Source organism: Pseudomonas sp. TUM25319, from assembly GCF_056388475.1.
Map to the genome: position 1 here is coordinate 57,672 of NZ_JBWJFH010000002.1, position 57,671 is coordinate 115,342.

49 protein-coding genes (1 of these 49 only partly in view) are annotated in these 57,671 nt (G+C 54.4%); 12 read left to right on the plus strand and 37 right to left on the minus strand.

Annotated elements, in window-relative coordinates:
• On the minus strand, positions 1 to 32 hold the start of the coding sequence (locus AC05QJ_RS31695) for a hypothetical protein (RefSeq protein ID WP_476748211.1). The gene continues 100 nt to the left of window position 1, outside the view; the window shows 32 of its 132 coding nt (coding positions 1–32); its start codon is at positions 30 to 32; the stop codon falls past the left edge of the window.
• Positions 33 to 345: 313 nt separating this feature from the next.
• Between AC05QJ_RS31695 and AC05QJ_RS31700 the strand changes: the two genes are divergently transcribed.
• Complete coding sequence (locus tag AC05QJ_RS31700; RefSeq protein WP_476748212.1) at positions 346 to 999, plus strand: hypothetical protein; 654 nt, start codon at positions 346 to 348, stop codon at positions 997 to 999.
• 44 nt (positions 1,000 to 1,043) lie between these two features.
• Here the strand turns inward: AC05QJ_RS31700 and traN are convergent, their stop codons facing one another.
• From traN to mobH, 20 genes are all read right to left on the minus strand, one after another.
• On the minus strand, positions 1,044 to 4,385 hold the full coding sequence (traN, locus tag AC05QJ_RS31705; protein WP_476748213.1) for a conjugal transfer protein TraN: 3,342 nt from the start codon (positions 4,383 to 4,385) through the stop codon (positions 1,044 to 1,046).
• A 14-nt stretch (positions 4,386 to 4,399) separates the two neighbouring features.
• Positions 4,400 to 5,443 (minus strand): TraU family protein, encoded by a 1,044-nt coding sequence (locus tag AC05QJ_RS31710; RefSeq protein ID WP_476748214.1) that lies wholly within the window; start codon positions 5,441 to 5,443, stop codon positions 4,400 to 4,402.
• Positions 5,444 to 5,452: 9 nt separating this feature from the next.
• Positions 5,453 to 6,145, minus strand: coding sequence for an EAL domain-containing protein (locus tag AC05QJ_RS31715; protein WP_476748215.1), 693 nt, complete (start codon positions 6,143 to 6,145; stop codon positions 5,453 to 5,455).
• Complete coding sequence (locus AC05QJ_RS31720; RefSeq protein WP_476748216.1) at positions 6,142 to 7,293, minus strand: TrbC family F-type conjugative pilus assembly protein; 1,152 nt, start codon at positions 7,291 to 7,293, stop codon at positions 6,142 to 6,144. The genes AC05QJ_RS31715 and AC05QJ_RS31720 overlap by 4 nt, the downstream gene beginning before the upstream one ends.
• Positions 7,287 to 7,778 carry a signal peptidase I gene (lepB, locus tag AC05QJ_RS31725; protein ID WP_476748217.1) on the minus strand — a complete coding sequence of 164 codons (492 nt, stop codon included), beginning with the start codon at positions 7,776 to 7,778 and terminating at the stop codon, positions 7,287 to 7,289. The genes AC05QJ_RS31720 and lepB overlap by 7 nt, the downstream gene beginning before the upstream one ends.
• Positions 7,771 to 8,091, minus strand: a complete 321-nt coding sequence (locus tag AC05QJ_RS31730; protein ID WP_476748218.1) for a hypothetical protein — start codon at positions 8,089 to 8,091, stop codon at positions 7,771 to 7,773. Before AC05QJ_RS31730 ends, lepB begins: the two co-directional genes overlap by 8 nt.
• Entirely contained in the window at positions 8,088 to 10,496 is a 2,409-nt protein-coding gene (traC, locus tag AC05QJ_RS31735) for a type IV secretion system protein TraC (RefSeq protein WP_476748219.1), read from the minus strand. The genes AC05QJ_RS31730 and traC overlap by 4 nt, the downstream gene beginning before the upstream one ends.
• Complete coding sequence (locus tag AC05QJ_RS31740) at positions 10,497 to 11,186, minus strand: DsbC family protein (RefSeq protein WP_476748220.1); 690 nt, start codon at positions 11,184 to 11,186, stop codon at positions 10,497 to 10,499.
• Between the two features lie 113 nt (positions 11,187 to 11,299).
• Positions 11,300 to 18,082: an Ig-like domain-containing protein gene (locus AC05QJ_RS31745; protein WP_476748221.1), complete on the minus strand. Its 6,783-nt coding sequence runs from the start codon at positions 18,080 to 18,082 to the stop codon at positions 11,300 to 11,302.
• A 69-nt stretch (positions 18,083 to 18,151) separates the two neighbouring features.
• Complete coding sequence (traA, locus tag AC05QJ_RS31750) at positions 18,152 to 18,445, minus strand: TraA family conjugative transfer protein (protein WP_476748266.1); 294 nt, start codon at positions 18,443 to 18,445, stop codon at positions 18,152 to 18,154.
• Positions 18,446 to 18,529: 84 nt separating this feature from the next.
• Complete coding sequence (gene traV, locus AC05QJ_RS31755; RefSeq protein WP_476748222.1) at positions 18,530 to 19,054, minus strand: type IV conjugative transfer system lipoprotein TraV; 525 nt, start codon at positions 19,052 to 19,054, stop codon at positions 18,530 to 18,532.
• Positions 19,055 to 19,111: 57 nt separating this feature from the next.
• Positions 19,112 to 20,473, minus strand: a complete 1,362-nt coding sequence (locus tag AC05QJ_RS31760) for a TraB/VirB10 family protein (protein ID WP_476748223.1) — start codon at positions 20,471 to 20,473, stop codon at positions 19,112 to 19,114.
• A gap of 9 nt (positions 20,474 to 20,482) precedes the next feature.
• Positions 20,483 to 21,604 (minus strand): TraK domain-containing protein, encoded by a 1,122-nt coding sequence (locus AC05QJ_RS31765; RefSeq protein WP_476748224.1) that lies wholly within the window; start codon positions 21,602 to 21,604, stop codon positions 20,483 to 20,485.
• Positions 21,605 to 21,608: 4 nt separating this feature from the next.
• Positions 21,609 to 22,244 carry a TraE/TraK family type IV conjugative transfer system protein gene (locus AC05QJ_RS31770; protein ID WP_476748225.1) on the minus strand — a complete coding sequence of 212 codons (636 nt, stop codon included), beginning with the start codon at positions 22,242 to 22,244 and terminating at the stop codon, positions 21,609 to 21,611.
• 7 nt (positions 22,245 to 22,251) lie between these two features.
• Positions 22,252 to 22,533, minus strand: coding sequence for a type IV conjugative transfer system protein TraL (gene traL, locus AC05QJ_RS31775; protein WP_095158206.1), 282 nt, complete (start codon positions 22,531 to 22,533; stop codon positions 22,252 to 22,254).
• A complete protein-coding gene (locus tag AC05QJ_RS31780) occupies positions 22,534 to 23,346 on the minus strand; it encodes a DsbA family protein (protein WP_476748226.1) in 813 nt (270 codons plus the stop codon).
• Positions 23,347 to 23,469: 123 nt separating this feature from the next.
• Positions 23,470 to 24,123, minus strand: coding sequence for an IncC plasmid conjugative DNA transfer DtrJ family protein (locus AC05QJ_RS31785; RefSeq protein ID WP_476748227.1), 654 nt, complete (start codon positions 24,121 to 24,123; stop codon positions 23,470 to 23,472).
• A 1-nt stretch (position 24,124) separates the two neighbouring features.
• Positions 24,125 to 24,271 carry a hypothetical protein gene (locus tag AC05QJ_RS31790; protein ID WP_476748228.1) on the minus strand — a complete coding sequence of 49 codons (147 nt, stop codon included), beginning with the start codon at positions 24,269 to 24,271 and terminating at the stop codon, positions 24,125 to 24,127.
• 290 nt (positions 24,272 to 24,561) lie between these two features.
• Positions 24,562 to 26,433, minus strand: coding sequence for a conjugative transfer system coupling protein TraD (gene traD, locus AC05QJ_RS31795; protein WP_476748229.1), 1,872 nt, complete (start codon positions 26,431 to 26,433; stop codon positions 24,562 to 24,564).
• 2 nt (positions 26,434 to 26,435) lie between these two features.
• Positions 26,436 to 30,113 carry a MobH family relaxase gene (gene mobH, locus AC05QJ_RS31800; RefSeq protein ID WP_476748230.1) on the minus strand — a complete coding sequence of 1,226 codons (3,678 nt, stop codon included), beginning with the start codon at positions 30,111 to 30,113 and terminating at the stop codon, positions 26,436 to 26,438.
• Between the two features lie 140 nt (positions 30,114 to 30,253).
• On the opposite strand from mobH, the gene AC05QJ_RS31805 reads away from it, so the two are divergent.
• Positions 30,254 to 30,781, plus strand: coding sequence for a hypothetical protein (locus AC05QJ_RS31805; protein WP_476748231.1), 528 nt, complete (start codon positions 30,254 to 30,256; stop codon positions 30,779 to 30,781).
• Between the two features lie 597 nt (positions 30,782 to 31,378).
• Positions 31,379 to 32,593, plus strand: coding sequence for a ParB/RepB/Spo0J family partition protein (locus AC05QJ_RS31810; RefSeq protein WP_476748232.1), 1,215 nt, complete (start codon positions 31,379 to 31,381; stop codon positions 32,591 to 32,593).
• A gap of 63 nt (positions 32,594 to 32,656) precedes the next feature.
• Here the strand turns inward: AC05QJ_RS31810 and AC05QJ_RS31815 are convergent, their stop codons facing one another.
• On the minus strand, positions 32,657 to 33,145 hold the full coding sequence (locus tag AC05QJ_RS31815) for a PD-(D/E)XK nuclease family protein (RefSeq protein WP_476748233.1): 489 nt from the start codon (positions 33,143 to 33,145) through the stop codon (positions 32,657 to 32,659).
• 447 nt (positions 33,146 to 33,592) lie between these two features.
• Between AC05QJ_RS31815 and topA the strand changes: the two genes are divergently transcribed.
• Together topA and AC05QJ_RS31825 are read left to right on the plus strand one after the other, a co-directional pair.
• On the plus strand, positions 33,593 to 35,716 hold the full coding sequence (topA, locus tag AC05QJ_RS31820; RefSeq protein WP_476748234.1) for a type I DNA topoisomerase: 2,124 nt from the start codon (positions 33,593 to 33,595) through the stop codon (positions 35,714 to 35,716).
• Positions 35,717 to 35,806: 90 nt separating this feature from the next.
• Entirely contained in the window at positions 35,807 to 36,133 is a 327-nt protein-coding gene (locus AC05QJ_RS31825; RefSeq protein ID WP_476748235.1) for a hypothetical protein, read from the plus strand.
• 27 nt (positions 36,134 to 36,160) lie between these two features.
• Here AC05QJ_RS31825 and AC05QJ_RS31830 read toward each other — a convergent pair whose 3' ends face one another.
• Complete coding sequence (locus AC05QJ_RS31830; protein ID WP_476748121.1) at positions 36,161 to 37,144, minus strand: IS5 family transposase; 984 nt, start codon at positions 37,142 to 37,144, stop codon at positions 36,161 to 36,163.
• 557 nt (positions 37,145 to 37,701) lie between these two features.
• Here AC05QJ_RS31830 and AC05QJ_RS31835 point away from each other — a divergent pair.
• On the plus strand, positions 37,702 to 39,534 hold the full coding sequence (locus AC05QJ_RS31835; RefSeq protein WP_476748236.1) for an ATP-binding protein: 1,833 nt from the start codon (positions 37,702 to 37,704) through the stop codon (positions 39,532 to 39,534).
• A 759-nt stretch (positions 39,535 to 40,293) separates the two neighbouring features.
• Here AC05QJ_RS31835 and AC05QJ_RS31840 read toward each other — a convergent pair.
• Together AC05QJ_RS31840 and AC05QJ_RS31845 are read right to left on the minus strand one after the other, a co-directional pair.
• Positions 40,294 to 40,821: a hypothetical protein gene (locus tag AC05QJ_RS31840; RefSeq protein WP_476748237.1), complete on the minus strand. Its 528-nt coding sequence runs from the start codon at positions 40,819 to 40,821 to the stop codon at positions 40,294 to 40,296.
• 138 nt (positions 40,822 to 40,959) lie between these two features.
• Positions 40,960 to 41,793: a hypothetical protein gene (locus tag AC05QJ_RS31845; protein WP_476748238.1), complete on the minus strand. Its 834-nt coding sequence runs from the start codon at positions 41,791 to 41,793 to the stop codon at positions 40,960 to 40,962.
• Positions 41,794 to 41,969: 176 nt separating this feature from the next.
• Between AC05QJ_RS31845 and AC05QJ_RS31850 the strand changes: the two genes are divergently transcribed.
• Positions 41,970 to 43,439 (plus strand): 3'-5' exonuclease, encoded by a 1,470-nt coding sequence (locus AC05QJ_RS31850; RefSeq protein ID WP_476748239.1) that lies wholly within the window; start codon positions 41,970 to 41,972, stop codon positions 43,437 to 43,439.
• 11 nt (positions 43,440 to 43,450) lie between these two features.
• Here AC05QJ_RS31850 and AC05QJ_RS31855 read toward each other — a convergent pair whose 3' ends face one another.
• From AC05QJ_RS31855 to AC05QJ_RS31885, 7 genes are all read right to left on the minus strand, one after another.
• Complete coding sequence (locus AC05QJ_RS31855; RefSeq protein ID WP_476748240.1) at positions 43,451 to 44,017, minus strand: hypothetical protein; 567 nt, start codon at positions 44,015 to 44,017, stop codon at positions 43,451 to 43,453.
• A 125-nt stretch (positions 44,018 to 44,142) separates the two neighbouring features.
• Entirely contained in the window at positions 44,143 to 45,051 is a 909-nt protein-coding gene (locus AC05QJ_RS31860; RefSeq protein WP_476748241.1) for a DsbA family protein, read from the minus strand.
• An 89-nt stretch (positions 45,052 to 45,140) separates the two neighbouring features.
• On the minus strand, positions 45,141 to 45,743 hold the full coding sequence (locus AC05QJ_RS31865; protein WP_476748242.1) for a hypothetical protein: 603 nt from the start codon (positions 45,741 to 45,743) through the stop codon (positions 45,141 to 45,143).
• 111 nt (positions 45,744 to 45,854) lie between these two features.
• A complete protein-coding gene (locus AC05QJ_RS31870) occupies positions 45,855 to 46,262 on the minus strand; it encodes a TraR/DksA family transcriptional regulator (protein ID WP_476748243.1) in 408 nt (135 codons plus the stop codon).
• A 329-nt stretch (positions 46,263 to 46,591) separates the two neighbouring features.
• Complete coding sequence (locus tag AC05QJ_RS31875) at positions 46,592 to 47,512, minus strand: hypothetical protein (RefSeq protein ID WP_476748244.1); 921 nt, start codon at positions 47,510 to 47,512, stop codon at positions 46,592 to 46,594.
• A gap of 98 nt (positions 47,513 to 47,610) precedes the next feature.
• Entirely contained in the window at positions 47,611 to 48,123 is a 513-nt protein-coding gene (locus AC05QJ_RS31880; protein ID WP_476748245.1) for a hypothetical protein, read from the minus strand.
• The gene (locus tag AC05QJ_RS31885) at positions 48,113 to 48,736 is read right to left on the minus strand and encodes a hypothetical protein (RefSeq protein ID WP_476748246.1); all 624 of its coding nucleotides are present in this window, start codon (positions 48,734 to 48,736) and stop codon (positions 48,113 to 48,115) included. The genes AC05QJ_RS31880 and AC05QJ_RS31885 overlap by 11 nt, the downstream gene beginning before the upstream one ends.
• Positions 48,737 to 48,914: 178 nt before the next feature.
• Between AC05QJ_RS31885 and AC05QJ_RS31890 the strand changes: the two genes are divergently transcribed.
• Positions 48,915 to 49,289, plus strand: a complete 375-nt coding sequence (locus AC05QJ_RS31890; protein ID WP_476748247.1) for a histone-like nucleoid-structuring protein, MvaT/MvaU family — start codon at positions 48,915 to 48,917, stop codon at positions 49,287 to 49,289.
• 753 nt (positions 49,290 to 50,042) lie between these two features.
• Here AC05QJ_RS31890 and AC05QJ_RS31895 read toward each other — a convergent pair.
• Positions 50,043 to 50,858 carry a hypothetical protein gene (locus AC05QJ_RS31895; RefSeq protein ID WP_476748248.1) on the minus strand — a complete coding sequence of 272 codons (816 nt, stop codon included), beginning with the start codon at positions 50,856 to 50,858 and terminating at the stop codon, positions 50,043 to 50,045.
• A gap of 208 nt (positions 50,859 to 51,066) precedes the next feature.
• On the opposite strand from AC05QJ_RS31895, the gene AC05QJ_RS31900 reads away from it, so the two are divergent.
• From AC05QJ_RS31900 to AC05QJ_RS31915, 4 genes are all read left to right on the plus strand, one after another.
• Positions 51,067 to 51,591 (plus strand): hypothetical protein, encoded by a 525-nt coding sequence (locus tag AC05QJ_RS31900; protein ID WP_476748249.1) that lies wholly within the window; start codon positions 51,067 to 51,069, stop codon positions 51,589 to 51,591.
• Positions 51,592 to 51,705: 114 nt separating this feature from the next.
• Entirely contained in the window at positions 51,706 to 51,990 is a 285-nt protein-coding gene (locus AC05QJ_RS31905; RefSeq protein ID WP_476748250.1) for a hypothetical protein, read from the plus strand.
• A gap of 313 nt (positions 51,991 to 52,303) precedes the next feature.
• On the plus strand, positions 52,304 to 52,756 hold the full coding sequence (locus tag AC05QJ_RS31910; protein ID WP_476748251.1) for a hypothetical protein: 453 nt from the start codon (positions 52,304 to 52,306) through the stop codon (positions 52,754 to 52,756).
• Between the two features lie 86 nt (positions 52,757 to 52,842).
• Complete coding sequence (locus AC05QJ_RS31915; RefSeq protein ID WP_476748252.1) at positions 52,843 to 53,334, plus strand: hypothetical protein; 492 nt, start codon at positions 52,843 to 52,845, stop codon at positions 53,332 to 53,334.
• Between the two features lie 465 nt (positions 53,335 to 53,799).
• Here the strand turns inward: AC05QJ_RS31915 and AC05QJ_RS31920 are convergent, their stop codons facing one another.
• The 4 genes from AC05QJ_RS31920 to AC05QJ_RS31935 all read right to left on the minus strand — a co-directional run bounded on the left by AC05QJ_RS31920 (position 53,800) and on the right by AC05QJ_RS31935 (position 57,488).
• Positions 53,800 to 54,117, minus strand: a complete 318-nt coding sequence (locus tag AC05QJ_RS31920; protein ID WP_476748253.1) for a hypothetical protein — start codon at positions 54,115 to 54,117, stop codon at positions 53,800 to 53,802.
• 13 nt (positions 54,118 to 54,130) lie between these two features.
• On the minus strand, positions 54,131 to 55,615 hold the full coding sequence (locus AC05QJ_RS31925) for a helicase HerA domain-containing protein (protein ID WP_476748254.1): 1,485 nt from the start codon (positions 55,613 to 55,615) through the stop codon (positions 54,131 to 54,133).
• Between the two features lie 194 nt (positions 55,616 to 55,809).
• Positions 55,810 to 56,289 carry a hypothetical protein gene (locus tag AC05QJ_RS31930; RefSeq protein WP_476748255.1) on the minus strand — a complete coding sequence of 160 codons (480 nt, stop codon included), beginning with the start codon at positions 56,287 to 56,289 and terminating at the stop codon, positions 55,810 to 55,812.
• A gap of 122 nt (positions 56,290 to 56,411) precedes the next feature.
• Positions 56,412 to 57,488, minus strand: coding sequence for a helix-turn-helix domain-containing protein (locus tag AC05QJ_RS31935; protein ID WP_476748256.1), 1,077 nt, complete (start codon positions 57,486 to 57,488; stop codon positions 56,412 to 56,414).
• Positions 57,489 to 57,671: the final 183 nt, after the last annotated feature.

Consider the following 57,671-nt stretch of genomic DNA (forward strand, 5'->3'; position numbering starts at 1 on the left):
GAAAGAATGGTTGAGACAAATGCAGTTTTCATGGAGGCCTCCAAAAGAAAGAGGAACCCCCACCCCAGAGGGATAGAAGCCCCTCTGGGTATGATCACAACCGCGAATCGTGATCTATTGAGTGCTGGGTAAAGTGCCCAGCTTCACATAACCCCAGCAGGTAGAACCCGCCAGGACAACACTCAAGCACATGCTTGGGTGGTGATTAGGTTCGAGCATAACTGCCCTTTCCTTGAGAGTAAAGCGACCCGAATAGCTTCTGACCCCGTCATAGGGTCAGATTCAACCTACCTGGTGCGTGCCAAGGAATATTGTTAAAGCTCCCCAACCCACAGGATCCCTGCAATGGCAAACGGACACGACTTCAAACCGAAAGGCACCTTTTCCAACGCGACTCTCGAGTCGACTTACACCCTCTGCACTGAACAAGCCCAGCGTGTACACCGGCGGTGTTTCGAAGGTGCAGCCCGCGCCCTCTTCACCGTGGACGTGGTCGCCAGGGCAATGTCGCAGTCGAACAAGGCTTTCGACTACAACGAGGTCATCACGGCTGTCGAAACCATGATGGTGAATCTGGAAGCAGACATCATCAAAGAGCGCGATCGCTACACCCACATGATCAATGCTGCGGGGCAAGAAGGTGTGGTCGCACGGTTCGACAACGCCCAAGAATTCAAATTCACGGTATCGACGCCGGCCATCATGCGATTCGCGCAGATCATCCAGGCGTTTGACCAGATGCTGGTCCAGGCCCAAACAGCCTGGCTGCTCTGCATTCTGCCGTCGGACAAAAACAGTCTGGTAGCAAACGAGCGTATGCGCCAGGTGATGAAGGTGATCCGCAAACTGCAAACCATGGCCACGGATGCCCGCAAGAAAGCCCGCAAGGAGCCGACCGCATCCGACATCGCGGAAACCCTCGGTGACGCCGCGGAAGAAACCGAAATCGACGCGTCGACGACCAGGGCGGTTGTGGAAGAAGAAGAGCAAGCAGCATAGCTCAAAGCACAAAATGAAAAGGCGCCTCGATGGCGCCTTTCTTTTTACTGGCTGAATTTACCCCTTAGCTTGTCTTCAGCCTCTTTTCGAGAGGCGCCGAAGTCGTGGTCCTCGAGGCGGGTCTCATTACGCTCAAGCGTATTTTCCCGATCGCCGCTGATGTTCAGTGCGGCGCCAGAGCCCGTCAGATTCTCCAGTGTTGACTTTGAAACCGTCGGGTAGAAGTTAGTTACCTGAAGCAGCCCAATCCATTCTGAAATGTCGATCTTGGACCAGTCGAGCTTACTGAGGTCCTCGACCTCCAAACCCTCGCAGGATGGATTCTCTGCCTCACCCCAGCTTTTCCCCAACTGAGGCCTCGCTTGCTCCTGGACTATTCGCCCAAGTGGAGAGTTGAAGCAGCAGTAGGCTTCACGCTTTTCAATGCAGCCAAATGCCGACTTCGACGCGCAGTAGCTACCGACAAAGTGACAGACCTGAGTCTCTTTTTTGGCACCAAGTTCGAACTCCTTCGGTTCGCACTCATAGATGATCTGGACCAGGATATTGGCGATCTGGTAGACCAGATAGGCAATCATCACCACCGACACCACGGACGCAAGGCTGGAGGCCCAAGTCGCGTTGGCAGCAGGTGTCACCGCTCCTGTAGCAGCATCCGTCGTAGCATAAGCAACATCGCTGGCGCCGTTGGCTGCAAATCCACTGGCGAAGACCATGTTCGCAGCGGCCGGCCCAAACGTCTGCGCCGTCCAGTTCGCGGCATAGTTCATCATCTGCTGCTTGAAAGCACCGATGACGCCAAGCTGGGCAGCATTGGTGATGGCAGCGTTAGTCGCGCCGGCTGCACTCCAAGCAGCATCCCAACCGCTGGAAACCAATGTTTTACTAAAGGCCCAGGCACTCTCAAGGGTTGGGGCATAATCGATGATACCGACCTTCTCGCTCAGCTGGATCGTGTTGTAGACGAGGGACACATAGTCCATGACCGAGATCCCATCTGGCGCCTCACAACAATCCACCCACCCACCGACGGCCTTCTTACATTCCATCGCTTCGCCTTTCCAAACCTTGCAGGTGTGGTTGGAAGTCGTGCCTGTGGGGTCATCGCCACAGTCAAGATCATGCTCAGCAAATTGAGCTATCTGAAGCGCTGCCGCTGCATAAGCGAATTCGGTGGACTTCTCATCTACCGGATTGAAACACTCTGTACCCAGGCAACGCACTGGTCCATCGCACTGATAGGAGGAACTGGTTTCAGTCGCAGGGACTTCTACATCATATCCGCAGTCCCATACCTCCTCAGTCACATAACACTGGCCAGAGCTTCCAGTCGCACCAGAAACGCATTTCTGTGAAATAAAGCCACACGCCTTATCAGCCTCAAACTTTTGGCAAGAGTTTAGATTGATGCCACCTTTAACGCACTCACCTTCCACCTTCAGGTTAAGTGCAAGCTTGTCAAAACCCGTTACTGGAGCCGGGAGCATAGCATTATACATTTCGTCGCCAGGGCAAACTTGAATACCGTTAAGTGGCAGGCAACCCGAAGTAACGCCCTTTGTAATCGTGACACTGCCACCAGCAGCACACTGTCCGCTCTGAATCTTATTGGCAGCATCGATACAGAATTGTGGACCGTAGCTCTCAGCATTAATCCGGACAACCTTAAACCTGAACTCATGGGCATAGAATGAACCAGTGGTACCACTTCCAGTGTCCTGGATATCGGCGACCATCTTCAATCCGTTCTCACATGTAGGCATCTGGACAATATTCACAGAATCAGACACCAGCGTATTCGGAGCGAATTTGTGCCCATTCCAAATGCCAATTGAAGATACGGCAATTTTCTGTGGGAGTGACTTCCCACTAGGTCCACCTTTACAAATCGCATCAAAAGTGACTTTATCAATTGAGCTATCCGAGCGCAGTTCACTCGTAGTATTGGTGAAGGAGTTTGCTAGAAAATCAACAACGACACGGTTATTTTCACCCGCTCCAGGCTTATCCTCAACGGCAACCTTCGCGGCAAATGGAACCTCAATAACGTTAAGATTATGAGTGACAGAACATATATTGTCAGAGTTTACTGGGCACTGCTGCTGACCCTGTGCATCGGTGTAACAATCCATTTGACCTTTGTAAAAATTGCATTGGCTATCAATTGTCACTTCTTGGCACAGCGGGGAGACGCCTGGTACCGGTGAGCTTTCAAAGGAGCTCTCACAAACAGAGACACCATTAATAACTGCGCAGCCGTCCTCTGACACTGCAGGCATCTTGGTGCACACGAAATTACCTTGGCACGCGCCATCCTTTATGCCGGTAAGCGCGTCCAAGGCTTCTTGCGGGTACCACTTATCCTCACTAATGACTTTGGTCGGGTCATAGTGGACGCGCATTTTGGCATACGCCTCACCGGCCCCAGAGACAGACGCTCGAATTTTGAATTGGAGAACGCCCTTTTTCTTCAGAATGGAGGTCATATCAACATTGGGGCTTGCTGACCAGTCTGTAGAAAGCTCACATTGCCCGGCTGTTTCAGGTGGGAAGTTTTCGTTCGGCCCAGACCAAACCTTCGTACCACCAACCCACACCTGCATGTAGTCATCCCACTTAGCATAGACAAGCTTTGCATCGATGATGGCTTCAGGCTTGATTACTTCGAATTCCATTTGGTTCTCATAAACCTGGCAATAGCCGAACCAATAGTTGTCACCAACCTCGCCCAGCCAAATATCTATACAGCCAGACCCACAGGACTGAATATTTGTTGGACCGGAGGTATACTTAATCACTCCCGCAAGGTAATCGTGCTTCAAAACAAAATTCCCTGAGCGATCTGTAACGCGCTCACAGGTTTTCATTTCCGAAACATGCTTGGTCATTGTGGTATTTTTGACATCAACGATCTGCTTACAATCAGAGAACTCTTTATTGAAAACGTCTTGATTGTCGATAGCCTTGTCAGTATTTGTCCACAATGGGTCATTGGCAAGGTTTGGACGAGTTAGCGTAGAAGAGCCTTTCAATAGTCGATAAGCATCTCCGCTCATGGAATTTTCACTCCCGAGCGCCGTGTTCTCTTTTGTTCCCGCACTCAGCGTGCCCTGATCGTCGCCATAGAGATTAGTGAGGTCTTCATTACCTGTGTTCTGCCCAGCCCCTGGGAACAATTCAGATAGGTTGATGGACTGCTTATCCGCCCCGGAGCCGTAGGTGATTGCCGTATCTGAAACCGATGGTGGCGTCCAGGCTGACATCGCTTCTTGCGCAGTAGCATTACCAGAAGAAGCAGAGGCTGCGATGTTATCGGCCCAAGCGGGCAGGAAAGATGAGTAGGTGTAAAACAGAAGCGTAAGCGCCGCTGTTGTTCTGCCAGCCATGTTCATTGACAACCTCACAAAGTATTGCAGCAGTCGTTCCAGCGGAACAGCATGTACAAGGCATCCTCACCTACTTGAGGAATAACCCGGCCCTCGCCCCCCTGCCATGTCAATGGGTGGGAGCCTATCCAATGACTGCGCTTAGCTTCGGCGCGTGGATAGAACATTGAGATCTTGTACTGAGACTTTGGAACTGTAGGAAATATTGATCCTCGACAGATTGTCTGGTCTCCCATAGTCAAATGCGCAAGACCGCGGCGGTGCTGCGTAGCAAGAGTACGGGTCGCCAAAAGAGACGTCGTTCGACCGAAATCGTTGGGTAGTGCGGTCCCGGCCATCGGGTAGATTTCACCCCAAGTGCCTGCGCACCACCACAAAGATGACAATGGCTCCTGACCAATTACACCGAGTGCAGCATCAGCGGTACACGCAGCCTGGGCCAATGGGTTAGCAACAGCAGCCGCCTCTGGGTTAACAAAGAACGCCAGTTCATCATTGGTCCAAGTAGGATCAATTTCCGAAAGTTGGATAATGTCGAAGTCCGCGTACCCATCCGGAGAGCAGCGTTTAGGCATGTACATTTCGAGAATCGAAAGAAGGGGAAATGCATAGTAATGGACGTTGTAGAACGACATTCTTTCTTTGGTAATTGAATTACCTGCTGTGGCGTCCGAGAGCGTGCCCCAGAGTCGCTTATCCCCGATTGGCAAAGTCACCCCACCGAGCGCCAAAGAACACCCAGGCTTACGCACTACCTCTATAAGTCGCGCCGGCTCCCACATGGAGTTGACAATGCCCGGCATGAATATTCCCAGTTTGTCCTCGCACATGCAGAGACTTTTGCTTGAAGCCCCGAACGGTGCCTCGCCAGGAGTGATACTTACTCCAGCAATGCGGATTGGGAAGAGACAAGCCCAACAAACATCTGTGAACAGTTTTGCACTGAATAATTCAGCATTTGGACATGAAAGAGAGTCAGTCACAGTCTCATCAGCCCGCCCCAAAGGCGAAAGCAAAAGGGCTGATAGAAGGACGAAAATCAAAACACTATTTCTCATGACTTGACCTTAACTCAACGACGCGCACAGTGTAAGAGGTTCCGCTTGAAGGATAATCGGCATGGATACTGCAAAACCCTGTACGGCAGCAGAGTTTAAGGGCTTAAGTAAACCACCTAACAGTTGAGTCGACTCCAGCTTTTCTAGAATCAACCCTATATTATTGGCTGCGCAGTAGTCCCTTGCCTTAATTACCCAGTCAAAATTGCTACTATCCCAAACCGCAGGTAGATCAACTTTGCAGAAATCCCAAGGGTAGGAAGTCAAACGGTTAAAGTTCGAGCAATCTTTGCCATAGTCGTCTACCGCCAACATAAGCCCGTGACTTCTAATAAGATCTAAGCTGCGATTTAATTCCAGACCTTCAGCATTGAAGGTCTCCGAAACCTCGACACACACCTTTACCCCAGATCGAACAGTCTTAACTAAAGTCTCGCAAACGATATTCAAGTGCGCTGTGTCTGCTAGTGTGTGTGCACTGAGGTTCACGAAGGCCACACCAACACCGTTGAGCACATTCGAATGCTCAACCAAGAGCTCCGCTACTGAGTGGTCCAATTCGATCCAGGACAGAGGTTCGCAGTCCTTCATGAACGCCCCAGGCCCCACCCATGAGGTACCCTCGGATTGACGCGCGAGTACCTCATGCCCAAGTATTGAGCCATTAGGTAGGTGGATTGCCTGCAGCGCAATTGCTTTCATTTGAGGCCCCCTGCTGGGAATTCTTCAATGTAGAAATTTGTTACATCAGCTGTGACAACCGACGGCACGTAATCTATGGAGAATCGCGTACGAACGTCGTCTTGGAGCAGATATACAGCCCGACCAATCTGGTCCTGGACAGTAGTAAATCCATCCCACCCAAGCGCTCTATCAACTCTAGTGAGAATCACAACCACGTTTTGGTGATTAGCGTTCTTCTCAACTTCAGCTTTTGCGAGTGCAACTTGAAGTGGATCAACAGGGTCAATGATTACAAGACGCTGAGTAAACGGACGAATAGACAGGGGGTTGATCTGGTCTCCAGCCTTGTGGATTACTGATCCGTCAGTCGCCGTCATATCTTCAGGTACAGTTACGGTCGGATTTAGCTTTCTCACTCTATGTACAGTCGCTGTGGGCAGATCAACAAACATCTGTTTATCCCAGAACCTCTTTGTCGCTTTATCTTTCAGCTCGTTGAAATCAAGTTTTGCCAAACGATCTTTCAGTACTTCAATCAGGTCTCGCTCAGAAATAACTTCCGTCGGGCCTATGGATCCGAGATCAGGTTTCTTACGCACGCTGAATTCATTGTCTGCAGCCAAAATTGACGTTGTACCGCCAACAATGTAAGTAGAATTTCCGTTCTCAAGTTTCCTGATTTGAGGTACTACAGTTACACCCGCCTCGCTGAAAACTACAGGGTTGATCAGTACCGGAGTATCCGACTTCGTTTCTAACGCCAGCTTCTGTAGTTTCGACAGTGCTTGTGGAAAGGGCATCCCTTCAGGAATGCCGCGGAACACGAGCTCAACCGACTTATTTCCGTTGTAGCGTAAGAGTATGTCCTTGACTTCCTGCTCGCCCAGTGACCAGGACACAAATATCTGGTAGATCACCTTCCGGCCGTCAACTGCAGCTTGCACGTCTGGTCCTGGCGACAGTGGAGTGGAATCTTTGACGAAGGCGAAGTCCTCGTGTTTCAGCGTGAAGTCAACCTGTTGGTCGGTTTTTCTCTTGATTTGATTCAGCTCAGCAGAAAATTGCTCAATTGCAGCCTTTTCCTGCTCAGCGAAATTAAAATCGGCAAGGCAAGCTGCAGAAGGAATCATAATTAACATTAAGAGTGCAAATACCCGACTCACCATAACGGGTATGCCTTACCGATCACGTCACTTTCGCTAACATAGCCCCAGTAGCGCGAATCGAAACTATCCTCAGAAGTCCCCATGAACCAGTACTTGTGCCCTGGTACAATTTCATCCCGAACATAACGCTGCTCAGGCATTCCAAGTTTTTCAGACAGCTGAAGACCTACGCCCTGCTCCTTACCGTTGATCAATACTCGCGTGCCGTTTACTGCTACTCGATCACCAGCAACACCGCGGGCGTACTTGATAATGGTGGTACCATTTTTAAAGAATGGCTCCATCTGAGTGGACTTAAATGCATAGATACTGTCCCTTTCGACCGCTGTATTTTGCTTGTCGATGATAAACACTCGCCAATCAAGGCAAGTGTTCTTCTGCGGATCAACACCGATGGCGAAGCGCGTGGTTACGTAGAGACTGCCCGCCACCATTACCATGGTAAGCGGTAATGCGCGCACCAAAAATCGTACGTGCTTATTCATCATGAGCATTCTCTACCATCTGATCCTTGTCCACCGGCGATGGCACTTCCAGATCAGGCGGATAGGCCGCCAGGGCGCGTGAGTCGACTACGACAAATCCAGCGGCAGCCAGTTTGGTGGCTGAGGCGTTCAACCTTGCATATGCCGCCTCGGTCTTCTCTGGAGATTCCAGCTTGGATTTTGATGCAACCACATCGTAGTTCATCACGGCGACGGGTGTGCCAAACTCATCTGCATAGAAGCGGTCCTTTACCGTTACCACTCCAACTGCGATTACCAAGGAAACCACAGCATTGACCAGAATGACTTTCAAAGTGCCACCTCACGATCCCGCATTACACAGTTAATGGCCTCGGCAGTGTTCTTACCCTGCCCGATGTAGAAGTTGATATCGCTCACATCTTTCGGCGTGGTTGAATACAAAAGTTTTGAGAAGTTATCCACGGTCAGGCGACCAACACCGGAGCCCTGCTCTGTTTGGAAGAAAATCTCAGAGTATTGCCCGCGAATTGTGTGGACGGATTTCAGAATACTGAACCCTCCTTCACTGAGCGCCAGCTTACCTTCACGTTTGATCATATTGATCGCGTCGGGTTTTTGCCCCAACAGGAACGTGTTAGCGGAGTTTTCAGCAATGGCCCTGCCTGTTGGACTGGCGTAGAGATCGTTGACGGACTGGGTGATAGTGATTGCTGCACCGTTGTACTTACGGAACCGGCGATAGCCGTGCTCGATAAACTTCGCGACATCCCCCTCAGTCAACAATGACCATGCTTCGTCGATCACTACGATTTTCTTACGGTCCCGGTCACCCAGGAACATCGCTTGTTGAATTTGGTAGATCAACTGGAGCAAAACCACTTGCTGCAAGTGCTTACGCCCTTTCAGCTCCTCCAGTTCCAAGACGGTAAATGGATTTTTGAAGTCAACGTTGTTTTTCCCGTTGAAGTACTTGCCGTACATGCCTTTCGAAGTGAACGGGAAAAGCTGCTTTCCGATGTCGACAATTCGAGAGTCGGTATCCTTAAGAAGTGACTTCTCGACATCGTCTACGACCATCTGTTTGCCCTTCTCCTCCCAGACCATGGCGCAGTGCTGGCGTAAGCCTGCAATTTGAAGGTCGATAAGAGGTTGAGTAGGTGCCGCCATGGCGCAAAGGAGCCCAATCAGGACGTCCTCTTCATCCTGGTAGACGTGAATCAATTCGAACGGGTTCAGGCAGATGTTGGACTCTGGTGTGAACTCGATGAAATCGCCCCCAAATGCTTTGGACAGCTTTTCATACGAACGACCAACGTCAATCACCCACACCTGAGCGCCGGCGGACTCGTACGCAGTGATCAGGTAGTTCGTCAGGAATGACTTGCCGCTACCCGATTGCGCGGCCACTGTTGCGTTGTAGTTCGTCTCCGAGTCGAACAGGCAATACGACATCAACTGCCCGTTGCGCGATACGAACTGCATGATTGGCGATCCGGTCCCTTTCCAATCTCCATATATTGGGAGCAGTGGCAGCGCATGAGTGATCGCCATTGTCTTGTAGCGATATGTTTCGTCGATGGCTTTACGATCAGCGCCGAATGGCAGCGCGTTGAGAAACAGCGGCAATACGAAGTATTTATCTTCGAGCATCGTGAACTGGCGAATCCCCAAATAGTTACGGGCTTCAGACGTGGCCCGAACCAGTCGATCACGATCGTTGGCGAAGATCACAACGGTCATATTGCACTTTACAGCCGCCTCGCCCTCTTCGAGTTCTTTGAACAGGTCATCCATACCCTGTTTTTTTGCACCCAACTTCGGCACAAACTTCAGCAACGGCCCGTAGGCCTGGTTATTCGCCCACTGCCGTTTGGTGTTTAGTTTGTCTTTCGCTGCTTGTTGCTCTGGGAAGAATACGGTGAAACTGATCAGGCAGTTCTCGCGAATCCCATTTGCACCTGTGAGCAAATCTCCCAGGTACCATGCTGCAGCACCTTGCAGGGTATGGCGGGGAAACTTCTTAACGCTCAAGGTCTTGACCAAAGTCTCACCGATTCTCAGGTGATCACTGAAAACCTCCACAGTTCGATCGTAATCGAGAATCTGGCATTTCAGCGGCTTGTCGTCTTCCGCCTCAGCCTGCATGCGATCGCGCCAGGAAGCGTTCTCCCCCTGGTTTAAGATCGATGACATGATCTCCAGGTAGAGGTGATTGGTCAGAGGCTGGGGAGCAAATCCGATGCTTTTAAATGTCGAGTCGAACTGCGCCCGCAGTTCAGACATTGTTTGAATTTCCTTATCAGACGGCAGTACGTCGTCGATCGGCATCACGACGGTGATAAGAACGTGAATTTCACGAACCTTGATCCCCGAGTAGTCATCAATCGGCTTCAAGGTACCGTTAACCAGATAGCTGGCCCGGCTCTTGATTGCCTGGTGCGCAATGTTGTCTTCGCAGCCCAGGCGCATCCGGAGCATGCTGTTGACCTGGTTGTTGATATTCTGGGATGGGAATAGGTTGAAGTTGATCGTTGTTCCCGCAGGCCAAGCCTGCTTGAGAACAGATTTCAGCTGATCACCTTCTTTACCGTCACTCCCGGGCAGGGGACGGCACAAGAACGAAAAGCCTATTGAATTGTCGTCCAAGGCGAAGTAGTACTTTTCGTCATCATAAGCGACCACACTCATCAAGTCGGCAAGTGGGTAGTTAGCTTTGGCGTGGATTTGGGCAGTCATTTATTTCGCCCCTGCCAACCAGTTCGACAGCGTTCCTTTTTCGTACCCGTGTTTGATGAGTCCATCGTCCCGGATCATGAAAGGCACCCCCTTCACGCCGAACATTTGAGCGGAGATGATTCGCTTGCCGATTGGCGATGTATCGCAGTCGTTTCCACGCTGAGGAACTACCTGCGGCTTGCTTTTACCCGTCACTACGCTGAAGGCTTCTTCCTTGTCCTTCGCACACAAAAGGCTACGGACAATTTTGGCGCTGTTGTCGCCCAGAGCTGGGACCTCGACAATTTTGAAACTGTAACCCTCGACTTTCTGCAAGTCAGATATCAACTGGGCGCAGCTTGGACAGAGAGGATCGGTAAATACAACGACGGTCCGCGAACCTGTTCCAACGGTAAAGGGGACCAGGTCTTCAATGTTGAACTTAAGCTTCTTGAGGTCGATGTATTTGGATGCTTGTTCGGCTTCAGCCAGAGTTGTCACTTCTTGCTGCGTCCAGGTGTCGTACATTGAGCCGCGAAACACGAAACGTCCGTTGTCGCTGACGAAGGCCAGCTTTCCGTTCTTGACCGCCGCGATCATCCCGTTGATTGGCATCGGTGCGGTCTGATTATGCTGGCTGTCAGCCTGGTCGGCTGCTGAAGCGATTGCTGCCGTGCACGCCAAGAGGGCAAAAAAGATTCTTCTGAACATGAGGACACCTCGATATCGATGTCCTCAGACTATTGTTTCTGAGCTGCTGCGGGGTTCGAATCTGACCCTGTCACTGGGTCAAAAATAAAGGGCGCATAGCGCCCTTTACTTCATCACCAGATAGCCGGCGGAGAATCCTCTCCCGAGTCATCTGTAGCGAAAACAACAATTTTGGGTGCGTCAGGATACGTGCGTTTGGAAATTGTAATCATTGAGCCACCCAAGCCCTGTAGCTTGTCGTCGACATACCAATTGTGCCGCGCGATCCGCCCATCGGGATCAACACACTTGGCGACCGCCGTCCAAGCTGAGCCGCCCTCCTTCACCTGCAGTTCGCAGGCGGGCGGGTGATTCTTTTTCACCTCAATGTCGACTTTCCCTTCCGAACCCTTGTTCATCGCGGTTTCGATTGCCAGGTCAACCTGGTACTGCCCCTCTGTTGGTAAAGTGGTCCGCGCGTACCGCGATCCCCCTGTATCGATTTCTTCCCCGTTCAGCTTGTACTTCAAGCTGGTGATACGGTCCTTTGGATGGCCGCCGGAAATTTGTGGTCGAACCATGATGCCCAACGGGGCCCGCGTTGCATTGTTGTCGCCGCTCCACAGCAAATTGATGGTCCAAGGTGGCGGTTCCTTGAAGGTCATCAAACGCTCGACCATCGTGTAGTTCCCGCGGGCGTCATAGACATGGACTCTGAAGGGGTACACGGCCGGCTCTAGGATGTTGAGTATCCTGAGAGCGGAGTTATCGTCCTTGACGACTTGATACCCGGGCATGGCCGGCAGCTCCCAGTCGTAGTAAACCCCTTCCACCGCCTTGAACTCGCCGATGTTGCGCACACGCAGCGTCAGATCAGACGGCGCATACTCTGCGCTGAAGGTTGGCTGTATAGCCCACGCCGGCCAATCGTAGAGCCAGAAGGTAATGCGTTGCTCGGTGATACCTTCACCCCCCCGATCCCGGTAACCGTCAATCCATGCCCGGTATTTCAGGTACGTTTTTGCATCCGTCACGTCTGTATCAACCGGCGTGTACTTGGCTTCCTGGCCAGGCACAATGGTCGTACCGTCGGGCATGATGAATTCCCCGCCCATAGTCAGGTCCATGTTCGGGTATGGCATCAGCATGTTCGCCACCCAAGTCGACTCTTTGCCTACTTCGGGTCGACGAGGTCCGATGATCTGCACACGTGGCGGCCTAACCTTCCGGAATGCAACGCCGGACCTCAGCACCTTCCATACCCTTTGATCGTCGACCGGGGCGTCCTTGTAGCGCATCCGGCCGTACACGTAGACGCGCTGCTCGGTACTGCGGTTCTGGACCATTGTGTCAGTGCCAGGTACCCAGGTCTTACCGCGGTCCAGGCTCCACTCAACTACGATATTGCTCAGATCGATTGGCTTGGCATCGAGCTGCAGGATCCTGAAGTTGGCATCTGCATCCAAGAAGGTGTTCCCTGGCCCTTTCAAGTATCCCTTAGGTACGTTATAGGCGATGACCTCGATCACGTCGGTCATCGATTTGGCACCAGAGTTTTTGTTCGTGAGCTCTGCACGGATCTTGTAGCTGCCCTTCAGTAACGTCAACGCGATCCGTTGAGGCGTCCTGCTCTTGTTTGGCAGTTCGACAAAGGGACCACCTTCGGTCGACATCTCCCAGCGAACCGCACCCAGGTCCTTCGTCCAGGCCCGATTGGTCACATCGGCAAAAAGGGTGATGCGGAGCGGAGCTTCACCCGTCAGGCGAAGAGCTCGAATTGAACCGTCGAGCGCTGCTCCGTTCAGAATGGCGAGGCTCAGGGGCCTCGGTGAAGTGCGGGTCACCTGATATTCCTCCACAGGTGATATCACCCGGGCTTCCGCATAGATCCGCAGAGTCTTGCCGGCTAACTCCTCGATCGGAATCGCGAACGATGTCTGACCGCCACTATCCGTTCTCGTCCATGGCGCCAGCTCGGTCACAGTGTTCCACGTCGGTTTAAGTACCAGGCGAACTTCCCACTCGCCCATTTTGTCCGCTGAGTAGATTTTCGTTTTGTCATAAGCGTCGCCCATCGTCACCCCAACCTCGAGGGTGTTGGTCGAAAGGATCTTGCCATTTTCGTTGTCAATGATAGGTACAACGCTTTCGTCAGGAACGGCCAAAACGTCCATTTCCGTGTGAGTTGCGATATCCGGAAGAACCTTGTAGGCAACGTCGGTGTGCAGCTTTCTCTTTTGCCACAAGGCATCAAACTGGGCGGTGTAGATCCTGCGGTAGATCTTGTTGATGGCGCCATAGGCGGCTGGCGTGTCTTCCGACTGTTCTACCCCCAGATTGAGGTTATGGTTGATCAGAAGCCTCGCATTCACTGACTGGATAATGGCGTCACCGATGTATGCACCTGCCAACGGCGATGTGAGAAGAGTGTCACTTACCTTCGAGCTGGACTCGTAGGTGACCGTGGCACGTTCCGGCTCTACAGCTGTGAAGTTGAACTCATCCGGACCGAGGTCGATTTTTTTCCCCGACGGAGAGAAAACAGAGAGCCTCCAGCTCGATTTGTTAGGCCCGATCATGGTGGCAGTACCCTGAAGGTACGGTTTGTCCCAGTTAGAACGTATGGCCATTCCGGTCGGGATATCTATCCATTCAAGCAGGCACATCGGCTTCGTTGGATAGGATGCTGCAGCGCTGATTGCACGACGCTCAATAATTGTCAGGTCACAGGGCGTGCCGGCCTGCTGCACATACTCAACATCCAGTTCCTCGACTTTGTAGTAGGCGGTTGTGAATGGGTACTTAGGGCCCACTTTTACCGTTCCGAAGGCCGATTGGAACGTGGTATCTGCACTGTAGACACCCAGAAGGTTCTTCTCCCCATCGCTCCCAACGATGTACGAAGATACCTCGATTGGATATGTACCGATGTCTTCCGCGGTGCCGGACATCGCCAGGGTAGAATCACTGGACAGGTCCCTATACTCCGGTAGGACCTTGGAGAATTCCAATAAGCACACAGGATTGTCATAGGGGTTACCGTTCACTGCCGATGCCTGGCGCACAGTGTTCAAGCACACGGTATTTGACGGCGCAAACTGCGCACGTACGGACTGCAGGCCCAAAGGAACAGTGCCGGCGGACGTCTTAACCGCCCCTTCCAGCTTCCAAACCTCGAAGGGAACTGCGTAAGCAGTACCGGTGAGGTCTGCCCTCATGAGTATTACTCGGCCCTGTCCACTCACAGCACTCTTGATGCCGGCCAAGGCTGAACCGATCCCATCTGCGGTCACGTAGTCCACCGACAACCTGGTGCCTTGGCTTGGCTCGACAGCCCTCCTGCCGATTTTCAGGCCAACAGAGGAGGTCTTCTCGACGACCGCCACGATGTCAGTCCCCAACGCAGCAATGACGTCCTTATCCAGTATCAAGAAGCCCGGGCGGCCATCGACGCGGGGAAATTCTTTGGTGATGGCGGGCGTCGATATTTTAGAGTTGGCGATCTCCTGAACCGGCATTTGGTCAATGACTTCGTCAATGCTCTTGGGCACCAGGCGCACAGGCACAATGACCGATAGCCCATCCTGGTCTGTGACCTTGACGGTAACGGTGGTCTCGTTTTTACCGTCCGTTTTGAAGTTCAACTCGTCGTTGTTGAACCAGGCAAAGCCATGACCAGGTTGTGTCTGCACCTCAATGGTGTGAGAGCCCCACAGGTTCTCATCAAGAGCGGTAAGCCGCTGCTTGCCACCGATGCCCTCATAGAAATAAAGGACGTCAGGCGAAATACCCGTAGGAGGTGTGTTTTTGCGAAGTACAGCCACCTTGGCAACACTTTCGACGTAGCGGCCATAGGAGTCGACGACACGGAACACGAAAGCGTCATTGCCAGTGTATTTTGCATGCGGTGTGTAAACGTACCCATTCGCTCCCACCACCACAGCCCCGTGCTCAGGCTGAGCTACTACTTCGTAGCTGAAGTGATCCCAGGCATTAGGATCGAGCACAGCCGGCGCGGTCTCTGCCGAGGACGTGTTTTCAAACGTAGTGATCGTGAGGCTCGCAGCTTCAGGCTGCAGGTTGTTCTTGTAGACCTTGAGCGAAATAGTCCCTTCAACCACCAGCCCACCAAGGTCCTTGGCTTCGACGGTGACTGTATCATCACCAATGAAGTCCTTGGCCGGTGTGAAAACCAGACGGTTATTTTCAAGTGCCACATGCCCGTTAGTGGGCTGGGTCTTGATGGTCAGTTGGTGCTTGCCGGCGTCGTAAGCATTTTTGTCAGTGACGACCGGGTAGTATGGAGCGCTTATCGTATTTTCTCGAACAGAGATAACGCCGGAAACCGCTTCAGGAGCGACGTTGCTCGGCCGCACATTCACGTAGGCCAGCCCCCCAACTTGCTCCCCCGCCGCATCAAAGGCCGAGATAGCAAAACGGTCCACACCAACCCAGTTCGGGTGTGGCGTGTAGATGATTTTGCCGTTTGCGACGGTAGCAGTGCCGCCAATCGGATTGGATTCGACCTTGTAGGTGAAGGTATCTGTAGGGTTTGGATCGACAACAACCGGTATACCACTCACTGGTGTGGACTCCAGAGTGTCGAGATACAGCTCCACAGAGGTGGGCGGGAAGTTCTTGGGTTGAACGTTCACCGTGGCCAGGCCTTCTACCTCTGCGCCTGCAAGATCCCGCGCAACAAACTTGAAGGTCAGGCTGCCGCTTACTCCATACGGGGCATGGTAAACGATCCTGTTGTTGACCACTTCCGCTACGCCAGTCATGGACTGAATCGGAATACTGAAGGTGTGCAGCCCCGCATCATAGAGGTTTATATCTACTACAGTTGGTGCTGTCGGCGCGGAAGCCTCGCCCTCATAAACGCTTATCGCCACTGCTGCAGACGTCGGGGCGTAGTTGGTTTTTTGCACCTCAACCGTGCCTTGGATCACCTCCGACTCCAAACCTGCAGCGTCGCGGACTTTGTAAGTGAACGTGGTTGTGCCGAAGTAGCCCTGAACTGGCGTGAACGTCAGTTTCAAACCGTCAACACTGATGACGCCGGTCGACGGATCGGGTTGCTGAACGATGATGATCGTGTGGCTATCGGGTATGTCTGGGTCATAAGCGATTACTTGGTCTTCCTGGACAATAAACGACACCGCTTTAGGTGTTGACGCCAGACCTCCTGGGTCTGTTGCCACCACATTGGCGGTCGCCGTCCCAACGAAGCCAGCCGCTGGCGTGAAGGTCAGTATGTTGCCTGAAATGGCAAGAGTCCCAGAAGCAGCTGGAACCGTCTGTGCGATCGAGAAGCTGAGCGGCGTATCGTGGTTTGGATCAGTAGCAGTAAGGTCTAAGGAGACTGGCGTTGCAATAGCCGTCGTAGCTTGAGCACTGTTGACTATAGGCGCCTTGTTCACAGGGAGGACCTTGATGGTCAACACCCCAGGCGTCGACTCCAAGCCGAAGGTGTCCTTCGCGGTGTACGAGATGGACCGCGTGCCGACGAAGCTTGGGTTGAGCGCAACCGTCAGGTTCGAACCAGCAAAACTGAAGGAACCAAATGCAGGATCCTGAGCGGACGTTGAAGCGAGACTGTAACCGTCGCCTGCGTCTGGGTCGGTCACCAAGAGGGTGACGGTGGAAGTATCACCCTGATTCATGGTCAGGGTCTTACTTTCCACCACTGGAGGATCAGCTACTGGTTGCACTGTGATGCCAACCTTGGCTGGCAACGATGCACCGCTATCAGCATCAACGACTACTACAGAGCACTCTGTAACACCGTTCCAGTTCTTGGCCGGTGTGAAGACAACTTCATCGCCATCAATACCACAACCGCCCGTAGCGGCAGACGGCTGTTTATCGATCAAGAACAGGTATGGAGCTTTACCATCCGGGTCGTTGAAAAGAATTTTCGCACGGCCTTCACTGTCTTCGTTTGTCACGATTGAGATCGGCGCGACGACAGGCGCATCGTTTTCTGGCTGGACGATAACCTTGATAGTCGCAACCGCACTTTTGGCGCCGGCACCATCCACGGCAATGATCTGGATGGTGTCCTCGCCGTACCAATCGTTCTCTGGAACAATTTTCAAAGAGTGCTGATCAGGTTCAACAGTAGCCTTTACGTTTGTGCCCTGGGTTTCAATCACCAGGTGGTAGATGTCAACACTGTCAGGATCTTTTACGACTGGCACGTACACAAAAGGCTTGTCCTCAACACCGATCGCAGGATGAGGAATGACGACCGGGGCATCGTTGACCAAGCTGGTAACGACACGAACAGTGGCCTCATTGGAGTAGTTGCCCTTAGTGTCCTTGCCGCGATACGTGAAGGAGGCAATACCGTTCCAATGCGGAAAGGGTTTGAACGTTACCGTCGCCCCATTCAGCAGGAACTGGCCGATAGTTTCTGCAGGCATATCCAAGAGCTCGAAGGACTCGGCCTGGACTCCTGCGCCCGAAAGGGTAAGCGGGATCTCCAGGATTTCGTCTTCGTTATTCAAAACCTCCATGTCCTCTGCGCGAGGAACATTCTTTTTTTCCTCGACGATCGTCTCGGCGATTGCTTTGCCAACACTGATGACCAGGGGGCCAGTAAAACCCGCGGGCAATGTGGCCACGCCTTTACAACTGAAGTCCTCCTTGGTCCTGACGCCTTCACACTTCCCGATGGTTGCGCCTTTGGCCGTGCCAACAGTGATCGGTAGACTGTAGGAACCAGTGGTGGAGCACCCCGCGCGACTCAGCTTGTAACTCACGTCGAGCGTTTCGCCAACCACCGATACCACTGGATTGATCGTCAGCACCTCACCAGTCTCAACGCACTGCGAAGCGGCGAAAACCTCTGTCGCGAAGACAGCCGACACCAACGTCATCGAAAAAAGGGCTGTCGATTTTGTCCAGTTCACATTGAGTTTCCCGATCCTGGTGTGAAAGCCAAAAAGCCGGCGATGGCCGGCTTTGGTCGTGCGCGTTACTTACATGGTCGAGTGAGCAACCGGGAGGGTGGCGGTCATGATCGATTCGATGATGGTCGGCGTGTTGTACAGGCCAACCCCGCCACCGACGCCGGTAGCGAACGACATGATGGATTGGCGCACGATGCCGGACACGATACCGACGAGTACCATCGAGCCCGCCACGACCCGGCCCAAGGTGCCCTGCATCCAGTCGCTCAGGGTGACCCAGATCGAGTCGAAGCTGTCACCGCCAGTACCGGCGAAAGCGTTGCTTACTGCGAAGGTGAGCATCAGGGCTACACCGAACTTCATCGCCTCCTTGGTGCGGCGAACTTGATTTGGGGTAATGCTCAGTAGCATGGGTGTTACTCCTTGGTGATGCTGGTTGGGGGATGCTTAAGTAGCAGGTGGAACTGGGGTTTTCCTCGATTCAAGCGGGCGAATCGAAGGTGTTGGCTTGGCCGCTGGGGTGCCAATTTCCCATCGACGTGGTTCGATCTCCGTGTAAATGAATCCCGGAACGTTCAGGTCGCCAGTTTCCGACTCCCAAGGGGCTACCCAGACACGCATGACAGTGGCTTGGGAGCGGATTGGGATCGGATTTCGAGCTGGCTTTGGCACCACGTAGCGTTCACCTGCGGCGATGTGGGGCTGAACTGCAGGAAGTACCTCATCCAGTGTCTTGCCCTCCTTTATCGCGTTGTCCTTGGCGGCCTGGCGCGTCTCTACTTCCTGACGAAAATTCTCGTTTTCGGTCAGTTGGTACACATCACGTGCCGACATACAGGTCACACCGTCTGGCATTCCTTTACAGGAATATTCGGACTCGCCAATTTGCAGGAAAGAACAGCCGGGGATGGTCAACGCACACGCTGCCAAGGCCAGAATTCGGAATGCATTCACAGCTGAAATCGAGTTCATGTTGGTAGTATCCAAACTTGTAATTGGGTGCAGGGGCGAATCCGCCCCTGTTGAGGGTCAGCGACGCGGGGCCTTGCTCATAAGCTTCAGTTGAACGCCTTTCTTCACCACGAAATCGACTTCGCGAGCGGCATCCACCTCAATTACGGGGTAGAGGTTCTCGGCCATTTCCAAGTAGAAATCGGCGATGCGCTCCAGAGCCTTCCCGGTTCCTCCGATCGCAGCACCTTGAAGCGCTTCCGAGTTAAACGCTTGCTGGTAGACGGGATCGACAACACCTTTCTGGCCGCTACTGGAGCCGGTACCAGTGATGTTGATGCTCGGGACTTGGCGAACACTGAAGGCATCACTCACACCTTGCATGAAACCAGCCGCAAGAGAACGTGCCAGGATCGCGCCCTGCTTCGAAATCAACCGCCCCCGGACGCCTGCCTTTCCGTCTTCACCCGACGCATATGCGTCCAGGCCTGTCTCGATCACTCCCCCATCATCTCGGACACAAGAGATGGTTTCAGCGCGCATGTAGGCTCGCTCAGAGGACATGTCGCCAAAGGCACTGGCGATCAAGAAGCACTCGCGCACATCCGCCCTGAAGCGGTTAGGCAGTACGGCTTCTTTCTTGATCCGCAGTAAAACCGGGAATGGGTCTTGTCGCGCCTTGGAGCCAGTCGGTGCGTCCAAGCCGGTTATCAAGGCACCTGACATGATCGAACCCGCCGGCAGAAAAACCTCCTCCTCCTTCTGGTCTTTGGAGTCATCTTGCTTTGGCTCTTCATTACCGATGGATCGGATCGTCAGCTTCTCTTCCTTTTTCGTGGCTTGACCAGGTTTAACAGGGTCCTGGACCGGGGCCGGGGCATTGGCGAAAAAGGCGGCCTGGTTCTTGTTCGGATCATTGGAGACCGCGTTGAACTTGTCGGCCGATGCCTTTTCACGCTGCAGGCGGGCTTCCTTCTCCTTGATCTCAGCCTCCTTCTCAGGTGGCGGGACTTTAGATTGGAAATTCTTGATCTCGTCTGTAAGACGCTGGTTTTCCGCCTGTATTTTGTCTGATTGCTCTTTTGTCTGAGCGACCTGCCCTTGAATGTCCGTAAGGCCTTGTTGGAGAGTCTTGATGCCGTCCTTGATCTCCTGCTGATTGGCGTTCTGCTCCATCAGCGTCTTGAGGTTGCGCTGGACCTCAGAGAGTGACTTCTCCTGGTCGCGCTGTTTCGCGTTAAGCGAGTCGATACCTACCGCCCGAGGATCGGCGTCGAACAATACTCGGCCAATTGCTTGTTTCCCCCCCTGCTTTTGGTTTTTATCCCCACCTATGGAGCTGAGGAAGTAGACAATGCAGAGAAGCACCGACACTCCAGCTACAATTGCCACCGCTTTCTTGTTCTTCGGGCTCAGGCCCGACCACATTGACTTGATCATACCCACCCCTTAGTTCAGCAGGCTCGGCCTGGAAGAGTCTTCTGAGGGGGCGTCACCGACCCGAGTGACGATGTAAATCTCAGTAGCCTGACCAGGCTCAAGCATGTTCCGCGGCCATGATGCAGCGGCTGCCAGCTGGGGGTGCGTGCACGAGGTCTCATCGAACATGACCGGCATAGCTGAAGCGTTGCGTGCGACGCCGATCAGGGCCTTGAAGTTGTGCCCCATGACGATTTGTGCGCGAGAGAAGTCGAAACTGATACCGTCCTGGTAGCAGGCAGGAAGCGTGTCGGTGCGGCTCAACTTACCCATCGAATAGCCCTTGGGAATACCTCCAAGCGCGAGCGCCCGCATGATCCCTTTGATGGATTCCATGTAGGGCTGCCCCTCCTCCCACTTCTTGGCCTGGCCCGAGTAGCGGAAACCACCCTGCCCTCCCGGCACCCCGCGGCCGCCGGCACCAGGCAACTGGCCGATGATCAGATTGGCCTGAATTGGGGGAATCTTTCTCGGTGCCAGTGTGAGGCTGATGGCCACCGACTCATCGTCACTCGGGGTGATGTACATCGCGATAGGAGACGGGTCTTGAGTCGAGATGTAAACGACGTTCCCCTTGACTTCAAAGGTGCTCTGCGAAACGGTCTGCACGATTGGCTTCTCAAAGGGAGTGACGATTCGGTTGAGGTGTCCGACCGCCACAGGAACGATAGTATTCACGCCTGGCTGAACGACGACGTCCTCCAGCGAGGAAACCATCGCCAGCGACTCGTCGCCTCCGGATGAGGTTTTAGCTACCGATGCAGGAACATCCTGCAAGTCCCCGCCACGGCCGCCGCCAGAAACCTTCATCAGGTCGGTGTCCTTCTTCGGCGCAGGACTGGAAGACTTGTTTGCAGGTGCAGGTGCAGGAGCTGGCTGCACCGTCGGGTGTTCAGCAGGCGCATCTGCCAGGGCTTCCCGGGCCGCCGCCTCGCCATCTTCCATGCCGTAGTCGGCAGGATTCACTGATCGCGGCGAAGCGTCGACCACCATCGTTTCCGTCGATGCAGTGGGCATCTTTGGGATATTGAGTTCACGCGCATGGACCGGTTGAACAGCCGCAAACGCAGTGATAATCAGGGCCAGCTTCACTAGTCTACATTTCATTCTTTTGTTCCATACGCTTGCGTGCTTGGGCGGATTTCTCTTGCCGGCGAATTACGTCTTCTGTTTTAGGCTTACCTTCATACGTGTCGATGTAGGTAAGAACAGGTTTGTAGTTTCTTACTTTGAGATCCATTTCGTAAGTGACGTTCTTAGGTACAGGCTTGCCATTTGGACCAGTCATATAAGAACGACCTGTCACGTAAAACTTTTTATTATTATTCCGATCTCTTAAAACATCCTTGGCCTCGAATTTGAGGGTCACACGGTCCTGCCGAATCTGCAGAACTTGAGCCTCGATCTTGTTCACGAAGTCCTGATAAATATCAGTGTCGAGCAACGGCTCGATGGACTTACGGATCACCTTGGATGATGAAGGCGTGACGTTCCCGAGCCGATCGGCAATATAGAGCGCCCATCCCTCGACGAATTCGTCTGAGGCAGATGACTCATCTACCCAGGCACGCTCTACCAAGTTTGGCGGCTGCATATCGATCACAGTGTTTTTGTTCAGCCAGCCAACAATGGCGATCAAATTGATCAGCACCAGGGCGACGACCAGCAATCGCAAAAATTTGTTTTCGGAAATCGTTCCTCGGAACGTGCGCTTAAAGTTGTCAATCAGCATGGACGCCTCAATGGAACTCACGGATAAATGGGTTAGGGATCGTACGGGACTTCGCACCAGTCAACCCGGTAAACCAATAAATCATGTGCACCATAAAACCATCAGGATGGTCGTCACGGTACTTTCTGTACCAGCGAGTCAGCAGAAATCCGCCGATAGTACAAACTGCTGCGTAACCAGTGAACATCCCAAAAACGAGGCCAATGCCAATTGGTGCAACTTCATCAGCCTGCCAGAAGAGCAAATGGGGTGGATCATCAACATACTGCGGAATGCGGATTGGCTGCATTTAGTTATTGGCTCCCGAACCTTGAACAATTTGTGTCATGGTTTTCAAAACTTCTTCTGGCGATACTGCGCCGGCGAGAATGACTTGCTTGCCCGTTGGGTTATGGCGAACTACCGTCGTCGGGGTCTGCTTGATATCGAGTGCGATCGCTTCCTGAAAATCAGATTTGACCTTTTCGTAGAAGTCTTCGCTGTCCATGCACTTTGAAAGTTCAGCCCCGTCCAGGCCAATACTTTCGGCGATCACGCTCAACGGCTTTTCGGTACCCGTTCCATTACCAGGTGTTGAACTGAAGATGGCGCCGGCCATGCGGTAGAACGCGTCATTTCCGCCCTGCGCCGCTGCACACTCTGCCGCGAACGCTTCACGTCGAGATGCATCGCCATGGATAGGAACGTGCTTGAAGACAACTGAGATGTTGCCTCTGGACCCGTCAGCAAGTGCCTTGGGAACAGGGAAAAACTGCTTGCAGAATGAGCACTCGAAGTCTGAGTACTCAATCAGCGTAAATTGCGCCTTCGGGTCACCATAGCGACGGTCAATTTTGGCCGGCTGGACCTCTCGCTTTTGCGGCCGGCCAGGTGTCGAAGATTCTTCTCCACGCATCGCTGCTGCAATACGGCTCTCTTCGATAGCCGAGTCGAGGGCATCGCGTTTGAATGCCCAAGGCTTGATTTTGGACAGCTGCTCATTGACCTGGTTGGAAAGCCCCACGGCCTGTTCAACCTTGTGATAGGCCAGGGCAAGGGAAGCCACGGACACCACGAGGGCCAGCGATGAGAGGGTGAGCGCTACGACGAATTCTTTTTTCATGAGATACCTCAGCCATTGAGTCAATGGTGAGGTCTAGCCCAAGCGTTTTGGGCTGAATCCGCCCCGCTCGAAGGGTCAAAATATCAACGCCCCGCTAGAGCGGGGCATCATTCAAGCTGGGCTTCACAAACGCTTGGGTAGGTTGCCGATTAAAAGGCCGCAGGCGATCGGCAGCATTGTGATGATCACGATAGGGATGATCATTGGCGGAATGGGGATTGGCGCAATGAAGCTTACACACAAACTCGCGACAATGAAGGCAATAATCTTTGAGCTATACGTGTTGAGGAAGGGCGAGGTGTGCCGGAATGTGTACCGCTTTATATTCCAGCTCATGTAACCGCCAAAAATTGACGGCAGTATTATAACTGCCATATAAGGCAACCACATTAAAAGCAGGAGCAGCCTGTAATATATATGGTACATCACCTTAGCAAGGGCCTCTCCACGGTTCTCAATAAAGCTAAACCACACCCTTCCCAGCCCCTCCCATGCCCTCGACCGCTCCCGTTCCTCCGCAGTTGGCACGAAAAAACTTTGCACGGTCGCGTTTAGACCTGTGTCCAAATTAACCTTCGTGTAAAGCGCATTAGTTCTACTAATCAGATCATCATGCTGATCTTTACCCATTAACACTTCACCCCAGTCTTGCTCGGTCAGGATTGCAGTATCAATGAATTTGTTGGGCACCAGGCACACAATCATAATAATTTCAATAAAAATGAAGACTATGGTTGTCCATAGCCCTTTGGGCATCTTCTCTTCTACATCTGCCATTTCAGTCTTCCTTAATGGCTTGCCAGACTCTGCCTATAGAAGAACCTTCTGGCATTAGGATTTTTTCGATCCTCAACCGGGCTTCGGCGTGGCCTTCGCTCTTCACAACGCCATCCAGCAGCCCCTTGATTTCCAGTACAGTGTCCATCGGCGTTGGCTCTTTTAGGAGAAGAGCCGTCAAACCACTCAGAAATGGTTCGAGGAACGATACCAATCGCGCTCTGTCACTCTGGCCCAGGTACGATTGATAGGATGCCAAACACCGCCTCAATAACTCTACGCTCTCTGGAGTGGTTGACTGCAACCCGACCAGCTCTAGTGCCCGAGGAACGATATCCACTGCTGTCGGCCAGTCAGCTTCGAGGATATTAAGGATGAGGCGTGCTTTGTCATCCCTTGACACCATGCTTGTAACTGTTTGAAAACGCGATCGCACGATTATGCAGCCTCTTTAACTAGCAGCTTTGCTCGCTCTACTGCCTTGTCATAGTTTTTTGGACTGGTCAAAACAGGAATTTTTCCTTTTTCGACTCTACCACCAGCAAGAATCGCCAGAAACTCAAGGTTTGGAAGTTGCCCGAGCAGTTGTGAAGGGAATAATTCACCCTCTTCATCCATCAAGCGCTCACCCACATTAAGCGAGTGCAAATGCGGATCATCTTTAGTGGAGTTACCCTGAGTCCTCATGACGTACTTGTAATAGGTCGGAGGGATCATTTTCGCAATATATTCTTGGGTCTCTTGGTCAGTAATACGCAGCGCAATCACATGGTTAACGTTACCCAGCACTTGTCGCGCTTTTGCTGGAGAACCCATACGAGCTTCAAAGTCCGCAATGGTCTGCGTCGCGACATACAACCGCATTCCCGCGCCACGACCTTTGTTTAGAAGTTGGACGAGCTGGTCGTTAACGGTTTCTGCAGCTTCATCAACAAAAATATTAACCGGCCTGCGCTTCAGTGTCTCAGGGTCTTCGAAGTTGTAACGCTGACCGGCAACTGCAGCCAGGTCAGCCAAGAAAATTGAGCCAATGGCCGACCCGACCATGTTGTCGGAAAGCGAGTCGAGTCCCATGTAGAGCACTTCGGCACCCTGGATAACCTTGCTCGAATCGGTGATGTCACGCTCGTCTTCAGGGTCATCCATGTTCGGCGATAAAATTGGCCCCATGTGTCCGGCCGTCAGCATGTTCAGTACTGGCAGCAGCGACGCAATCATCTTGCCGAAGTGCGCCTTGTCATGTTCGAACATGGAGAGCAGGCCTTCCAGGTCGGAACTCGGCGCAAGTGGAACGATTTCAGTCCGGTACAGTTGCAGCAGAGCCTTAGCACGCATTTCGTCCGTCTGGGCTTTGCTCAGAGCAACACGGGCAAGCGTTTCGAAATGTGGGTGCACTTTGGAACCGTAAGCCGTGATAGCGCGGATAACCAGCGGCGCCAGGCCACCTTCGAGCGTGCGGCGGAGCTCGACTAGTGTCGGCAGCATGCCGCACAACAACTGAGCCTGGATAACGTTATTCAGGGCCATCTGCGCAAAGGCCTGGAACGGATCTCCGCCCTCGGATTTCATCAGTGCCGCAATGCGCGAAGCCACTTCGGTCGCCCGGCCGAAGTTCTTGGTTGGCGAAATCCGAACGCTTTTCTCTGGGAAAGCTGGGTGGAAGTATTTGAACCGCTCCGGCCGCCCCGACAGCTCACAAGCTCGCTTGGCGTTCTCTGCAAGCTCTTTGTCCCCTTTTGGGTCGATTATGATTACAGCCTCCCCGCGCAAAACGGCTTGGCTGATCAAAATATCGAACTCCCGGGTCTTACCCGAGCCTGTGGTGCCGGCGATCAGGGTATGGAGGGAGGTGAGGTCTTCCTTCAACTCAATGGGACGATCTGGCTGCATCGAGATCCCGTGAATCCACGGCGAGCCCATAAAGCCATCCGGTACCTTGGGCATCAATTTCGTGATATCGCGCTTGAGCAGCTCGAACACCTGCTGCCCCTCACTCTGCGTCCACCTGAAGCCGGTGCCTAGAAATAGACTTCCACGCTTGATGAGCATCTGCTCGATCAATTCGTCCTGCCCCATCATCACAGCAGGCTTCGCTTTCAGACCTTGCTTCACCCGGTAGAGATGCACGGCGGCCGGAATACGCCGCAAGGCAAAGCCGCCCATCACAAGCAGCGATAAATAGAAGGGCTGCGGAGGGAGATCAGTGAGCAGGTGCACAGCGCTCGTCGCCGCCATGCCCAGAACCCAACCGCTCGCCTCGAAGGCCTCAAAGTTAGGCCTCCATGGCATCTCATACGCCCATTCACTCATCGCTATTTGTCCACCAATTCAATGACGTGATTGTTCCTAACTAAGAGGTATTGATGGGTGGCTATTAGCGCCCTCTTCAGGGTCGGTTCATCCACTTGAAGAGCATTCGATAGTTCGCTGAGCTTCCTCGGCGGTATGCTGACAACTCGCCTGCCATTGAGCTCAGACTCCTTGCAGAGCGCCAACGCAGCTACAGCTATACGGCGCAGGTTCTGCGCCTCAACCTCGTTCTTGGCAGCTGCTAAAGAATGTTGGTACTTACCTTTCGTGAGGTACTCGAACACCTCCCCCAGGTAGCAATTCAGCATGACGCTTTTCGGGGCTTTGCGATTCATAGTCCCGGTGAAGTCGTCCCAAAGCCACATAGCTTTCTGCAGCCTGGGCAGATCATCAAAGATAAAACCCGAGCCGGCGAACTCAAGGTTCGGTTTAAAGCTCACCATCGACACGTTCTTGTCCAGGTGCTCTGCGTACCATTTCAGCGATTTGGTCAGCTCAGGAGTGAGAGCGAGAAACTCCTCGTACTCCGCGGCTCGCTGCACCGAGCACTCATAGCCATTGAACGGCCCTGCCAAGGCAAAAGATTCTTCTGGCAAGGGCACAATATCGACCGGGGTACGCTGCAGTTGCTCTCGCGGCTTCCTTGGCTGCCCTACCTTGATTGCTCTGGATGGTCCGGCGCTATTTTTTGAAATGCTGATACCTGGCCCAACGCCAGGCTGGGCCGCCCTTTGTACTGCTTTGCGCTTTGCCACCTCTCGGACCGGAGCTGGGGCTTCAGGCTTGGGCTGCAGCACCTGCAGCGGAGCCACATTAAATTCAACTGCAGTTTCCGGTATCGCTTGAGGTGGCGGCAGTTCCAACATGACTGGGGCGGCGATAGGTACCGGCTCCGGCTCCGGCTCCGGCTCCGGCTCCGGCTCCGGCTCCGGCTCCGGCTCCGGCAACATTACACTGGAGCTCATCACAGGCAAGTCGAACACCCCCATAGTGTGGTCTTCCCGATCGAGGCCCTCAGCGCCATGGAACTCTTCAGGCGCCTGGTCATAGGTAACCGTTGGATGGGCCGGACTCACATCATAGCCATGCTCCACGTTTACAGTTTCCAGACTAACATCCGACGCATAAAGCAGCCGCTCCATGTCTTTCGGCAAGCTGACCGAAATTGGAGAACCCACCGGCAGATCGCCCAGATGATCAAGTGACATGTCTACCGAGAGGTCACCGAACGAAAATTCATCCATCCCAGCAAGCTCAGGCGGAATGACCATTCGTACGTCGCTCTTTTGCATCCGCGGCGCCACTGGATTGACAGGGCGTTCGACCTGAATTGGACTCTCAAGCGCTCGCTCTTGCGTGCCCCTGCTGGCATGTACTGCAGATGTCCTGGTCGGTGTCGCCACAAGTTTTTCTGCGGGTTCTTTCTCGGCCGGATGCTGGACCAGGCTTCTATCTGGTATTGCCATCCCCGCCATCTCAAGCACGTCGTCATCGATATCTGCGAAGTTGTAGGCGTACTCAGCATCACGTGCAGTATCTGAATCAGGCCCAGCTGTACCCGTTGACACTGTGGCCATGCCAGAGGGAGCGCTTACGGATGATTCGACATCATCTGCCTGTGGCAACCCATTCTGTAAAGGTGCAGGCATCCCCAAGTACTCATCGTCTCCAGAAAAACGCTGAGCATCGTCGTCACCTACACGCGGTAGGTCAGCCCATTCGCCTGCAGGTCCATTGACCGGCTTGCTCGATGTCTTTTGCGCAAGCTGCGAAGCGTTTAGTTTTTGGTTACCTGGACCTGGCTGTTTGGCCTTGTCTGCCGACTTAGCGGCAACCTGCCGACCTCCGATCTTGATACCTTCAGCGTTAGGCTGCTGGGTACCAGTCACCACGATGCCAGGCAAAGCTGATTCAGGTTTTGTCTGAGCTCCAACAATTTTGATCTGCGGAGCTGGTAGCGTTCCCGGCACCAGTTTCTCAAGCGTGGCATTTGCAGGCTTTGTCCGCGGGTTTCCGTGCGCCAGCCGGGGATCCGCCGTGGTGGCAGGAGATGGGCGCTGCTCTGGTGCAGGTGCTGCCGCTGGCATCGGCGCAGCATCGGGCGCTGTTGTCTTAGGCAGCAGGTTGCTAAACGGGTCGAGCCCCCCTGTAGGAGCTGAGAAATCCGGTACAGCCAAGGTTGGCACACTGAAAATTTCAGCGGCGGGTGTTGGAGCAAAGGAATCTATGGTTGCGCTGCCTAGGGAGAACATTGGCTCCATGGATTGAGAGGCGCTTGCGCCGGGAGCTGGGAACGCAGCCATCGGATCTCCCGCTTGCAATGGCAACTCTCCTTCGGCCCCTAAACCTATGCCTTCGTTTGAGTTTGCCTCGAACCTTAGCTCGTGCTCCCCCTCACCAACCACACCTGCAATGGACTGTGGAACTGGCTCGAACGGGAATAGCAGATTGGAGGCCGCCAACCTAACGCACTTCAGTTTGATCAGCTTGCCTCCGCCCTTACTGAGCACGTCGGGGAACACCGGCCAGTAAATCGACCCCTCAGGCGATCGCTCCAAAATATTGTGATCAAGGAGCATCTCTCCCAGCGCATCCGAACTGCGTGGCACAGCTTTCACACCTTTCTGATAGAGCTCTTCGGTGATGTCCTTCACGCCTGCCACCCAGGCGATGTAAATCCCATCACCCAAGATCCAAATCCGACTGCCAGGTTCGTTGACAAGCCAGTTGCCACTGCTCTTGAGGTGCCGCATGGTGTCAACGACCAAAGAGGCGACCGGCACGCCGATGCCCATCGCAGATTGTCCTGATGCGTCGCCCCCGTACTTTCTGAGATCGGCCGCCACGGAGGTAGAGTCAGCCTTGATCACCAGCCCGGTCAGGATGCTTTTTTCGTCCTGGCAAGCGATAGCATTGATCATCGCCAGATACAGGTCCTGACCACCTTCCATGAGCCATAGCCGCAAGTCTTTGTGCAGCAGCCGGTCAATCATGGTCGTCGAGAGATGCTTGTGTACGTCGTGGCGATTGGGATTCCAGCGGAAAAAATAACGGTCAACGTTATGTTCTTCAGCCCACTCAGGGATCGTGTTGGCCACTGGCTGCCAAATCTTGTCCGTGGATGCATCGGTGACCTGCAGGTCGAATAGCGGCTTGCCAACGTCATGCAGTAGCGCAGCGAGCACTGCCGCAACGCTCCATTTATCCCTTCGTTTGATGCGCATAGCTGGGTACTTGTCATGGTCAAAAACCGTGACCTGACAAGCGTTCAGAGCGTGGACCGCCACTTCGAGAGAGTGTGCGAGCAAGCCCCCGGAGCCGCGGTGGTGATGCGCTTGAGACGCCGGGAGCATGTGCGCGAAGCTGGCAAAGCCGTCCAGGACGGGCATGATCAGGCGGTTAAATTCGCTGGGTGGTAACCCAATACCGCTTGAAAGTGCACGCACCTTAGCGGCATGGTTGCTCAGCAGGTATTTTCCCGGAACTCTGGCAGGTAGCCCTTTAAGGAATGGCGGGTACTTGAGCAAGGACTCATCGCCATGCATCAAATGCTTCTGCAACTCCGGATCGTCGAGCTCCAGCTCTTGAATTTGACTGATGGAAAGACTGCCCTTGCCGCCAGACCCTGCATCTATGGGGGCGCGCGAAACCAGGCCCCTTAGAAATTTTAGAAATTGCATTGCAGTCCTCCTCATGCATGCATTCTGTCTAGAAGTCGGATGAGGAGAGCCTTAATCCATACCAATTCGTGGGTCGGACTACGCCCACAGTCACATGCAGTAGCCCACATAATTCCTCTCACATATCACGGGAGGGCAATATGCTTCGGACTAAGGCAATACTGATCGCGGCAGCAGCATTTCTTGCGGCTTGCTCCAGCTCGCACAAACACCAATATGACGATGTGACCGGTAACGCGACGGCCTACGTCCCGGTTCGAATCGCCCATGAGTTTTACAGCAGTTGGGGTCATGAAGGCCGCGGTGGAGCCGCGCTGAGAAAACCGGCCTATCAGCATGTGATGAGCAGCGAAGACCAGGTTATGACCACTCAGGGGAACTACGCTGAGCTGCGATCTGGGCAAGGCAGTAGCGTCGTGGTGACTGCTCTGAATCACGGCATGAACAAGGCCATTGACCAGGCCTTGATCGTCTCTACCGCGCCGAGCGCACCTGCGCTACAGGTTGCAACGCTAAATGCCACCCAAAATGAGTACGAGCGCGCCTACCGGAAACTTTGCCGGGGTGCAGGCATGGAGATGACGGAGCGTGAATGGGAGATCGTCGCTCTGGGCGGCCCTAAGGGCATCCCCGCATCCTTGCGAGGTAAATGTTTCCAGGGCAAATGACACCCGGACACCGTACTTCGCCCCGAAAGGGGCCCTTTTACCCTGGGAGCAAACCAAGCAGCCACCAGTAAGCGCGTGTGTCGTAGGTGGCCAACCCGAGCAAGACCCCAATCATGGCCCCGATCACCATTTCAACTACCAGCAGTTGCTTGATGCCCCCTCCCCAGAGCGACTGGTCTCTCCATGCCCTTTTCCACCGCACGGCTATCGTGTGCAACCGCCCGTCAGGGATCAACAGATCCATGTGAGCCATGCGCTTACTGCTGATAGCGTCGGCCGAGACCAGCTCTTCAATTATGCCGAGAGTAGCTTTGCAGTCCGTGGATACCTCATGTTCCGAAGTCAAAGCCCTCAACGGAACCCCCATTCTGAGTCGTTTCTGATCTTGAACGGCCGCCCCTGCGCTTCCCATCAAAGCACCTCACCTGTTGTGTTTCAGGGACCGTAACAAAAATCAACCCCGGAATAGTCTCAGTTCGCCACCATTCGGGGGTCCGAAGTGGCCCTTGCATGTACAGAATTGACGGTAAGGTGGGCAGCGAGAACCGAAGAAGCACTTCGATGGCTCCCCGCGCACGTTGAGATGACCGGGACTCGATGAACATCGCTCTCGTGTTCGGCACCGTGGGTTTGACTCCACCTCCCGCCGCCTCACATTTACCTAAGCGAACTACGACGATGACGGATCTTGAACAGTACGACGAAGACAGCGAAGAGCACGGCGAACAAGCCCAGCTCGCGAATGACTTATCGACCTTCTGCGAAGCAGCTGTCGCAGGAGGTAACAGCGGAAGCGTTGGGGAAACTAACCTCACCTGGTTGGCCTTGGACCTGATCGAGGAACAAGAGGGTTTCAACCTACGTGACTACAGCCGGGAGGACACAGTACAACATATCGAACGCTTGGCTGCCGCGTGGGCGCGCAGTGAACAGTTCCAGCCTCTAGAGGTAAAGATTGTCAACGGCCACTGCTACGTCCGCGACGGTCACTGCCGGCTGCGTGCGGCGAAACTGGCGGCTGAACGCGGTGCCCCAATCAAACGGCTGCCGGTCATTGAACTCAAGGGCAGTGATCAGCTGGCCACCGTTCGCATCCTGACTTCGAACGAGCAGCTGAAAATCACCATCATCCAACGCGCCAGAGGGTATCAACGTCTGCGTGAGTTCGGATTTTCGGATGGCCAGATCGCAATGTTTGTCGGAAGGACCGACACCAGTGTCCGCGAAAGCATACGCCTGCTGCTCTTACCTGAGTCAGTCCAGGAACTGCTTGAAAAGGGGATCATCAAGCCATTCCTTGCCCTGGATCTCTGGCGAAAATATGGCAGCGCGAGCGAGAAAATCATCCTCGACGCCTATGAGGCTCGCCAGAAGGAGCAGGCGCTATTGCTTGCAACCACACCACCCTCTGCCCAGCCCACTACTGAAAGCCCGACCACTCCGAATGGCCCTGATAAGGCTGGTAACGAGTCCGACCAAGCATCTCCTCCCCAGGTTGGAACCCCCCCTGAACCTGCAGCGCCGGTCCCACCGCCAATCCGACTTACAAGTCGCAACATCAAGGCTCCGACCAAGCGCATTGGCAAAAAGCTGATCACGAATATGACTACCACCATGACCGGTATTTCTCGGCACATGCGCGAGTCAGCGGTGATCAACACCCAATCGGGGAGCGTTTCCGTTCAAATTCCGATTGAAGAGTACGAACGCTTTATCTCGATCTCCAATGAGGTGTCTACGCACCGCGATGATGGCGGCGCACCCGACGTGAGAGAGGATAAGAGCCAGATGAATATGAGCCTGGCCAGCTAAACCGGAGTGACGCAAAAGGGGGAGCCAGAAGATACTTCTGACTCCCCCTTTTTTATAGGCAGGTTATCGAACCCTGCGGCCTACCGGGCACATTGCCTTTTTCGAGCAGCCCGCACACACAGCTTCATTCGGGTGTCTTGGCGCGGCCCGAAGGCCTTCGCCACGCAGTGCCCAATACCTGTTCCATAGCGAGATGATCTGAGCGCTGTTGAGCAGTGCTACTGGTTTGTAGATCGTGCGCGAAGGGCCGGCGATCCGGATGTAACCAGTACCTGAAACGGGCAGATTCCTCCCGAACAACGCCTGTGACTGCCGAGCTAGGATGAAGGCATAAACGCTCAGTTGGATGACGTCCTTCATGTAGACCATCTCCCGCCGCCTGCGCTTGGTGTCCACAGGCACCAGCCAACCATTGACCAGAAACACCTGATCTCCACGGCCGTGCAATGGGACGGGAATTTCAGTAGCCAGGTCGCGCTCGGACAGCACTACCCGACCACCACGGAGCGCGTCGGGAAGGTTCTCACTCCATGCACCGATTGCACGATTCATACACTCACCAGTTATTTCTTCACACCACTACAGTACCCCCTCTTCTGAAAGTGCAACCCCGCGGGCGCGGCCGCCAGCTGAAAAGCTTGCTTATCTGAAAAGCATGAGAAGTTGTACAGGTGACAAATGAAACCATGAGGTGATTTATGAGCGGGAGACGCAACGGTCGCCATCCAAAGTCTGTATCGGCTACAGAGCTTTCCAAACTGGGCCAATGCGAATTGATGGTTGCCCTCAACCTGGAAGACGCACCAACCCAAGCGATGAAGGAACTCAGCCGCCAAGGCGAGGTGGAGCATGACCGATTCCATTTGAGGGCTGTCCTTAACGCTGGCACAGCCGAGGAAGTCGCCCGGCTGCGCAATTGACTTCAACAGGGGCGAATCGGCGCCCCTCGGCATCATCCACAAGGCACTGTTGTTCTAGGTTTCCTAGGAACAGAATATCGTGTTCGATCTCGTCATAGTCGAAAGTCCGAAAAAGATAAAAAAGGTGCAAGAGTACCTTGGTGATAAATACAAAGTTGCCGCAAGCGTCGGGCACTTCCGTGACCTGCCCCTTCGGAGAATGGGGGTAGAAGCCCCGAGTTTTGTACCTGACTATGAGGTAAATGAAGACAAAAAATCGGTTGTATCCAAACTGAAAAAATTGATCAAGCAGGCGCGCATGGTCTACCTGGCCACCGACCTTGATCGAGAAGGTGAAGCGATCGCATGGCACTTGAGAGAGGTTCTGAAGCCCGAGAAGTACCGCAGAATCAAGTTCAACGCGATCACCAAGAAAGCCCTAACGGAAGCCATTTCCAATGCCGGCGACCTCGACATGATGCTGGTGGCCGCTCAAGAAGCCCGACGCGTCCTCGACCGGATTGTTGGTTACACCGTCTCACCTCTCCTGACGGAAATATCCGGCGCCGCAATAAACCTGTCTGCCGGCCGCGTTCAATCGGCCGCGTTGCTGCTCCTGGTCGATCGTGAACAGGCCATTGAGCGGTTCGTCTCGGTGGAGCACTACAAGCTGAAGGTGGCCTTCCCCTGGCCCGGTAAGCAAGCAGTGTGGACCGCGGAATGGCAGCATCAGGCATTGCAAACGGCGATGGGTGTTGAACCCACCGACCTATTCACAAGCGCACCGTACATTGCCAGTTTGGCAGAGGCCATCAAGAACCAACCCGCGTTCATGGTTTACAGGGTTGACCGTCGGGAAGAAGACAGAAAAGCGCCAGCTCCCTTCACAACATCCACTCTCCAACAAGCTGCAAGCGTGAAGCTTGGAATGGATGTCGACCAGACCATGAAGAAGGCCCAGGCACTGTTTGAAGCGGGCCTGATTACCTACCACAGAACTGATAGCCCCAACCTCGACGAGGAGTCGGCTGAAGAAATTCGTGCATGGCTCACTGGTCAAGGGCACGCGGTTCCCAAAGAGCGGAATACATGGGCTTCGAAAGCTGACGCCCAGGAAGCGCACGAAGCTATCCGGCCAACTGCCGTCGGTATCACACCCACCGACTTTGCGCCTGATAGTGACGAAATGAAGCTCTACAAGCTGATCTGGCTTCGCGCCGTGGCGAGTCAGATGGTCGCGGCCCGATACGATGCGACCAAGGCCGTGTTGCTTTCCGCGGTCAAGGTGAAGGACTCGAATCTTCAATTCCTGGCAAAGGGACGTGTACTACTGAGTCCGGGCTGGTTGGCTCTCACACCAGATGACGCGGTTGAAGACAAAGAAGAGGCAAAGGACGAAGAAGACGACAAGTCGCTCCCTGAGCTGCAGGAGCAAGCCCGGCTACAGTGCTGCGAGGTGAGACCAATTACGACGGCGACCAAGCCACCACCTCGACTGACTGACGCCTCACTGACAAAGCTGCTGGAGTCCATGGGTATTGGAAGGCCCTCCACCTTCGCCTCGATTGTGGCAACGCTGTACAAGCGCGAGTACGTGCGCAAAGAAAGCCGAAAGCTTTATGCAACCCCACTTGGAATGGGCGTGATCTCGATTCTCAGGGGCCGATTCAGCTTCATCAACTACGACTTCACGAAGATGATCGAAGGCGCTCTGGACCAGATCGCCACTGGCAAGGCGTCCTATTTAGCTGTCGTGAGCTATCAGCACCAGGTACTCACTGGTGAGGTTGAAAGGATCAAATCGGATCCAGCCATCGCCGCCGTGGTTTCCGAGGAGAAGGCCAAGATGTTTGGCGACCAAGTCAGTTGCCCTATTTGCAAAACAGGATCTCTTCGGCGACGGACTACATCCTCTGGGGCATTCTGGGGATGTACTGCGTACCCGGCCTGCACGGCAGCCTGCAGTGAAATCAAACAGCGCGGAAAACCGCCTGAACCTGATATCTCCACCGTCCGCACAAGGGACACGACCTCTGACACTGACGCCCCCAAACCGGCGCAAACCCTTTCGGTGGAGCGTTGCCCTAAGTGCAAAAAGCATCAGATGTCCTTACGGACAGGCGCGAAGGGTCAGTTCTGGGGCTGCCTTGGGTATCCGAAGTGCAAGGGCACTGCGCCCTATGAGGGCGATAACCCCACGTGCAGCGGACCGCGGGAGGCCTGAATTCGCCCCTGTTAGGGGGGTAGATCCAAACCCTCGAGCACCAGGGTGACTGGATAATGCGCCGATTGGACAGATGCTCATGGACTTTTTATGTGTATTGACGGCGCAATCGCGGTATCCAGCTACTCATCAGCTGATAAAAGGCTGCCCATTGAGATCGGCATCGCCACCGCTACGAATACCCTGAATGTGGTGATCGGGCCCATGCCTGGGATTATTGAGCTTCACCCAGAGGATGAACAAAGCGCCGGTTTAAGCTCGCTGGAAATGGAAGCCGTCGGCGTTGCGCCTCACCGAGCATGCGAATTGATCAATGATTTCCTGCTAGGGAAACTCCGAACAAGTTGCCCATCGGCCGGAAATGGGCGGTTCGGGGATGCCGAAAAGCCTGACTTTCAGTCGCTGATTATTGGATAACCAAGGCAAAGCCTTGGTTATCTGCCCTCACGGGCGCACCTCTCCCGCAGCAGGCATTAATTGCCGGCGCACCATCCACAGATTCGACAGCGCAAACAGCGTGGTCAGTTGCGCCGTGTTCTTGGCCAAGCCACGGAAGCGGGTTTTCACATAACCGAACTGACGCTTGATCACGCGAAAGGGATGTTCGACTTTCGCTCGTGCCTGCGCTTTAACTTTCTCGATCTTGCGTCGGGCGTTGTAAAGCACGCTGCGTTTGCTCAAGTGCTTGTAGGTACTGCGGCGAGCCGCGACCTGCCAGATCACGGGCCTCCCGTCATGCTCAGGCCGTTTTTCCACGCCGGTGTAACCCGCATCGGCACAGACGAAATTTTCATCACCATGTAGCAGGTGAGCGACCTCCGTTACATCAGCCACATTCGCCGCTGTGCCGTGGACGTGGTGCACCAGGCCCGACTCAGCATCGGCACCAATATGCGCCTTCATGCCGAAGAAATACTGATTACCCTTCTTCGTCTGATGCATTTCAGGATCACGTTTGCCTTCCTTGTTCTTGGTCGAACTGGGGGCGTGAATGATGGTGGCGTCGACAATGGTGCCCTGGCGCAACGACAGGCCCTTGTCTCGAAGGTAATTATTGATAGTTTCCAGAATCCCCGAAGCCAGTTGGTGCTTCTCCAGCAGGTGCCGGAAATTCATGATTGTCGTGTCTTCGGGGATCGGAGCGCTGAGCGTTAGATGAGCAAACTGGCGCATCGAAGTAATCTCGTACAGCGCTTCTTCCATGGCTGGGTCGCTCAACGAGAACCAGTTCTGCAGCAGGTGAATACGCAGCATGGTTTCCAGTGGGTAAGGCTTGCGGCCACCGCCAGCCTTTGGGTAATGCGGCTCGATCAATGCCACCAAACCGCTCCACGGCACCACCTGCTCCATCTCGGCCAGGAAACGTTCGCGGCGGGTCTGCTTGCGCTTACCAGCGTACTCGAAATCGGAAAAGCTCATCTGACTCATGGGATGGAGGGCTTGTGGGGGGAAATTGACGGGAGGGCTATTTCAGCACAGCTCAGGTGGCCTGTGCTGACTTGATCGGAGAATCCCTAGGTGGTGTCGTTGGATGCCAAGAGGAACGCGTCAAGGTAGCCTTGCAGCAGCTTTACCACACCGCCGGTTATGAAATGGAATTCACCCTCGAGGAACTTGGCGACCTGAATATTTCAGTGCCCATCTTCGAAATGGGAGCGTGCGTTGAGATGGAGGCTCGCCGGCTGGTATTCATTGCCAAACAAAAAAATAACGGGGCCACATCAAGTGTTCACCATCGACGACATTCCTCAAGAGGTAAGGCTAAAACTTCAGCGCCTACTGGATCTAACCGCCTCGCTCGAACGCGTCAACTCCAAGGTTCTGCACGGCCAACAGCCAACGACTGAAGACTTCGAGCTGCTGGGCGAAGGGCGACGGGAATTTGGAGATTTGGTGGCACTCTTCGGACTCCGCCCCCCTAGTGGATCCGGTTCGTAGAGTCACCCTGAAGAGAAGACGATCCCAAAACACTCGGTGAAAGACGAATGGAAAGCCAGGACAACGCACTCCCAATTAATGCTGTTACCGAGCAGCGTACCTTCAACGTCCATCCAGGAATCATCCGACACCTAATTAAAGAGCAGGCTGGCACGCTGGTAAAAGCGGTTGGAGAACTGGTGATGAACAGCGTTGACGCTGGAGCCACGAGAATCGACCTGCATTTCCGTAGTGACGGCACGTTCACCGTAAAGGATAACGGCAAGGGCTTCCGCAGCCGCGATGAAATCGAAAGGTTCTTCGAGACCTTTGGGACACCCCATATTGAAGGTGATGCCCAGTTCGGGCGCTTCCGCATCGGCCGCGGCCAGATCATGGCCTTCGCTGACACCACCTGGCGGAGCGGCCAGTTCATCATGGACGTTCGTTTTCTCGATGACAGCGCCCCTCTAGGCTACACCCTAGCGGAGACTGACATCGAGCATGCTGGCTGCCAGATCGACGGTGTGATTACTGAAAAATCAGCGCTTGACGAGCTCCATTCATCAGGACTCCTGAGTGAAAACCAGGGGGACTGGCATTACTCAGGCCATGACTCGTTCGTCCAATCGACAAAGTACATAACGATTCCGATTTACTTGTCAGGGAAGCAGCTGAACACGCCTCCGGCCACGTGTACCTGGAGTGAAGAGGACGAATTTGGTTACTACTCGTTCGACTCCTCATCAGAGCTCAAGATCTACAACCAAGGTATCTACGCATTAGCTACCAAGCGGCGGGAGTTCGGCGTTGGAGGAACTTTCGTCTCGAAATTTCCTATCAAGCTCAACATGGCACGCAATAGCTGGCTGTATGGGTGTCCCGCCCTAGAGAACATGCGAAAGGTAGGGAAAAAGGCTTTCCGTATCTCGATCAGACAGTCAGCCCAGATGAGCGACAGGGACCTTGGAGCGCTGGTCTTCAAAGTTGCGAGAGAACATCATTCCATTGACCGCGAAGAAGCCGAAATACTGTGTGACATGCGCTTTATTCTGGACCTTTCAGGCAAGCGCGTATCCCCGCGCGAGTTCTTGTCCAACTCCCGTTTCAGCCTGTACGACGGAAAGTCGAGCCTCATAGCTGAGCGTGCCGTTTCTGAGGGACGTTTTTCCATGATAGTGCCAAGGATGTTCGACTTGGCAGAACTGGAGTGCAACGAAGATGCTGCTTATGACTTCCTTTGCGTAATTTGCCGGCTTTTCGATGAGTTCATTACAGAAAGCTGGGATCGACGCTTTACTAAATTTGAGAAGCTAAAGAAGAGCTACGCCGGCACTACAAAGTTCGTTCCTGATGCAGATCTTTCACCAAAGCAACTAGCAGCGCTACGTGCGCTTAGGCATATAGCATCGGATATTGCGCGACTGACAAGAGACCCCTCCTCGCGGACCAGGAAGATTTCTGCCTGCCAGTCAGATTGCGTCAATGGTTGGACTAATGGATTCGATTTCATTTGCATCAACGTAACAGCGCTGGATGACGCATTCACCAATATTCCAGGCTTGGTATCCCTCGCCGTCCACGAGTTTTGCCACCAAGGTGCTAGCTCACTTGATGAACACGAGCACGGAATTGAATTCTACAAGCGGTTCCACGATGTGACGCGGGGTGCCTCATTTGGCCGCATCTTGCGTGAGTGCCACCTCAAGTACATGAAAATTCTACTAAAGAGTGAAATTGATATCAGTCCGCGTGACCGACTCACAGCGCTCGACATGCGCCGATTGATCCCTAAATCGGATATTGCCAAGACCCAGCAGATAAGGGCCAGAAAGAAGAAATGGGCGTTGGTAATGAGTCATCCCACTACGAGTTCTCGTGATAGCGATGAGTGGTTTTGATGGGAGTAGCCGACTTAGAATCAGAACGGTTTTCGCCGTACACCCAAAAGCCCGCAGTGCAGGCTTTTTAGTTGCAGCCATTTCCATCGATATCACCCGGGGATGTCAGGCACTGGGCAAAAACGCTTGAGCACCTTAGGCACGCCACTACTCGACAACCGGACGTACCCAAATGGTCCTCCGCGGAGCCCTTCATCGCCATTATGCGCGAGATCAACGCCCAGCTTTGCACCCACCCCTATCCAACCGGTGAGCGGCCCACAAACCGACTCCACCGTAAATACAGAGCCTTCCACAGAGCACGAGGCACGGCAGTAGGATTCGATGTGCCATTTGCCTCGAACGCCTGCAACCACGGCAAGGTGGACTACAGCGCCGACTACCAGTAGGTACCCACGCGCCTCGTACCCAGGATACCCCGAGGTATCGATGCCAAACGAGAGGCAACGGCCGCTAGCGTCTTCAGGCAGATCCTGGAGCATCAATCGATGCATTATCCCGTCATTTGTGTGGTCGCACAGCGGCGGGGCTGCATGCGCCCACAAATACGCACACCTTGCCTTAAAAGCCGCGCGTTTCACCCGGTTATCGAACGTCGAAATGACCCACTGTCCAACTCCCTGCATCACCATGAGTATTCCAAAGAGCAGTATCAAACCCACAATGATCAGGACCACAGGGAACGCCGGCACCAGCGATCGGCAAATCAAGTATACAAGCGAGGTCAGGGCAATAATGGTGAACCCAGGCCTCACGTTCTTAGCCAGGTTGACAAGGTGATCCTTCAACGGCGATACCTCTAATTCTGTACAGTTGAATCCAACGAGCACCATCCTGAATACCCTCAGTCAAGTCACTCCCGGCTGCCGCCATGAGCACCATCTGGGCAACGATATCCGCACTCCCCTCGCCATCCACGTACTGCGCGACCTTTGCCCACTTGGCCGCATCCTGCAGCGTATCTACACCCGCGGGGTTGGTGGCAATTGCAACCGCCAGGTCAGCCGCGGAGCTGGGCGCCCCGCTCTCAGCACCGTACCGCAAAAAAGCCTTCGCCTTGTCGACATCGCGCTTGAAGAGGCCGTTGCCGAACAGGTAAAGCCGACCGATCTTTGCAGCGGCTACTGGGTTACCGCTACAAGCCATTTGCTTCAGCTCGGATAGCGCCACGCCGGCAGCATCCATATCACCTTGCGAGATGGCATCAGCGATGCCAGCTTCGAGCGAGAGGGGATCAGAAGCTGAAACGGACATTGAAAGCAACATCAATAGGGCGACAAACCGCATGGATGGCACTCGCTGTAAAGTTATGACGACTATATGGACTGCCCGTACAGAAAGGTCAGCAAACAGGCCCTTGGGCAGGGGCAAACCCTCCTGCCTGCTCTGAGACCTACATTCACGCCAAATACAGTTCCCGCGTGCCTAGCCGTCACGACCATCACAGCGGTGTCGCACCGTCCTGAGACACTTCAGGCAAGCTGCAGGGATGACAAGCATAATCAGCAGCCCGGCGACAGCCGTGACCGTGACCAAGGTTACCGCGTAGATGACCCACTCCAACGCTGCCACCGCCCACTGCGACGATGTCGCTTGAAAGCCTGACAAGACAGCGTTCACGCTGCTAGGGAGATGGTCACCCAAGTCCATCCTGGTAAGGACACTGATTGCCAGCGCCACGGCCAGAAGGACCAGCCCTCCCCTGAGGGCTAGGCGGATATCAGCCCATGAAGGAATGCAATGCAGGGCGATGACGAGAGCCGCTATGCTCCATAGGAAACCCAGTCCTCCAGACAGAAGGTTTCCCACCACCAGGGTCCAGGCCCCCTTTACTCCCGCGAAAACAACAGAGTCGCCATCCCCCCAAGTCGACCACGGCGCAAGGGCCTGCGTTGATGGGAACACGAACTCGAACAATGCGAAGGCCATGAACAGCGGGGCAACCCCCTGCACCACCAGTCCAACTGCGTGAATGGTCGAGGTGGGCCGATAGGCAAATTCAACGTATCCGAGTCGTCCGCTGGACGGGTCGGGCGAATAGAGCCGGAGCTTGGTAATTTTCAAACCAAACGCCAAGCACGCCAGCACGTGTCCAAGTTCATGTATAGGGGTACCGAGCAAACCTGTGATCGCGTAAAACCGGAATAAGCTGTGCACCAGGGATCGCACCAACCTATCGATGATCAGGATGCTCAACGGTGGCATCAGAAAGACGTAGGCCAGGCTCTGAATGACCTGCCAGAGGGACTCGTTAAACATTGAAGGCTCGCACTTTTTTAAGTTGCTCGATTCTGGGCACTTTTGGCGTGGCCCGATTGGCTTATCTACCCTCAGGGGCGGGCATTAGTGATCACGGTCCCTCATTTGGCTCGATCTCAGGCCCCCTACAAATGGCAGCTTGGTAGATTGTCCGGAATGAACCTGAGGGATCGGACGTGGACATTAACTGGACACCGGAACAGCTGGAGTTTCTCGACTGCAAGGCGCCATTAATACGGCTCCGAGCGTTTGCGGGCGCATCCAAAACGACGTCTCTGGAAGGCTACTCACGGCGATACCCCAAGCTGCGGTTCCTTTATCTGGCGTATAACAAGTCGATCCGTGATGAAGCCAAGAATCGATTCCCAAGCAACGTCTTCTGCGCGACAACCCACCAGTTGGCTTACAGAAGCTACAGGGCAAAGTTCGAGCACAAGCTTGAAGGGGCACTTCGCCTGGGAGACATGGCCAAGGTACTGGAAACGAACGACTGGACCCTTGTACGAGCTGTTGTCGACATGGTCAGCAACTTTCTCTGCAGCCCCCTTGATACCTTCCATGAGAGCCACATTCCCACAATCAATCGCAAGCCCGGGTCGCAAATGCCGCCGAGCTTCCTAGAGGTCCTCTTCAAGATGGCCGAAGACCTCTGGGCGCGAATGATCGACTCTGAGGACAGCTCGGTGCCGATGCTCCATGACGGGTACTTGAAGCTGTACCTTCTCAGCAAACCAGACCTCAGCAGGCAGTACGACGTCATCCTTGCTGATGAAGCTCAAGACCTGAACGGGTTGACTCTTGAGCTCATCAAAATGCAGAGCTGTAGAAAAATCTTCGTTGGTGACAGGCACCAGGTGCTCTATCGCTTCAGGGGCGCAGACAACGCACTCGATGACCCTGAACTAAATGATGCTGTTGACCTGAACCTTACCAGGTCGTTCCGGTTCGGCCCGGCTACTGCCTCCCTGGCCAACATGATCCTGAGCTTTAAGGGCGAAACACTGAAGGTCGTCGGAGCGGGTGCGCGCACCAGAATCAAAACCGCTCTCGACAGTTCAGCCAGGCGTCCAGCGTTGCTTCATAGGACTGTTATGGGGGTCATTATGTCGGCCCTGGACTACACCGCGGCCGGCCGAAAAGTGTTCTGGGTAGGCGGGATTGATGGTTACCAGATCTCGAACATCGAGGACCTCTACTGGTTCAGTGAAGGTCAGACCCAGAAGGTCAAAAACAAACGGTTGCTCAAGGAGTTCAGCGACTGGGATCAGTACCTGGCCATCGCAGAGGAGACGAAAGATCGCGAAATGGTCAGAGCTATCAAAATCATCACTGGATCGGATGACCTTGAGGCCAAGCTTCGGCAGATGCGTGCGATGACTGTGAAAGACGAGAGCCTGGCAGACATAACTCTGGCGACGGCACACCGCTCAAAAGGCCTGGAATGGGACAACGTCGCGCTCATGGACGACTACCCTGACCCACTAGACCCTCAGATGGATCATGGGTCTCGGGAGGACGAGCTAGCGCTTTTGTACGTGGCGTCAACCCGTGCCCGACACCAGTTGGCCGTCAACCAGGTGGTTATCGGCCTGATGCGCGAGTGCACAAACAGGCAGAAGCTAGCGGCTAGCCAATCACAGACCTGATCATTCCGATATCACATCGCCCGGCGTAGTGGCACCAAGTGCTCGGGTGGGGTACCACAGCGCATGCATAGAGACTCGTAGCTTGCGCCGCTTCCCAGGCTCGCCATCGTACAGAGTACTTCGATCGTCGAGTTCAGCGTGGCCAAACAGAGGTCCTGGCTATGTGGAACCATGCGAAAACCGCGGGCCTTCAATTCACCTTCGAGCGAGCCCCAACTGCTTGTGGTTTTGGTCAGCACCAGCAGTTCCTCTTTTTGCAGATCCGTCAGTTCGCCTTTCAGCGGAGGTAGCGTACGAAGGTTCTCACGTGGATCGCGCTGAAGCGCTGAGACAACACTCCGAACCGCCTCGAAGAACCACCGAAGTGCACCAGCAACGGCGTACAACCCACACATGAGCGAGGTTGCGATCCCAAAGCCCCGTATGGCCTTAGCTGGCCAGTAAGCCCCGTGATGCAGCAGCAATGCTGGCAGCAGCACCGCAACTGCGGCATAGACGAGGGCGGCGATGCCCAGGTGGAGGAGAACCCTCATTCCCGGGCCGAACTTTTGAGGTTTCGACGATGGAGCGTTCTTCATTGCTGAGCCCCAGTATCCAGAATCGCATTGACGCATTGGTGGACCATGAACCCCTCCTAACAAAATGGCCCCCTCAGGTCCGCCTGAGAGAGCCACATGGACGCCCCGAAACTAGGTCAATCGCCTTAGTTGCTCTCTTTCACCACCGGCTCGACGTCTTCCACAGCTGCCCTGTTCTGAGCGCCGAAACCCAGGACCTTTTCGGTCACCACCGCACCACCGTCGACCGGTTCGCCGTTCTGCTTCTGTTCTTCGGCCTGAGCATCTGCGCGTTCGCTGACCATCATCTTCTTCATGATGGTGATGAAGGCGCTCGCCGGCTGGGCGCCCTTCACGAACTCCTTCTCCCCGGTGAGGTTGTCGATGACCATCGTTGCGGGCGTGCCAGTTGCGCCGATCTTCTCGCCCATCAGCATGTGCTCGTTGATTCGGTCTTTGTGTCGTTCGCTGGCCATGCACTCGATGAACTTGGCCTTGTCCCCCCCGAGGCGTTTTACAACGTCCGGCAGGTCCTTAACCCCACCTCCGTTGCCGGCCGAGAGCTCGAAGACTTGGTCGATGAACACCCAGAATCCCTTGTTCCCCTTCTGTTCTGCAAAGCACTCAGAGGCCTTTGCTTCGTCATGCGCTGCCGGGTTATGGAACTGCAATGGGAGATGGCGCCACTGCCAATTCACCGCACCGTTCGAACGATCAACAATTTCCTTGATCGTTGGATGAAGGCGTTTGCAGAACGGGCACTCCATGTCAGAAAACTCGACCAGGGTGAAACGCGCTTTCAGATCGCCATACACCCGTGCGTCGTTGGGCACCTTATCGACCGCGTTGGGGAATCGGCTGAACTGTGCACTCGCGTAGGCGTCGATCTCCTTCTGCTCACGCTGCTCGAGCACACCATCGACTGCAGCCGCAACCTTCTCATCGAAGTAATGCCCGCCATGCCAGGCGTTGAATGCAGCGAACCCTCCGAGTGTCACTACCTGCGAAATGAAAACGGAAAGGGCGATCGTCTTCGTGGTCTTGAAGTTGAGCATTAGCTGTTCCTGCTGTGGTAACTAGTGCGAGGAACGATACGCAGCGAGGGAAGTGGTAAGGGGCCAATCAGCCCCTCAAACTGGCTCGGTTACCGGGAGGCAACCAGGGTGAGTGGACCAAACGAAGGAAGTGCCGGCGCAAAAATCTGGGAGGCCTGGCGCGCGGATTTTGGGGTTGCGATCAGCTCACCGCGGCTGGCGAGCACACATGCCTGTAATGGCCCCATATCCCCACGGCTACACGCAGAAGAATCTTCGGCTTTGTAACGAGTAACCAATTGAAGGAGGGGGGAGGTCTTCCAGGCTTCACCTGGCAAGCCCCTCTCCTGGGCGCTTATCAGCGACAGGCGTTGATCAATGGATAGCAGCGGCGACAAGGCTTCCATCAGCTCGATCAAACGGTGACCGTACGACGCGAGCGTAGCAGCAAGGTTTTTCATCCGCCCCGCGTACAAGCGGCTCTGCGTCAAATGGCTCTGGTAGATAAAAATATCATCCCTGGGAAGACCCTGCCCTTTTCCCTTCGCGTCGAGAATGCCCATCGCACGCTCAGCTGCGCGGAGCTTTTGACGCTCATCCAAAAACAACTGAAGCACGCAGCGTGCCTCTTTGCGCATCAGCAGAAACTCCGCATTGAGATCCGAGTGTTCTTTCAACTGAATGGTCCCGTGGTCTAACCGTGTAATGGCCATTATCAACCTCTAGCGAACTGTGCCTGGGCGGGTTTGCCCCTATGTTGTGGACTGATGGCCACGCGAATTTCAAGCTGTGCGAAGCCATCATTGGGATCTAAAGCTGATGGATCAGGTCGCGAAACGCACGTGATGTCGCTCGCGCATTTCACGCCGCTCCTGCTCCTCGACGCAAAGCTTGGCACTGGGGAGCACCAGCAGCCGCTGCAGACCGATTTGCGACCCTGATTCACAGTATCCGTAGGTTTGATCCGAGATCCGGTTCAGCGCCTCTGAAAGATCAGCCAGAGCTTTCGAGTCCCTGTTGATTGAGCTGGTTACCTTTTGACGCTGTTCTTCAATCGTCGCGGCGTCTCCTGGATCAGGCACAGCTTCCAGGCGCTCCAGCTCAGATCGACTTTCGCCAACTCGAATCCGCAGTTCACTGACCCGTGCATTGATCAGGTCACGGAAGAACTGAAGCTGCACTTCAGACATGTAGTCGTCAGGGCTCATCGATAGAAGGTCTTGTTTGTTCACGACGTGGGGCTCCAGAGTGATTGTTTCTTCATCTGGATGATGCCGTTAGTTTCAGATATGCAACCTTCTATCCTGCCCCTAAAGGCGGGCTCCATCGCAGCACATGATTTATCAAGAGAGCACGAGCCGATCGCGAATGTAGGCGACGTGGATAAATGTGAAGGTCCAGGACTGCCTCGTGGACCAAAAGAATCTTTTGATGCGGTCGCCGGCGATCGCTCCCGGCGTCCCTTGGGCTTTTGGCTGAGCTTCAGTATCAGCTAGAGATGGCCGGGCACAAAAAAACCGCCTCCGAGATCGAAAGCAGTTTCTTTCGCTCAGTTTGAGGGTCAGTAAACAGCCGCAGGGCCACGCTCACGGTCGGGCAAGTAGAATGCCGAGTCTTTGGGCAAGTTCTTGGCCAGGGCGGCAGCGAGCTGCTCCGAGGTCACCTCACCACGGGATTTGAACAGCATGGTGTCAACGAGTGCACCAGACGAAGATCCGTTGGTGGTTTCATGGCCTACTGGGATAGCAACAATTCGTGCAGGGTAGCCACCGCGGTCAAGGGGGGCGAACCCGTCAGCGGCAAGAACGCCCCGGCGGCCGGTGAACACCTTCGCCACTTTCAGACCTGAGGGAGTTTCGATCTTGCCCAGTCGATACTCAGCGTTTGGCAGCAAATAGGATTTGCTGATTTCTTTCACGGTCTTGTTGAACATTGCTTCTACCTTGGCCCCACAACCGGCTACGGCCGCTGCCATTTTTTGGCCATCAACAGTGGGCATGAAGCAGATCACGTACCCGACAGTAACCCGGGGGTCGACCTTTGGAGAGCCACCAACCAGGCTCAACGCCATACCGGCGCCACCTACGTTACCGCCGATTGCGTTCAAGCCAATGGCTTCCAAAGCCTTACCGACAGTTCCGTGAGAGACGGTGTCGGTGGACATATAGCGAAGTGTTTCTTCCTTGGTCGATTGAATGAGCTGCCCACCATTGAACGAGCCGGGAGGAACGGCCTTGAGGGAGGGCATGCCCATTACAGCGAAGACCTTGTCAGCTGCTGTGGCCGTGCTTGCGAACTTTTGCGGCGCACTATTGGCATGCTTGATCGTCATCTCATCACTTGCCCTGAACTCGTAATCAATCGCCGCTGACTGCGCCGTCCCTAGACCTTCGACTTGCGCCTTTTTGGCATTATCGAACATAGCGCAACCACCGAGGGTCGCGATTGCTGCAGCTATCAGTGTATAGCCGGTGGATTTCATCCTTGGACCTCTCTCTAATTTATTCATATGAGACCACAAGCTCGATCAAGCGCAAATAGAGATTGTCGCAACGTAATGCACGCAAACAGAGAGATACTCTATGAGCTGCATGAATAAGCGGACCTCATGGTCGGATCTACTGAGCTGGCTCGAACATAAATATGGGCTTTGATAACAGCGCCAGCCATTTTGATCTCGCTCTCGACCGTTAGGGAACCATCGCGTAGTAACACCTCGAAGCCGGTTTCCAGGACTGTGATCTTGGACTGGTCGACAACTGGTGAAACGCGTTTGAAAAGGTCCTGGCGAAGGGTCGCAATCATGGTCGCTGTCTCAACACTCCCATACACCCCGTGCCCAACATAGAGGTTTAAGTCAAAACGAAGAGCATTAATGCGATCGGTCCGGTACTGCATCTCCGAGAAGACAATATCGCAGGATATGCTGCGCCCTCCCCGTGTATTTACCCTGGAGACTGGTTCCCCGGAGCGCACTTTGTGCTCGGCATGAGCTGCCACAAGGACCCCTTTAACCTTGGAAAGGAGTTCAAGCGCTGAATCTGTGTAGTCAGGCCAATCATTCGGCGTGTTTGCCTGTTCTTCAAGCATCATTTGCTGAGACCCATTCGCTGGCGAGTACGGTTAGTTGTTCCAATGAAAGTGCCCCGCCCACTACGCCCGAGCCGCCAATCCATTGTATGAAATCTTGAATAACCTGCTGATGAGCGCCCTGGCTCGAAACGACCGGCCAAGAGCGCGGAGTATCGTGGCAAGCAGGTACACCCACCGCCCCATCTGGTCGCAGAGCAGAGAGAATCAGTTTGGTCCACAACTTACCCTTCGCCGAGAACTCCGGATGGAGGGATAGAACTGCGGAGACCCGACGAGATAAGTCAGCCTCTCCATTATCAGTATCCAGACCAGGCACCTGATGTGCTGTTTGAGACTTTGAGACCGCTGTTACACTGCCGACTTCCCGCGCCAACCTTTCGATCGCAATTACAGCCAGTGCCGCATAGCGTTCGCCGAGCTCTGTTGCCCTGCAGCGAAATACGGGATCATTGCCTGCGAATAGAGCTGGGGCCCCACCTTCGAGCTCACCTGCTGTGAGATGAAGGGTCGGTACCGCTCTTATGAGGACCTCGAGGTCCTGGTTGAAAGCATCCGTCATCATTTGTGCCTCCATAATAGTGGTCGAATGATGACACCAGTCCGAGATATGCAAGCTTGCTCTAGCTCCCTAACGACCCTGCACGTTGCGCATTGGTTGAAACGGTCAGAAGATACTTATCGTGCCTAGTGTAGACTTTCGCTTGACGCCACACCTCTACAAAGCCGGAAGCGGACCACTGGCATTTGGAGCCAATTCACGACTTCCTGTACAAATTCAAGGAGCCTGACAGATGTCCCTGATCAACGAATATCGCGCGACCGAACAAGCTATCAAAGAACTGCAACAGCGCCTAAACGACATGGGCAGCAACGATGCCTTGAAGGTTGAAATGGAGTTCGAGGAAAAGCTGCGTACCCTGATGGAGGAGTTCGGGAAGAGCCTGGGCGACATCATCAGCCTGCTGGATCCAGACCGGGCTAAGCGATCGCCTGGCGCACGTCCACCCGTAAAGACCCGACGCCAGCGCGTAGTCAGCGTATATAGCAACCCGCATACTGGTGAGAAGATCCAAACCAAAGGCGGTAACAACAAAGTCCTGAAGGAGTGGAAAGCAGAGTACGGCGCCGATGTAGTCGAGTCCTGGCGCAAACCCGCCCAGGCATAACCTAATCGGAGAATGAAACCCCTGACCTTGCTCAGGGGTTCTTCAGCGCAACCGCCCTGCCTCCTCAAAAGTACCAGCTCTCTTCTTGCCTGTTCTGTTCACCGCTGGCATGATGACGTCTCTTCCACTGATGCCTGCGCATCAGTTCGGCGAAAGCCAAGCTGCTTGCAGCACCTACCTGCGGTTCACGCCGCACATGGCACCTCCTGAACTCGTGTGAGGTCGCTCAGAAGTCTCTCCTAAGCTGTTTGACACCCTCTGCCTAAAGCCATCCGGCTCTGGCAGCTAGACGGATCACCAACCCTGTACACACTTGTTTGTTTTGCTATTGCAATAGCAGGCTCACTGTGCCGGTTTTTTACTGTTCCAGATTTAGCAATCCTTCCAGATGGAAGCTTTGCTCCTGCGCCAGCGGGAACTCATTCTAGACGTCCAGAAGGCGGCCACTGCCATAAGTGTGGGAACTCAGCCTCGGCGAAGTTCCAGGTCAAGAGAATGTTGCACTTGATCAGTGAGGTCCGCAGTCGGTGCCTCGGGAAGCGATTGATCCCGCAAAACAACTGCAGCTGCAGATGGTATGAGAGATAGTTACATCAAGTAGGGTTTCCCGAACGAAAGGACTAGCTCGCCTCCCTCTGCTCTGCAGAGAATTATCCAGGCAACTGGCATACCAGGCTAAAGCAATGACCTCGCGAAAGTGAGGTCGAAAAAAAACCGCTCTCTCAAGGGCGGTTTTTTTTCGCCCGCCTTTTCTTAATGATCAGCCGGCACCAGGTCCTTTGCAGCCGAGGCCAGAAGGCTGCAATAGAACAACCAGCCGCAAATGCTAAACAGCAAAAGGGCAACCCCCAGCGCACTGGTCGAAGCGTCCAACCATTTCGCACAGGCCTGCAGAAGAACACCGCTCAGCACCAGCAACCGCATGGGGCTGAGAATAAACTTTTCGCGCTTCGTTAGGCTTGCCTGAACCGCCTTAGCCTTCTCCCAGGTTACTCGACCCGACATCATTGCCGCGACTAGGTACGGCTCGACCTTCCCCCCCATGATGATGAAGAGGGGCATTATGCTGAGCTGCTGCTCGACCGCACTGGTATAGAGGATCACGAGCAAGTTCCGATTTTCCTCACCAAACAGGTGGTCTGGTAGTTCAAGTCGCGGGAGCGACCCTGAGTGCCACGCCAAGATGTCAGAGCTGAGCATCGCACCAACTGCAAAGAGGTTGAGCAGACCACCGATTACCAGGGCTAGTGGCGAGGCCAACCGGAAAAACTGGCGCCAAGGTGATCCGGGGCCGATCGCCCGGGTTGTGACACCACGTGCTGTTAATGCCCCTGCCCGCCACAGGCACATGGCCAAGACGAGAAAGACCAACGGACTCCCCAGGCTGAAGATGTGAAACGCGGCCTTGCCTAGCGTCAGCAGTAGCGCTATCGCGATCATCGCCGCAACAAAGGTCACCGCGATGTAGAGGGGAAGTACTCGGAAAAATATTGGGGCTGCACCAGTCAGCCATGAAATCCAGTGGGCCCCCGTGATCTCTGATGTCAGGTTGTGCTCGAGCTTTGTCAATATGCGTTCCTTCGGTTGCAGACGGTATGCTTCGTACTCAGCGTTGAGAGCCTGCTTGGGTTGTATACCGGCCTGTTTACCATCTATCAAACTGGGCGGCAACGACCCTAAACGACCACAGGAACACAGGAACACACAGTAGCCGCCTTGCATTTTGGGAAGCTGTGAGAGGGTGATGCCACAGACAACCGCTAAAGGATTTCAAACAATGGCTCACAACACCAACACTGCTCATCCCTACACCATCCTTCCTACTACCCCGGTAACGCTCCACCAGAAACTGGGTGTGTACTGCGTTGCCTGGGAGCAAACGGTGCTCAATGCCATGCGTCGGATTCTCGGACAGACCTACGATGGCGGGTCCTATGAAATCCGCGAATACCTCAATGGCGCGATCGCAATGGTGCTCCCGGAGGAAGGGCCCAAAAAAAGCATCGCGCTGGGCCAGAGCGCGGAAGAAATGACGCTCGAGGCCGCATCGTTTGTCGCGAACCTCATCGCATTTTCGGCCTGCAATACCACTGCCTTCGAGAGCGATGACGTAGAGGGGAATCAAACCCTGCATGACCTGTACTTCGCTCTGAAGGATGCAGTTTCTGGCCGATACGGCTTTGTCATTGACGCGAACGCACCCGAGGGCACCCGGCCACTGAACGATACGGAACTGGCAAAAGTTCTGGCGGAAGGCAAACCCCACCCAGAATCTGAAGCCATCCTGCGAATTATCGATTGAGCTCCTTGTTCAACTGCGGCCTCCAACTCCGCCCCCAGATTGGCGCAGACTTGCCCCCACTGTTGAGGGGGCAGTATGTAACCTCGAGGTCGTTAAGTTGAAGAGTCCTTCGCTATGGCAATTAAAAATTCAATCGCAAGCGGACTAGCTATTTCTGCGCTGCTGGCCCTGGGGTTTGCTGCAGTCATCAACACCGGCTTGATGGCCGGACAGATTCCTGGGTCGCTCTATGGGGTGGCGGGTCATCCCAAAGGATGTGTAACCAAGCTCGATCAAAAGGCAAATCCCACACCGGAGATTTCGCTTGCTCAGTTTCACAGTGATCAAAACCCGAACGTGATTGATGGGTCGGCCGGCGGCTATTGCTACAACCCGCCCACACTGCCAAAGCGTTTCTGATCCGCAAAGCTCAGTATCCCGTCGCGCTTCCCACCGGGCCCTTCGCATCCTGGTGGGTCTCAGCTGAAAGCAGCTCAAGGCTAATGGCTGTCACAACATTCAACCACTCAACCGCTATGCGGTGCACATCAAGCTCCATGCGCCTCATCCCTTTCAGGCGCTGTTTCGACGACAGCTCTACGGACAATTTCGAAAAGTCCATTTCCTTACAGCGAAGGTCAGCAAGCGGGCGTTTTGCGAGTTTTGTGACCAGCCGGTGGGAGCTGGGACGACGATGCAGATGGCTCGCACTACAGATAGGAAAAGTAAAACCATGAGCAACCTTGAGAAGATGGTAAGCGTGCCGCTCCACATCGGTCTGCAGCCATTGGTGGGTAGCTACTACTCCGCCGAATGCACAATCTGTGGGTGGATCGGCAGTTCGGAAGTACTGACCGACGATTGCCAGTGCACTCAGAATGCGGGTGACCGGTTTTGCTTAGGTGACACCGAGGAAATCGGCACAGCGCGTTTGCTCGAAATCGTCCAGGCAATGGCTCGACGTCATGGCGAGTCGCAACAGGCTTACAACCAGCTCCTTGAGCACACCAACGAGACCGAGCAGTACCTGGACAAAGCGGCCGAGTTGCTCGGCGAAATCATTCAAAGCGGCCAGGCCTACCGCGAATGCACCGACAAGGGCAGCACGACAGGCCGGCGGGTGGCTGCCGTGCTTGGGTATGTCGCCCAGTTCCAGCCCGAGCCGCATGAAATGGAACCTGAATGAGTGAAAATGTCACACCACCAGCCCCGCTAGTCGGGGCTAAGTAATTGAAAGGGCGCCTATTTTGCGACCGTGATAGAGGAACTGATATGAGCGGCAAACCGACCTGCTTTTCTTACTTCTGCAAGACTTGCCAAGAAGAGCATTTGCAACCGCTGCCCGAGGGCAGCACATCAGAGATGGAGCTGCCGACCAGTTGTGGCAGTGATTTTCCTGAATATCCCTCTGCTATGGTCGCGGTGAAGGAATCGCGATACATGGAAGCTGTCGAGGCTGTAGCTGGTGTACGAAAGACTTTCTTTGATGGTGAAACCATACTGGTGCCGGAGACAGAAACAGCCACGATCAAGATGCTTGTTGAGCGCTTCGGTGGGTCTGTCGTGTATGGGCAGGCTCGTGAGTTTGAGTTCACGACCAAAGCCGCAAAGGCGGGTGTCGCTCCCAAACTGGTACGTCTTGGATGGTTCCTGGGAGACAAAATAGGTGCGGTGGATGAGGCTGTTCGGATTGCTATCGAGCACCCGGGTGAGACACTTTTGGCTTGGCAGGCTCTGGCCTCATCCTCTCATCGCGCTCACTAAATCTGGTGCCGATGAACTCCACCAACGTTGCGGAGTTCGCTCAGTTGCACCCTCAAGCGCAGCACTCTATGGACAGGGCGTAGAACATAGAGCTGGCAGTGGAGGAAGAGTTATGTCGTGGAGAAGTGAGGCTGCGCCGATCATTGGTGAAGTAATCCGGCGGGTAGGCCGTAAGGATATGACAGCGCTCCGCAAGGCGTTAGCCGAAGCCTATCCATGGGGTGAACGAGAAAACCATCCCTACAAGGTGTGGCTGGCCGAGATTCGCCAGCAGTTGGGCCACCCGCTCAATAAGCCGAGGGCAGATCCGGGGAACACTCAGGTCGACATGTTCAACCAGGTTTAGGGGAATGACGTTAAATAGGTACCCGCTGATCACCCCCCAGCCGGGTACCCGCTAGAGATTGTCTCGTGCTGGCGCCAACCAACTTGGTTATCTCGTAGCCGGTCAACCAGGTGCGAACTTCACATCTGATAACGCGTTGGAGTTGACGGTTGCGCCGGCGCCCGCGCAGGGCTTGCCCCCGGATCGGCTTCAGAACGGCACAGCGGCCTGTTTCCCTCGTTGGTCAAGGCGACTAGCCGCGGGGCTTTCTCCCCTTCCATGACGCTCCACAAGCAGCCATGACGGTCCTGCAGGATTGCACCCTTTCCTATTGGCAAGGAAATCCGTTCAAGCTGATCGAGCATTGCGGATTCCGACACCGGCTCTTTTACAGGAGCCTGACCGGCGAAGGCCAGAATCGGAAGCGTTGAAAGCACCAGCATGGGAAGCATTTTCATAGTGTTGATCCAGTTATGCTATTCGGCACCAGGCCCAGTCGTTTTGGGTTTCGCCTTTCATCTTGAGCTGGACGAGCATTGTCTTTGTCGACGTAATCCACGCAAGAGCATCCTCACGAAGCCGAAGCTTTGTTGCTGAGGGCTTCCAGTAAATCTCGTCGATGCCAAGCACGATCTTGGTGGCCACCGAAGCAACGAAATCCTCTGGGAAGTGGGTCGGGCTTTGTGACGCGCAGATCAGGCTTATTCCGAACTTTCTCGCCTCTTTGGCAATTGTGTTGATCGGATTGTCTGGATCGTCGTCCGCGTAAATATGGGCCTCGTCCAAGATGATGATGTCTTGGATACACTCCTGAGGTCCCCGCTCCACGGCTGCTAAGAAGAGCTCCTCGAGCTTGAAGAGCACGAACAGTTTTCGCTCTTCCATGGACAGCGCGTGAATGTTGTATCGCCAGATAGGGTTGCTCGGGTCGAAAGGTGGCGGCGCAGGCTTGAATATCCCGATCGCGTCTAGATTCTGCAATCGGTCGACCACAGACTTGAGGACGTCCGTGCTGTCGTACTTCATCAGTGAGTTCAGTTCACGGCCGGTCTCAATCGACTCAACGTATGTCGCGAACGCGTCGATCGCCTTCTTTTTTGCCTTGTCGAGGTCGAGTTTTTTGGCCTCATCTTCAAAGTTGGCTTCACCCTTACGGAGCGCTTGAATCACCTTCTTGCGATAGGACTGGGCCGCGCGATTTGCGATTTCTAGGTAGGTTACAGCTTCAGCACCCGACCCCAGAAACGACTGCTGCAGGATGTTCTGCGCCATCCGCAGTGCATCTTTGATGGAAGGGTGCGTCCTGGCCATTAGCTTTGGAGGCCAGCGGGTTATAGCTCCCTCATACTGTTCCGGTTTGATATACCAGGAGTAAAGCGGGCCACCGCTCCATACGGCACCCAACGCCTTGGCCTCGTCTTTCTCGGCCTTGGGCACGTCAATGAACAACCGATCCTCACGCCCGTCAGTCATCAAAACGGCGGTCTCGTCCTGAACGTACCAGGTCGACGGGTCATCTTGTTTGAACCCGTACTGGGCGTAGACGTCGGTCAGAATATTGCGCAGCGCTGCCTCTTGCTTCGGGCCCATGGAGCGCATCGTCCTGTTCATTGTGGTCATGAACGCTTGGATTCGCTTTCTCACGCCACCGAAGTGCGGATCCGGATTGACCTTCAGCGGATTGAGCCCCCAGCGGGTTTGCTCGGAAAACCGCACCTCCGATGCACCTGGTATCTCCAAGTCTCCGTGCACATCGAACATATGCACTCGCGGGATGTTCTCCCCTGCGGTTCTCAGAGCCTGGGAGATCATTTTTCGCAGCGTGAAGGTTTTGCCCGAGCCGGACATGCCGACCAGCAGACTGTGTCCATTCACAAGCTTGGAACTGTCCCAGATGATCGGAACATTGTTCCCTTTTTTGAGCTCTTGGGCGTCAAAGCCGAATCGAATCTGCATCTACGAGGTTGCCTTTTCACATTGTGCCTAGCGATGCTAGACGGCTGGTGAAGGCAACTGTAAACACTCTGACGGCCGCGGTGTTCTAGGTTTGCACCTGATCGAGGATCAAACTTCGGCCACTTCTAAGCGCCTGCCAGGGTAGCTGTGCGATATGCTTGCGAACTGAGCCGAGCAGAAGATTCTTCGCCCGGTTAGGCAGCACTGACCAGGCGAAGTCCGCGGCTCATGTGTGAAAGACGAATCTGCGATTGTGCGAGGGGCTCGCCAGTGCTAGATGAAAGCCTGACAGCGTCCACAAGGCCGGCACCGGTAATTCGCCGCATGTCATCCGAGGCTTTCATCAGAGCCTCAGCACAGGCACGCATGAGGTCTCCCAGGACCGCCTCAGAAAGCTCGCAGTCGACGCCGAGGCAGCAGCCTTCTTCGCCATCAGAATCCAGGCAGACCAAGCGCCCGACGCGCCTCAGCCAATCGGCGTACACGGCCATCGCGGCGAAGGAGTGCACATGCAGTCCATCGGCGCTGATCCGGTAGAGAGCTTTGCACCCACCCTGGTCCAGAGCGTCGATGAACAGCGACTGCAGTTCATCACCAGTAACAGACATCACATCCATCGAAAGGGCAGCAGACAACGCTGACAAGTGTGGCGCGAGATTCACAAAAGGGGTCATGGAAATGCTCCGCAAAGGTTAGGGCTGACGATACCGCCTAACCCCAAAATGCAACCGCCGGACCTTCGAGTGTGTATTCGGTCGACTTCAGTTCTAACGTCGAAGGTCCGCCGCCTGACCGCTTATTGCGAGATCTCTTGACTGGCATCGAGCAGAGCTGCTGCCACCACTGAGACCTCTTCCCTATTCAGCATCGCAACCCCCCCGCTCGGTACAGCCGTCAACTGGACGCCGTGTTCAACCACGTCGACCAGAAAGGCCATCACAGTGGCGACGCTTCCTTTGTCTGCAAGCTCAATCGTCACGGGGCCGGAGGAACGCCGGCGGGCACGCACAAGCGCTTCCTCTGGCCCTAAGGTTGTTGGCGAAAGCAGATATTGCTTTGTGAGCTCGGGCAGCGAGCCGAACGCAAGTTCGTTCACCCCGAAGCGTTGCCTCATTTGCCAACCTTGCACATGTGCACGGTGCACAATAAAGGTTTCGTCTACGGCCATACCAGGAACTCCGACCAGATCCCTTACGGGAAGCCATAGCCCTTGCGTGAGGTCGAGTCGATAAACATGCTGTGGCTCGCGCTGCACTGGCGCAGCTGGGCGGGTCCTTTCCCTTGGAATGGGCTCCCCGGTCTCATCATAGCGCTCAGGCCAAATCTGCTCTGGCCTCACACCCAGGCACTTGGCGATCAGATGCTGCAGGCTATCCAGGCGAGTCATCCCCAGGTTATCGAGCGCCGAGCGTCGAATGCCCAGGAACTTCGTAAGAGCCACCAGCACGAAGCCTCGCTCCCGCAGGGCCGACTTTACCCATACCAAGCGAGCCGGCTCTTCAGTCGGTAGCTCGCTCAGATCAGCGGGGGTCCTTGAATGAGAATCAAGCTGGTCGGCGAAGTGACGCTGGAGAGGTTCTGCGCCTGGAAGCCCGAACAGTCCCGGCATCAGCGCCTCAATCTGTGATTGAAGTTCATCAGTCCAGCTTACGTTATAGCGATCCGGGAAAAGGGCCCGTTCGGAGACTCCAAGTGCCTTAGCTATTTCAGTTTGAGCCGCTGGGTAGTTCTTCTTGCCGGCTGAGGCGATCCCGGTCACCCCCGAAGCCTTTGAGAGTGAAGAAAGCGTTATGCCTTTCGCCAGCAGGGCAACCTTGATGGCATGCCAACGAATTTCCGGCGGGAACTCGGGGTATATTTCTTTAGCTGTCATACCAAACACCTCGCGTATTTGGTACGACCCTCTCACGAGGCTCTTAATGTGCAAGACCGGGCTCCACTACGGTGAAATTGCCCACCATTGCGTCCCTTCAGGCGGCTCGGTGCCCTAGTGTACGATTAAGCACCATCGACGTCGCAGGAAAATCTCACCCCCTCATTTTTGACCATGAAAATC

Excerpts from the sequence above, each read along its gene's own strand:
- AC05QJ_RS31805 (WP_476748231.1), top strand. The coding sequence starts at position 30,254 with ATGCTTCGGACTAAGGCAATACTGATCGCGGCAGCAGCATTTCTTGCG.
- traV (WP_476748222.1), bottom strand. The coding sequence starts at position 19,054 with ATGAACTCGATTTCAGCTGTGAATGCATTCCGAATTCTGGCCTTGGCA.
- AC05QJ_RS31770 (WP_476748225.1), bottom strand. The coding sequence starts at position 22,244 with ATGCTGATTGACAACTTTAAGCGCACGTTCCGAGGAACGATTTCCGAA.
- AC05QJ_RS31835 (WP_476748236.1), top strand. The coding sequence starts at position 37,702 with ATGGAAAGCCAGGACAACGCACTCCCAATTAATGCTGTTACCGAGCAG.
- AC05QJ_RS31830 (WP_476748121.1), bottom strand. The coding sequence starts at position 37,144 with ATGAGTCAGATGAGCTTTTCCGATTTCGAGTACGCTGGTAAGCGCAAG.
- traD (WP_476748229.1), bottom strand. The coding sequence starts at position 26,433 with ATGAGTGAATGGGCGTATGAGATGCCATGGAGGCCTAACTTTGAGGCC.
- traC (WP_476748219.1), bottom strand. The coding sequence starts at position 10,496 with ATGACTGCCCAAATCCACGCCAAAGCTAACTACCCACTTGCCGACTTG.
- AC05QJ_RS31930 (WP_476748255.1), bottom strand. The coding sequence starts at position 56,289 with ATGACCCCTTTTGTGAATCTCGCGCCACACTTGTCAGCGTTGTCTGCT.
- AC05QJ_RS31880 (WP_476748245.1), bottom strand. The coding sequence starts at position 48,123 with ATGATGCTTGAAGAACAGGCAAACACGCCGAATGATTGGCCTGACTAC.
- AC05QJ_RS31790 (WP_476748228.1), bottom strand. The coding sequence starts at position 24,271 with ATGGACACTGTACTGGAAATCAAGGGGCTGCTGGATGGCGTTGTGAAG.
- AC05QJ_RS31720 (WP_476748216.1), bottom strand. The coding sequence starts at position 7,293 with ATGGTGAGTCGGGTATTTGCACTCTTAATGTTAATTATGATTCCTTCT.
- lepB (WP_476748217.1), bottom strand. The coding sequence starts at position 7,778 with ATGAATAAGCACGTACGATTTTTGGTGCGCGCATTACCGCTTACCATG.
- AC05QJ_RS31890 (WP_476748247.1), top strand. The coding sequence starts at position 48,915 with ATGTCCCTGATCAACGAATATCGCGCGACCGAACAAGCTATCAAAGAA.
- AC05QJ_RS31780 (WP_476748226.1), bottom strand. The coding sequence starts at position 23,346 with ATGAAAAAAGAATTCGTCGTAGCGCTCACCCTCTCATCGCTGGCCCTC.
- AC05QJ_RS31860 (WP_476748241.1), bottom strand. The coding sequence starts at position 45,051 with ATGCTCAACTTCAAGACCACGAAGACGATCGCCCTTTCCGTTTTCATT.
- mobH (WP_476748230.1), bottom strand. The coding sequence starts at position 30,113 with ATGCAATTTCTAAAATTTCTAAGGGGCCTGGTTTCGCGCGCCCCCATA.
- AC05QJ_RS31865 (WP_476748242.1), bottom strand. The coding sequence starts at position 45,743 with ATGGCCATTACACGGTTAGACCACGGGACCATTCAGTTGAAAGAACAC.
- AC05QJ_RS31840 (WP_476748237.1), bottom strand. The coding sequence starts at position 40,821 with ATGCGGTTTGTCGCCCTATTGATGTTGCTTTCAATGTCCGTTTCAGCT.
- traL (WP_095158206.1), bottom strand. The coding sequence starts at position 22,533 with ATGCAGCCAATCCGCATTCCGCAGTATGTTGATGATCCACCCCATTTG.
- AC05QJ_RS31715 (WP_476748215.1), bottom strand. The coding sequence starts at position 6,145 with ATGAAAGCAATTGCGCTGCAGGCAATCCACCTACCTAATGGCTCAATA.
- AC05QJ_RS31700 (WP_476748212.1), top strand. The coding sequence starts at position 346 with ATGGCAAACGGACACGACTTCAAACCGAAAGGCACCTTTTCCAACGCG.
- AC05QJ_RS31925 (WP_476748254.1), bottom strand. The coding sequence starts at position 55,615 with ATGCAGATTCGATTCGGCTTTGACGCCCAAGAGCTCAAAAAAGGGAAC.
- AC05QJ_RS31915 (WP_476748252.1), top strand. The coding sequence starts at position 52,843 with ATGAGCGGCAAACCGACCTGCTTTTCTTACTTCTGCAAGACTTGCCAA.
- AC05QJ_RS31815 (WP_476748233.1), bottom strand. The coding sequence starts at position 33,145 with ATGAATCGTGCAATCGGTGCATGGAGTGAGAACCTTCCCGACGCGCTC.
- AC05QJ_RS31935 (WP_476748256.1), bottom strand. The coding sequence starts at position 57,488 with ATGACAGCTAAAGAAATATACCCCGAGTTCCCGCCGGAAATTCGTTGG.
- AC05QJ_RS31845 (WP_476748238.1), bottom strand. The coding sequence starts at position 41,793 with ATGTTTAACGAGTCCCTCTGGCAGGTCATTCAGAGCCTGGCCTACGTC.
- AC05QJ_RS31920 (WP_476748253.1), bottom strand. The coding sequence starts at position 54,117 with ATGAAAATGCTTCCCATGCTGGTGCTTTCAACGCTTCCGATTCTGGCC.
- AC05QJ_RS31910 (WP_476748251.1), top strand. The coding sequence starts at position 52,304 with ATGAGCAACCTTGAGAAGATGGTAAGCGTGCCGCTCCACATCGGTCTG.
- traA (WP_476748266.1), bottom strand. The coding sequence starts at position 18,445 with ATGAAGTTCGGTGTAGCCCTGATGCTCACCTTCGCAGTAAGCAACGCT.
- traN (WP_476748213.1), bottom strand. The coding sequence starts at position 4,385 with ATGGCTGGCAGAACAACAGCGGCGCTTACGCTTCTGTTTTACACCTAC.
- AC05QJ_RS31905 (WP_476748250.1), top strand. The coding sequence starts at position 51,706 with ATGGCAATTAAAAATTCAATCGCAAGCGGACTAGCTATTTCTGCGCTG.
- AC05QJ_RS31785 (WP_476748227.1), bottom strand. The coding sequence starts at position 24,123 with ATGGCAGATGTAGAAGAGAAGATGCCCAAAGGGCTATGGACAACCATA.
- AC05QJ_RS31810 (WP_476748232.1), top strand. The coding sequence starts at position 31,379 with ATGAACATCGCTCTCGTGTTCGGCACCGTGGGTTTGACTCCACCTCCC.
- AC05QJ_RS31875 (WP_476748244.1), bottom strand. The coding sequence starts at position 47,512 with ATGAAATCCACCGGCTATACACTGATAGCTGCAGCAATCGCGACCCTC.
- AC05QJ_RS31855 (WP_476748240.1), bottom strand. The coding sequence starts at position 44,017 with ATGAAGAACGCTCCATCGTCGAAACCTCAAAAGTTCGGCCCGGGAATG.
- AC05QJ_RS31710 (WP_476748214.1), bottom strand. The coding sequence starts at position 5,443 with ATGAGAAATAGTGTTTTGATTTTCGTCCTTCTATCAGCCCTTTTGCTT.
- AC05QJ_RS31740 (WP_476748220.1), bottom strand. The coding sequence starts at position 11,186 with ATGTTCAGAAGAATCTTTTTTGCCCTCTTGGCGTGCACGGCAGCAATC.
- AC05QJ_RS31900 (WP_476748249.1), top strand. The coding sequence starts at position 51,067 with ATGGCTCACAACACCAACACTGCTCATCCCTACACCATCCTTCCTACT.
- AC05QJ_RS31825 (WP_476748235.1), top strand. The coding sequence starts at position 35,807 with ATGTGTATTGACGGCGCAATCGCGGTATCCAGCTACTCATCAGCTGAT.
- AC05QJ_RS31760 (WP_476748223.1), bottom strand. The coding sequence starts at position 20,473 with ATGATCAAGTCAATGTGGTCGGGCCTGAGCCCGAAGAACAAGAAAGCG.